Annotated in this window: 46 protein-coding genes (2 of these 46 running past the window's edge); 24 read left to right on the plus strand and 22 right to left on the minus strand. The window is 40.9% G+C overall.

Annotation, left to right across the window (positions count from 1 at the left end; all coding sequences use genetic code 11):
* From T530_RS0104420 to T530_RS0104445, 6 genes are all read right to left on the minus strand, one after another.
* A protein-coding gene (locus tag T530_RS0104420) for a carbohydrate ABC transporter permease (protein WP_252507350.1) crosses the window boundary here: on the minus strand, nucleotides 1-391 show its beginning. 431 nt of this gene lie to the left of the window's left edge; only the first 391 of its 822 coding nucleotides appear in the window; its start codon is at nucleotides 389-391; its stop codon lies beyond the left edge, outside the window.
* A 128-nt stretch (nucleotides 392-519) separates the two neighbouring features.
* A complete protein-coding gene (locus T530_RS0104425; RefSeq protein WP_027727986.1) occupies nucleotides 520-1,767 on the minus strand; it encodes an ABC transporter substrate-binding protein in 1,248 nt (415 codons plus the stop codon).
* A gap of 53 nt (nucleotides 1,768-1,820) precedes the next feature.
* Entirely contained in the window at nucleotides 1,821-3,494 is a 1,674-nt protein-coding gene (locus tag T530_RS0104430; protein ID WP_027727987.1) for an alpha-glucosidase, read from the minus strand.
* A gap of 95 nt (nucleotides 3,495-3,589) precedes the next feature.
* Nucleotides 3,590-4,483, minus strand: coding sequence for a TatD family hydrolase (locus T530_RS0104435; protein WP_027727988.1), 894 nt, complete (start codon nucleotides 4,481-4,483; stop codon nucleotides 3,590-3,592).
* A gap of 8 nt (nucleotides 4,484-4,491) precedes the next feature.
* Complete coding sequence (locus T530_RS0104440) at nucleotides 4,492-5,523, minus strand: radical SAM protein (protein WP_027727989.1); 1,032 nt, start codon at nucleotides 5,521-5,523, stop codon at nucleotides 4,492-4,494.
* A gap of 9 nt (nucleotides 5,524-5,532) precedes the next feature.
* Complete coding sequence (locus T530_RS0104445; protein ID WP_156011537.1) at nucleotides 5,533-5,937, minus strand: hypothetical protein; 405 nt, start codon at nucleotides 5,935-5,937, stop codon at nucleotides 5,533-5,535.
* Between the two features lie 140 nt (nucleotides 5,938-6,077).
* On the opposite strand from T530_RS0104445, the gene T530_RS0104450 reads away from it, so the two are divergent.
* The 3 genes from T530_RS0104450 to T530_RS13500 all read left to right on the plus strand — a co-directional run bounded on the left by T530_RS0104450 (nucleotide 6,078) and on the right by T530_RS13500 (nucleotide 12,754).
* Nucleotides 6,078-6,869, plus strand: coding sequence for a hypothetical protein (locus T530_RS0104450; protein ID WP_027727991.1), 792 nt, complete (start codon nucleotides 6,078-6,080; stop codon nucleotides 6,867-6,869).
* A gap of 121 nt (nucleotides 6,870-6,990) precedes the next feature.
* Nucleotides 6,991-9,027, plus strand: coding sequence for a 4-alpha-glucanotransferase (locus T530_RS0104455; RefSeq protein ID WP_027727992.1), 2,037 nt, complete (start codon nucleotides 6,991-6,993; stop codon nucleotides 9,025-9,027).
* A 31-nt stretch (nucleotides 9,028-9,058) separates the two neighbouring features.
* Nucleotides 9,059-12,754: an alpha-amylase family glycosyl hydrolase gene (locus tag T530_RS13500; RefSeq protein WP_038073657.1), complete on the plus strand. Its 3,696-nt coding sequence runs from the start codon at nucleotides 9,059-9,061 to the stop codon at nucleotides 12,752-12,754.
* A 40-nt stretch (nucleotides 12,755-12,794) separates the two neighbouring features.
* Here the strand turns inward: T530_RS13500 and T530_RS0104465 are convergent, their stop codons facing one another.
* Nucleotides 12,795-14,111: a threonine synthase gene (locus T530_RS0104465; protein ID WP_027727993.1), complete on the minus strand. Its 1,317-nt coding sequence runs from the start codon at nucleotides 14,109-14,111 to the stop codon at nucleotides 12,795-12,797.
* Nucleotides 14,112-14,168: 57 nt separating this feature from the next.
* Nucleotides 14,169-14,639 carry an arginine repressor gene (gene argR, locus T530_RS0104470; protein ID WP_027727994.1) on the minus strand — a complete coding sequence of 157 codons (471 nt, stop codon included), beginning with the start codon at nucleotides 14,637-14,639 and terminating at the stop codon, nucleotides 14,169-14,171.
* Nucleotides 14,640-14,772: 133 nt separating this feature from the next.
* Here argR and T530_RS0104475 point away from each other — a divergent pair, with 133 nt between their 5' ends.
* The gene (locus tag T530_RS0104475; protein ID WP_027727995.1) at nucleotides 14,773-16,113 is read left to right on the plus strand and encodes a hypothetical protein; all 1,341 of its coding nucleotides are present in this window, start codon (nucleotides 14,773-14,775) and stop codon (nucleotides 16,111-16,113) included.
* A 314-nt stretch (nucleotides 16,114-16,427) separates the two neighbouring features.
* Nucleotides 16,428-18,524 (plus strand): elongation factor G, encoded by a 2,097-nt coding sequence (fusA, locus tag T530_RS0104480; RefSeq protein WP_027727996.1) that lies wholly within the window; start codon nucleotides 16,428-16,430, stop codon nucleotides 18,522-18,524.
* Between the two features lie 219 nt (nucleotides 18,525-18,743).
* Here the strand turns inward: fusA and T530_RS0104485 are convergent, their stop codons facing one another.
* Entirely contained in the window at nucleotides 18,744-19,823 is a 1,080-nt protein-coding gene (locus T530_RS0104485) for a hypothetical protein (protein WP_027727997.1), read from the minus strand.
* A gap of 47 nt (nucleotides 19,824-19,870) precedes the next feature.
* Nucleotides 19,871-20,599, minus strand: a complete 729-nt coding sequence (locus T530_RS0104490; RefSeq protein WP_027727998.1) for a hypothetical protein — start codon at nucleotides 20,597-20,599, stop codon at nucleotides 19,871-19,873.
* Between the two features lie 340 nt (nucleotides 20,600-20,939).
* On the opposite strand from T530_RS0104490, the gene T530_RS0104495 reads away from it, so the two are divergent.
* Nucleotides 20,940-21,602: an ATPase domain-containing protein gene (locus T530_RS0104495; protein WP_027727999.1), complete on the plus strand. Its 663-nt coding sequence runs from the start codon at nucleotides 20,940-20,942 to the stop codon at nucleotides 21,600-21,602.
* Between the two features lie 180 nt (nucleotides 21,603-21,782).
* Here T530_RS0104495 and T530_RS0104500 read toward each other — a convergent pair whose 3' ends face one another.
* Nucleotides 21,783-22,574 (minus strand): hypothetical protein, encoded by a 792-nt coding sequence (locus T530_RS0104500; protein ID WP_027728000.1) that lies wholly within the window; start codon nucleotides 22,572-22,574, stop codon nucleotides 21,783-21,785.
* 68 nt (nucleotides 22,575-22,642) lie between these two features.
* On the opposite strand from T530_RS0104500, the gene T530_RS0104505 reads away from it, so the two are divergent.
* The 5 genes from T530_RS0104505 to T530_RS0104525 are packed head-to-tail and all read left to right on the plus strand — an operon-like array spanning nucleotide 22,643 to nucleotide 27,244.
* Nucleotides 22,643-23,080, plus strand: a complete 438-nt coding sequence (locus tag T530_RS0104505) for a MarR family winged helix-turn-helix transcriptional regulator (protein WP_027728001.1) — start codon at nucleotides 22,643-22,645, stop codon at nucleotides 23,078-23,080.
* Between the two features lie 37 nt (nucleotides 23,081-23,117).
* Complete coding sequence (locus T530_RS0104510) at nucleotides 23,118-24,119, plus strand: BMP family ABC transporter substrate-binding protein (RefSeq protein WP_027728002.1); 1,002 nt, start codon at nucleotides 23,118-23,120, stop codon at nucleotides 24,117-24,119.
* On the plus strand, nucleotides 24,119-25,528 hold the full coding sequence (locus T530_RS0104515) for an ATP-binding cassette domain-containing protein (RefSeq protein ID WP_038073660.1): 1,410 nt from the start codon (nucleotides 24,119-24,121) through the stop codon (nucleotides 25,526-25,528). The genes T530_RS0104510 and T530_RS0104515 overlap by 1 nt, the downstream gene beginning before the upstream one ends.
* Nucleotides 25,525-26,445, plus strand: coding sequence for an ABC transporter permease (locus T530_RS0104520; RefSeq protein ID WP_027728004.1), 921 nt, complete (start codon nucleotides 25,525-25,527; stop codon nucleotides 26,443-26,445). The genes T530_RS0104515 and T530_RS0104520 overlap by 4 nt, the downstream gene beginning before the upstream one ends.
* Complete coding sequence (locus T530_RS0104525) at nucleotides 26,432-27,244, plus strand: ABC transporter permease (protein ID WP_027728005.1); 813 nt, start codon at nucleotides 26,432-26,434, stop codon at nucleotides 27,242-27,244. Before T530_RS0104520 ends, T530_RS0104525 begins: the two co-directional genes overlap by 14 nt.
* 7 nt (nucleotides 27,245-27,251) lie before the next feature.
* Here T530_RS0104525 and T530_RS0104530 read toward each other — a convergent pair whose 3' ends face one another.
* On the minus strand, nucleotides 27,252-28,184 hold the full coding sequence (locus tag T530_RS0104530; RefSeq protein ID WP_027728006.1) for a DMT family transporter: 933 nt from the start codon (nucleotides 28,182-28,184) through the stop codon (nucleotides 27,252-27,254).
* A 71-nt stretch (nucleotides 28,185-28,255) separates the two neighbouring features.
* On the opposite strand from T530_RS0104530, the gene pepF reads away from it, so the two are divergent.
* Genes pepF through T530_RS0104550 form a run of 4 tightly spaced genes read left to right on the plus strand, consistent with a single transcriptional unit; the run spans nucleotide 28,256 to nucleotide 33,100 of the window.
* Nucleotides 28,256-30,058 carry an oligoendopeptidase F gene (gene pepF, locus T530_RS0104535; RefSeq protein ID WP_027728007.1) on the plus strand — a complete coding sequence of 601 codons (1,803 nt, stop codon included), beginning with the start codon at nucleotides 28,256-28,258 and terminating at the stop codon, nucleotides 30,056-30,058.
* 58 nt (nucleotides 30,059-30,116) lie between these two features.
* Nucleotides 30,117-31,142, plus strand: a complete 1,026-nt coding sequence (add, locus tag T530_RS0104540; RefSeq protein WP_027728008.1) for an adenosine deaminase — start codon at nucleotides 30,117-30,119, stop codon at nucleotides 31,140-31,142.
* 54 nt (nucleotides 31,143-31,196) lie between these two features.
* Nucleotides 31,197-32,042, plus strand: coding sequence for a class I SAM-dependent methyltransferase (locus T530_RS0104545; RefSeq protein ID WP_027728009.1), 846 nt, complete (start codon nucleotides 31,197-31,199; stop codon nucleotides 32,040-32,042).
* Nucleotides 32,039-33,100, plus strand: a complete 1,062-nt coding sequence (locus T530_RS0104550; RefSeq protein WP_027728010.1) for a Gfo/Idh/MocA family protein — start codon at nucleotides 32,039-32,041, stop codon at nucleotides 33,098-33,100. Before T530_RS0104545 ends, T530_RS0104550 begins: the two co-directional genes overlap by 4 nt.
* On the opposite strand, the gene T530_RS0104555 is transcribed toward T530_RS0104550, so the two are convergent.
* From T530_RS0104555 to T530_RS14645, 3 genes are all read right to left on the minus strand, one after another.
* Nucleotides 33,060-33,623 (minus strand): STAS domain-containing protein, encoded by a 564-nt coding sequence (locus T530_RS0104555; protein WP_027728011.1) that lies wholly within the window; start codon nucleotides 33,621-33,623, stop codon nucleotides 33,060-33,062. The two genes, T530_RS0104550 and T530_RS0104555, sit on opposite strands and share 41 nt — an antisense overlap.
* 93 nt (nucleotides 33,624-33,716) lie before the next feature.
* Nucleotides 33,717-35,807 carry a tRNA uridine-5-carboxymethylaminomethyl(34) synthesis enzyme MnmG gene (locus tag T530_RS0104560; protein WP_027728012.1) on the minus strand — a complete coding sequence of 697 codons (2,091 nt, stop codon included), beginning with the start codon at nucleotides 35,805-35,807 and terminating at the stop codon, nucleotides 33,717-33,719.
* A gap of 31 nt (nucleotides 35,808-35,838) precedes the next feature.
* On the minus strand, nucleotides 35,839-37,680 hold the full coding sequence (locus tag T530_RS14645; protein WP_081773662.1) for a diguanylate cyclase domain-containing protein: 1,842 nt from the start codon (nucleotides 37,678-37,680) through the stop codon (nucleotides 35,839-35,841).
* A gap of 75 nt (nucleotides 37,681-37,755) precedes the next feature.
* Here T530_RS14645 and T530_RS0104575 point away from each other — a divergent pair, with 75 nt between their 5' ends.
* Nucleotides 37,756-38,769, plus strand: coding sequence for a glycoside hydrolase family 5 protein (locus T530_RS0104575; protein WP_027728013.1), 1,014 nt, complete (start codon nucleotides 37,756-37,758; stop codon nucleotides 38,767-38,769).
* A gap of 26 nt (nucleotides 38,770-38,795) precedes the next feature.
* Complete coding sequence (locus T530_RS0104580) at nucleotides 38,796-40,496, plus strand: ankyrin repeat domain-containing protein (RefSeq protein WP_027728014.1); 1,701 nt, start codon at nucleotides 38,796-38,798, stop codon at nucleotides 40,494-40,496.
* A 22-nt stretch (nucleotides 40,497-40,518) separates the two neighbouring features.
* Here the strand turns inward: T530_RS0104580 and T530_RS0104585 are convergent, their stop codons facing one another.
* Nucleotides 40,519-41,994, minus strand: a complete 1,476-nt coding sequence (locus T530_RS0104585) for a 4Fe-4S dicluster domain-containing protein (RefSeq protein WP_027728015.1) — start codon at nucleotides 41,992-41,994, stop codon at nucleotides 40,519-40,521.
* Between the two features lie 147 nt (nucleotides 41,995-42,141).
* On the opposite strand from T530_RS0104585, the gene T530_RS0104590 reads away from it, so the two are divergent.
* The 4 genes from T530_RS0104590 (at nucleotide 42,142) to prmC (ending at nucleotide 46,134) form a co-directional block, all read left to right on the plus strand.
* Nucleotides 42,142-42,807 carry an HAD family hydrolase gene (locus T530_RS0104590; protein ID WP_027728016.1) on the plus strand — a complete coding sequence of 222 codons (666 nt, stop codon included), beginning with the start codon at nucleotides 42,142-42,144 and terminating at the stop codon, nucleotides 42,805-42,807.
* Between the two features lie 130 nt (nucleotides 42,808-42,937).
* Entirely contained in the window at nucleotides 42,938-43,747 is an 810-nt protein-coding gene (locus T530_RS0104595) for a hypothetical protein (RefSeq protein ID WP_027728017.1), read from the plus strand.
* A gap of 253 nt (nucleotides 43,748-44,000) precedes the next feature.
* Nucleotides 44,001-45,083, plus strand: a complete 1,083-nt coding sequence (gene prfA, locus T530_RS0104600) for a peptide chain release factor 1 (RefSeq protein ID WP_027728018.1) — start codon at nucleotides 44,001-44,003, stop codon at nucleotides 45,081-45,083.
* 115 nt (nucleotides 45,084-45,198) lie between these two features.
* Nucleotides 45,199-46,134 (plus strand): peptide chain release factor N(5)-glutamine methyltransferase, encoded by a 936-nt coding sequence (prmC, locus tag T530_RS13510; protein ID WP_197018241.1) that lies wholly within the window; start codon nucleotides 45,199-45,201, stop codon nucleotides 46,132-46,134.
* A gap of 2 nt (nucleotides 46,135-46,136) precedes the next feature.
* On the opposite strand, the gene T530_RS0104610 is transcribed toward prmC, so the two are convergent.
* A complete protein-coding gene (locus T530_RS0104610) occupies nucleotides 46,137-47,162 on the minus strand; it encodes a virulence RhuM family protein (protein WP_038073663.1) in 1,026 nt (341 codons plus the stop codon).
* A 55-nt stretch (nucleotides 47,163-47,217) separates the two neighbouring features.
* The gene (locus T530_RS0104615; protein ID WP_027728020.1) at nucleotides 47,218-47,580 is read right to left on the minus strand and encodes a helix-turn-helix domain-containing protein; all 363 of its coding nucleotides are present in this window, start codon (nucleotides 47,578-47,580) and stop codon (nucleotides 47,218-47,220) included.
* Between the two features lie 375 nt (nucleotides 47,581-47,955).
* Here T530_RS0104615 and T530_RS13515 point away from each other — a divergent pair, with 375 nt between their 5' ends.
* Nucleotides 47,956-49,113, plus strand: a complete 1,158-nt coding sequence (locus tag T530_RS13515; protein ID WP_197018242.1) for an MBOAT family protein — start codon at nucleotides 47,956-47,958, stop codon at nucleotides 49,111-49,113.
* 14 nt (nucleotides 49,114-49,127) lie between these two features.
* Nucleotides 49,128-50,081 (plus strand): hypothetical protein, encoded by a 954-nt coding sequence (locus T530_RS0104625; protein WP_027728021.1) that lies wholly within the window; start codon nucleotides 49,128-49,130, stop codon nucleotides 50,079-50,081.
* A 6-nt stretch (nucleotides 50,082-50,087) separates the two neighbouring features.
* On the opposite strand, the gene T530_RS0104630 is transcribed toward T530_RS0104625, so the two are convergent.
* The 4 genes from T530_RS0104630 to T530_RS0104645 are packed head-to-tail and all read right to left on the minus strand — an operon-like array spanning nucleotide 50,088 to nucleotide 55,857.
* Complete coding sequence (locus T530_RS0104630; protein WP_038073667.1) at nucleotides 50,088-50,384, minus strand: PG0541 family transporter-associated protein; 297 nt, start codon at nucleotides 50,382-50,384, stop codon at nucleotides 50,088-50,090.
* Nucleotides 50,385-50,389: 5 nt separating this feature from the next.
* The gene (locus T530_RS0104635; RefSeq protein WP_027728023.1) at nucleotides 50,390-53,524 is read right to left on the minus strand and encodes an efflux RND transporter permease subunit; all 3,135 of its coding nucleotides are present in this window, start codon (nucleotides 53,522-53,524) and stop codon (nucleotides 50,390-50,392) included.
* Nucleotides 53,521-54,540, minus strand: a complete 1,020-nt coding sequence (locus T530_RS0104640) for an efflux RND transporter periplasmic adaptor subunit (protein WP_038073670.1) — start codon at nucleotides 54,538-54,540, stop codon at nucleotides 53,521-53,523. Before T530_RS0104640 ends, T530_RS0104635 begins: the two co-directional genes overlap by 4 nt.
* Before the next feature lie 15 nt (nucleotides 54,541-54,555).
* On the minus strand, nucleotides 54,556-55,857 hold the full coding sequence (locus tag T530_RS0104645) for a TolC family protein (RefSeq protein WP_027728025.1): 1,302 nt from the start codon (nucleotides 55,855-55,857) through the stop codon (nucleotides 54,556-54,558).
* Between the two features lie 147 nt (nucleotides 55,858-56,004).
* Between T530_RS0104645 and T530_RS0104650 the strand changes: the two genes are divergently transcribed.
* Nucleotides 56,005-57,671: the 5' portion of a bifunctional (p)ppGpp synthetase/guanosine-3',5'-bis(diphosphate) 3'-pyrophosphohydrolase gene (locus T530_RS0104650; RefSeq protein ID WP_027728026.1), read on the plus strand. Its footprint extends 169 nt past the window's final position; only the first 1,667 of its 1,836 coding nucleotides appear in the window; its start codon is at nucleotides 56,005-56,007; the stop codon falls past the right edge of the window.

Consider the following 57,671-nt stretch of genomic DNA (forward strand, 5'->3'; position numbering starts at 1 on the left):
CCAGAATATTTGTCTTCATAAAATCAATATTGAAGATATTTCCCAAATAAGGCACTAAATTAGAAAAGAAAAATCTGAAAACATAGCTGATAATAAGGGTTCCAAGCATGTAAGGAAGAAAATATACTGCCTTCAAAAAATCCTTACACCAGACAACCCGGTTTAATCCGCAGGCTATAATCAGACTAAGAACATTAACAAGAAGAGTAGCTGAAAGCGCAAACTTAAAAGTAAAAAGATAGGCGCGGATGATATTAGGGTCTTTAAGAAGCTGGATATAATTTCTTAAACCGGTAAAATGCCAGTTACCATAGCCTTTCCAGTCAGTAAGGCTGTAAAAAATGCCGCTCAAAAAAGGCCAGGTATGCAGCATGAAAAATAAAATTGCCATGGGCACGGTCATCACATAGCAAAGTGTTTGTATTTTGAAGTTTTTTTTCATTTTTTTTCCAGGGATGATGGTGATATGGAGCCTTTCCCGAAAAATCAGAAAAGACTCCAAAAAAAGCTTTTTAAGACTTAGCGGTCATTTACAGCGTCATACTGAGCATCACATTCAGCAAGAGTTTCTGCAATGTTCTTTGCGTCATCAACGCCGTTTGCATAATTAAGGGCAAACTTAGAAAGAACAGTTGCCAGATCGTATCCAGAAGGATAATAGTGATCAGGGAAGTCAGATACTCTACCGGCAGCGATTGTTGCCTTTACGCCTTCTACAGTTTTATTATTCTGCTTTACGTCCTTTACAGCGCTGAAAGCAAACTGTTCGTTTACATACTGCTGTGCGATATCTTTTCTAACAAGGAAGGCAGCAAAATCTTTTGCAAGTTCAGCCTGCTTTGTTTTTGCTGAAATAGCGATACAAACATCAATACCGGAAGTAACTGTGTTTTTAGCTGCATTATCAGTAGAAGGGAAAGCAAAGAGGTCAACTTCGATATCAGGATTATTCTTGATGAATTCAGGAATAGCCCAGTTTCCGTTAATCATCATTGCAGCTTCTCCCTGAGCAAATTTCTTGTTACCTTCATCATAGCTTGTTCCCATAAAATCGCTGCCCTGGCTGTTTTTCAGGATTGTAAGGTATTTTTCAAGAACTTCCTTATGTGTTGCGGCAAAAGTTGTTTTTCCGTTTCGGCGGTCTTCTGTAAAGTTTTCAGGAGCAATTACAGGAGCCATGCTGTTCCAAGGTGGAAGACAAGTCCATGAATCAAGAAAGGTCAATTCAAAAGGCTGAATTCCTGCCTTCTTCAATTTTGCAATGGCGCTCATAAAATCTGTCCATGTTTCAGGAATTGAAACGCCGGCTTTGCGGAAGAGGGCCTTATTATAGAGAACACCAGAGGCATTTGTTGCATATGGAATTGCAAAGGCTTTTTTAGATTTGTCAGCATTGATGTCATAAAGCATCTTAAGATAATTTTCCTGAACGTTGTTGATAAAATCAGTTTCAGTCAAATCCATAAGAACGCCGCTTGAACCGAATTCTGTGTAGTTTGAATCACCACCCATCATGATTACATCTGGAATATCATTTTTTGCAAGGCGGGCGCGAAGAACTGTTCCTGCATCTGCCGGCGAAACTACTGTAACAACAGTGCCGTCATTTCTTTCTTTTGCAAACTGCTCTGCAAACTCTTTCAAAGTAGAGATACTTTCAGGTTTTGTAGAAAATACTTCCAGCGTTTTCTTGCCGGAAGAACCACAGCTTGAGAATGCAAGGGCGCTTAATGCCAATGCACCTGCAACTTTTAATAATTTTTTCATTTTATCCTCCTATTTTTTCCTGATATTTCTACCAGGCCATAAGCAATTTATTTTCACATTGAAATTACCGCTGCCTCATAAGGGCGGAGTAATTTCTGAGGGAAGCTTTCATAATTACTTAGAAGAAGTTTTCCCTTTTTGAATTCTTCAGGAAGCTGGTACTCGCAAGGCTCTTCAAAGAAGTTGCAGACAACCAGAAGTTTTTTACCTTCCAGCTCCCTTGTATAAATGACCAGCTTCTGATTTTCCTTTTCCAAAAGCTGGAATTTTCCGTAAACGACAATGTCATTTTCCTTTCGGATTTTGTTTATCGTTCTGAAAAAGTTATAGACAGATTTTTCGTCCTTTACCTGCTTTTCAGCATTAATTTCCTTATAGTTTTTATTTACGTCAATCCATGGAGTTCCGGCCGAAAAGCCTGCGTTTTTTTCTGCATTCCACTGCATCGGGGTTCTTGCGTTATCGCGGCTGACACGATTCAGATACTGCATCATTTTGTCAGCCGGAATAGGATTTTCCTTTTTTGTAGTAAATTCCCTGAAGGCATTGAAAGTTTCCACATCCCTGAAATCATCAAGATTTTTGAATTCAGAGTTTGTCATTCCAAGTTCCTGTCCCTGATAGATATAAGGAGTTCCCTTCTGGAAATAAAGGCAGACAGCCAGCATCTTTGAGCATAATTCCCTGTATTTTCCATCCCCCTGATAGCGGCTTACGATGCGAGGCTGATCATGATTTTCCCAGTAAAGGCTGTTCCAGGCCTTGCCTTCCAGCTCAACCTGCCATTTTTCAAATATTTTTTTCATGCGGACTAAATCAATGGGTTTTTCAATCCATTTGCAGCCGTCAGCTTCAGCATCAATTCGCTCAAACTGGAAGACCATTTCAAGTTCATTTGAATCAAAGCCCGCAAATAATTTTGCATCAGAAGTTGTAACGCCGGCAGTTTCGCCTACCGTAAAAAGATTGTATTTTGAAAGAACCTTCTCATTCATTTCCTTAAGGAAATCATGAACGCCAGGAAGATTTACGCAGTAAGGCCCAAAATCACCATAAAGGGCCCCGGCATTTACTTTTCCGTCAGGGAAAGCCTGATTTTTCTTAATAAAGCCGATTACGTCCATGCGGAAACCGTCAACGCCTTTTTTGCACCACCAGTTCATCATAGAGAAAATTTCCTCACGAACCTTAGGATTTTCCCAGTTCAAGTCCGGCTGTTCCTTTGCAAAAAGATGAAGATAATACTGGCCTGTCAGTTCGTCGCGTTCCCAGGCAGGACCTGAAAAAACGCTGCCCCAGTTGTTAGGAGGCAAGGCCCCTTTTTCTCCCTTTCCGTCTTTCCAGATATAAAAATCGCGGTAAGGATTGTCTTTTGACTTGCGGCTTTCCAAAAACCACTTATGCTGATTGCTTGTATGATTTACAACAAGATCGACAACAATTTTCAGCCCCTTTTCGTGAGCCTCTTTCAGCATGGCATCAAAGTCTTCCATTGTGCCGAATTCCGGATTTATAGCCTGATAATCACTGATATCATATCCGTTATCTACGCCCGGCGACTGATAAAAAGGACTTATCCAGATTACGTCAACACCAAGATTTTTTATGTAATCCAGCTTCTGCCTGATTCCATTAATATCGCCAATTCCATCGCCGTTAGAATCCATAAAGCTTCTTGGATAAATCTGATAAACAACAGCTTCTTTCCACCAATTCTTCATTTCCATAAATAAATTCCTTAAATGCAGTTTTACGTAATACGTGTTACGTAAAACCTAGATATTATAATAATTCCCTATTTTTCATTTGTCAAATTTAAATTTTAGCGATTTTGAAAAAATAGTTGATCTATGTTTTTATCAACCGTCTCACAGAGATCTTCAAGACTCACACCGCGGGCTTGTGCAACAAAACGATAGGTATGTTCCACAAGCACAGGCGAACAAGGCTCTCCGCGATGAGGCACAGGAGCCAGATAAGGAGAATCTGTTTCGCACAAAATGCGGTCCTGGGGCACATAACGAAGAAGTTCCAGCATGGCATCCATCTTGGATTTTTTGGTGTAGGTGACACTTCCGCTGAAGCTTATATACCAGCCCAAATCCAGAAATTTCTTAGCTTCTTCAAGTCCGTAACTGTAACAGTGAATAATTCCGTCGTGATTTCCAACCCGCTTAATACATTCAAGAGTATCTTCAAATGCATCACGGCTATGTATAATAGAAGGAAGTTTCATATCGCGGGCAAGATTAAGCTGCATTTCAAAAAGTTCCTGCTCGCCAAAATAGGTTTTATCATCAAAATCACTTTCACAGCGACCGTCAACTCCGCTTGGATTCCAGTGATGATCCAGGCCAAACTCTCCAAGGGCAACAATCTTACGGTGCAGGGTATCCTGATTTTCATCTTTAGCCGCGGCCTCAATCTGCCCCTTCAAAACCTCAATGCGTTCCGCTCGCGCACGAATTTCATCTACACTTGGCCAGATTCCTGCAGAAAAATAAACAAAATCACGCGCCTTCTGCGCCGCCCCGAATTCCATTGCAGTTATCGCTTTTTCCAGGCAGTACTCGCGTCTCAGTAAATCATCCGCTTCGGTTCCAATATCAAGGCCAAAACGGCAGCCCCGCTCTGCCATTGAAGTTAAAACCGCAACCCCGTCTACTCCGCGGTTTTCTGTCATATTCTGAAAATGAAAATGTGTATCGCTGAACATGGGGGAAATTATAGCATATTAATGCAGTGCCACAAAGGAGTTGCAAGTTTGTTAGAGAAAGGCTGCTGGCGGGTAAAATCCGGAAGCCAGCTTGTATCGTCACTCAATTCCTGATAGAAAAGATATGCAAAATCGTAAGCGTCAATCAAATCCCTGATGTCGCCGTCTTCTTCAGGAGTAACAAGGCGGTTTTCAATAGTAGAAAGCGCCTTCTGCCTTCTTTCAGCCGCACCTTCCTTTTCCTTAAAAGGAACCGGAGTATACTGATTCATCAGGGAAATAATTGCCTTTTCATCAGCATTTTCCTTCAGCCATTCAAGAACCTTTGCAGTTTCTTCAAAGCGTCCCGGCAAGAAAAGATGGCGTATAATTACACCCGAAAGCATTTTTTCCTTGCTGCACTGCTTTCCGATTTCCTTATCAAAGCCAGTTTTTTCACCAACACGAAGAGGATTATTTTCTATCATCCAGGAAATTGCATCCGTCGCGATTTTCGGATAATCTTCTGCGGCAAAAAGCTTTTTGGAAAGTTCAGGATTAAGAGTTTTAAGGTCAGGAAGCCAGATTGTTACAAGTCCCCGCAGTAGTTCCAGCATTTCGATAGTTTCGTAGGCAGATGAATTCCAGCAGAAGGGAATTGTAACGCCGCTGTCTTTTGCCTGCTTAATAAAATCAGCAAGGCGGGGAATATGATGACTTGGAGTTACAAGATTTATGTTCTCAGCCCCTTTTTCCTGAAGTCGCAGGCAGATTGAAACGAAATTGTCTGCCGTAAGTTCTGAGCCCAGTCCGTTCTGAGAAATCTGATAATTCTGGCAGAAGGCGCAGCGAAGTGTACAGCCGGTAAGGAAGATTGTTCCGCTTCCTCCGTGAACCGTGATTAAAGGCTCTTCTCCAAAATGAAGTCCTGCAAAGGCAGCCCGCAAAACAGCAGTTTCGCCACAAATGCCGGCTTTTCCTTCAAGACGGTTTACTTCACATTTTCGGGGGCACTGAGTACATTTCTTATAATATGTAGAATAATCAATTATCTCGTTCATAATATGGAATTAATATGCGCCTTTACTTACAAGTGTTGCCATCAGGCTCTGAAGGGTATCAATCGGCATATCCTCAGCTTCATAATTTACAAGGTCACCCATTTCCTGCCAGTCGTGCTGGTCAAGCTCATCATAGCCTTCATCCGAATCTTCAAGGAAAGAAAGCATGGCTGCAAGTTTATCAAGATGAGCTGCCGTAGGTTCATTTTCCTGTTCAGAAGAAGCGTGAATATATTCATTTTCCCAATATTCAAAAATTGAATTTGCAAGGCTTGTCGGGGCACTTGTTGAACGCGCAAAAAGTTTCTGCAAGTCCGGCGCTACGCGCATAAAATCACCTTTACCGCTGTTTTCCTGGCGGTCATGTTTAAGGATACGCTGCACATCGCTGTTGAATTTAGCAATATCTGTCATAGCCATAATTATAACATAAAATAATTAAAGTATACAGACAGATTTTTAAACGTCTTTTTATAAAAAAAATTTGCGTGTTGGGAATTATGAGTTATAATAAATTATAATATTTCATTTTTTTTCATCAGGAGGAACAAAATATGAAAAAGCTTAGCGTATTAATCATGACTGCGCTTATTTGTGTTACAAACATGGTTGCGCAGCAGATCCCGGCAGGAAGAGATATTCTGCCTGTAGTTTTGGATTTTGCTTATGATAAGGAGTATTTCATTGAGAGTGAAATTCAGGTAGCAGATGTTGTTAATAATGAATATTTGATTTCCGGCTATGGCGTAAAGAAGATGGGAGTCGGATATACAAGACAGGATTACACAGTTCAGATTACAAGAAAAGATACTGAACTTATTATTACTGTTTCAGATATGCTTTCTATTGGTTCAGACAAGGATGGTGTTCCACTTCCAACTGCAACACAGACAGGTAATACTGCAAAATCAACAGAAAAAACAAGACTTGCAATCCAGAAGGATCTTTCAAAACGCCTTAATTCATGGGGTGACAAAGAATACCGCCAGAAGTTGAATGTTGCGCTTACATCACCAGTTATCTTGAGCACAATTGCAAGACAGTCAGCTTTGGTTTTCAAGAAGTTTATTTCTGATAATAAAATTGTAGGAAAGGCAACAGACTTCCAGATTAAAGTTATCAGTGTTGACAAATCACCTGTTGACGGCTTCAAGAACTGCATCACTGGACAGGCATTCTGCGGTTACAAAACAGGTTCAGGTGGAATTCCAAAGCCTGAATATGTAACAGTTTCAGTTTACACAGACAAGACAACTGCTGAAGAAAACTACACTGTAAGAGGAACTATCAGAGACGTTAAGAGAGCTGATGTAGGCGGTTTGGCTTCAATTGAAGTAAACGAATAGTTTATAATCTGACTTTTTTGATCCCGTTCGCTTTTCCGGACGGGATTTTTTATTTTTAAAAATTGCCCTTTTTACAGCCTTTTTCTGTTTATTTTGGGCGGTTATATGTTATAATTCTTGCATGGCTAAAGCATCATCAAAAAAACTAACTGGAATTGCGGTTCCGCTCGGAGCCTTGTATACAAAAGAAAATCCTGTAATCGGTGAGTATCCTGATCTGGCAGTTTTTGCCGAATTCTGTAAAAAAGCTGACATAGATTTAATTCAGCTTCTTCCTGTAAACGACACCGGAACTCAAAGCTCTCCATATTCAGGTCTTTCAGCTTATGCTCTTCATCCAATTTACATCAGACTAAAAGATATTCCGGGATTTGAAGCCCTTTATAATTCCGATGAAAAATTCAAAAAACGCTACGATGATTTCATTCAGAAATACGGCTATACACTCCGTTATGATTACGACGGAATCTCTAAGGCTAAGGAAGCCCTCATTCTTGCTATCTGGGCAACAACAGAAAGCTATCAGAAAGGCAGCCCGGACGTTGCCCTTACAAAATGGATTTCTGAAAATGAATGGGTAAAAACTTACGCCGTTTATAAAAATCTCAAGCATAACTACGAACAGGCAAGCTGGAAAAGCTGGCACAAGGAAGACCAGCAGAAAACTCCAGAAGAAATCAAAAAACTCTGGTCCACAAAAGCCTTCTATAAAGAACATCTTTTCCACGCCTGGTGCCAGAAGATTGCAGACGAGCAGTTTACGGCAGCCACAAAAAAAGTTCACGAACTTGGAATTAAAATCAAGGGCGACATGCCAATCTTGATGAACGATGATTCCTGCGACGCCTGGGCATTCCCACAGTTCTTTAACCAGAACCTTCGCGCAGGCTCTCCTGTTGATAACGAAAACCCAACCGGCCAGAACTGGGGCTTCCCTACCTACAACTGGAAAAACCTCAAGGCTGACAATTATTCATGGTGGAAAAAGCGTCTTACTCTTTCAGAAAAATATTACGATGCATACCGCTTGGACCACATTCTGGGATTTTTCCGTATCTGGGCTATCCCGGACACAGACGCAAATGCAATCAACGGGCATACAGAACCTTATGCTGCCCTTAAAATTGAAGATTTGTATAATCTTGGTTTTGACGATGACAGAATCCGCTGGCTCAGTCAGCCTCATATTCCTACTGGCGTTATTGAAGACATCACCTGGAATCACGACAGTGCCCACAAAATCCTTTCAGTTTTCTGTGACAAAATTGAAAACGAGGAACTCTGGCGCTTCAAGAAGACTGTTAAGGGCTCACAGCAGATTTACTGGACAGACCTTTCTGAATACTGCAATGACGACGCTGCAAACCGCATCCGACAGAAACTTGTAGACTACTGGTCAAACCGCACACTTCTTGAAGTTGCAAAAAATAAGTTTGTTCCACTCTGGATTTACTTCAAATCAACTTCATGGCAGACACTTTCTGACTACGAAAAAGACCAGCTGAAAAAAGAATTTGACGCGCTGGACGTAAAAAATACAGCCTTGTGGAAAAAGCAGTCTGATGAAATTCTTTCTGCCCTCACAAAATCTGTAAAAATGACTCCTTGCGGAGAAGATTTGGGCGTAAACATTGAATGCGTTCCTGCAGTAATGGAAAAGAACGGCATTCTTGGACTTCGCGTAATCCGCTGGACAAGAAAATGGGCAGAAAACGGCCAGCCTTACATTCCTTTTGAAGATTATACAGCTCTTTCTGTTGCAACAACATCAGTTCACGACTCTTCAACAAACCGCCAGTGGTGGAATGAAGAAAAAGACAGCGCTAAAGCCTTTGTCTACGAAAACGCAGCTGATTTTGGCATTGCAAAGGACTGGAACGAAGCTGCAAGAATTTCAAACGGAGAATTTACTCCGGAACTTGCAGAAAAAATTATGCTTTCATGTACAAAAGCAAACAGCATGTGGTTTATTTCGCCAATTCAGGATTTCCTCTATATGGAAAAACGCTACTGGCTTGATAATGCCGCAGACGAACGAATAAACATTCCGGGTTCTGTTACAAAGTTCAACTGGACTTACAGACTCCCGATTGAAATTACAGAGCTTGCAAATGACAATGAATTAATAGAAAAAATAAAAAAAGTTGCAAAACGATAATTAAATAAAGTTAGGAAGGGAAAAAAACAACATGAACATTTCGTACAATGAGTTTCACGTAGGAAGAAAAATCCGTGATTTATGTAATTTTGATGCGGCTCTTTTTTCTTCTTCGGGAAACGTAGTGATAAAAAATATGGCGAACGTGCGTAAGTTTGCCATGCTTATAAATGACGTTTTTAAAAACCGTAATCAGGAAAATAAACAGATTTCTGCCGGCCAGCTGAACGCCATGGGACTTCTGGATGAAATCTTCCATTATGTCTGCATGCTTTACCGCCGCGATGTGCTGGGCTCTTTGATGCAGGAAATGCTGACAGCACTTGATAAGCAGTTTACGCCTGAAAAAGTAGACCAGCTTCTTCTTGATTTTATGAAGGAGTTCCCGCCGGTTGAAGTTTATCAGGAAAAAACATCGGCTAAAGAATACCTTTCAAGAAAATGCGTCGATGCGGGAACAGGACTTGAGCGTTCTAACCGCGAACAGACACTTGAAGAGATGATTCTTCTTCACCTTGCCAACGAAAACCCTGCTTTCAAACCTTTTGCCATCCTTTTTAATGATTTAGAACTTCAGAAAAATCCACTTTACAATAAATCCTGGGCTGTAATTCAGGCCTATGCAAAATCTAAGCCAAAATTCGGACCTTTTAATCATGATTTGATTTCCATGCTGCGTGAACCGGTTGTTTACAGTCCTAACAGCCTTCGCGGCCAGCTTGAATACATCAGAAAGCACTGGGCAGCACTTCTTGGTGAATGGCTCAAGCGCCTTCTTGCCGGTATCGACCTTATTTCTGAGGAAGAAAAGGCATCCTGGAAGGGCTTTGGCGGCGGAGACTTGCCTGACATGCAGCCTTACAGCTTTGAAGAGCTTACAAAAGAATATGAACGCTTCAGTCCTGACCGCGACTGGATGCCAAAGGTTATCCTTATGGCAAAAACCGTTCTTGTATGGCTGGATCAGCTTACAAAACAGTACGGTTATCCAATCACTCGTCTTGACCAGATTCCTGATGCCGAGCTGGACAAACTGAGGGACGAAGGATTTACCGGCCTCTGGCTGATTGGACTTTGGGAACGAAGTAATGCTTCAAAAAGAATTAAGCAGCTCTGCGGAAACCCTGAGGCAGCAGCTTCGGCTTACTCACTTTTTGACTATAATATCGCGCAGAATATCGGCGGCTGGGATGCCCTTGCAAATCTTCGTCAGAGACTCTGGCAGAGAGGAATCCGCCTTGCATCGGATATGGTTCCAAACCACACTGGTATGGACGGCGACTGGGTTATGAACAAGCCTGATCTATTTGTTCAGCGCCGCGACTGTCCTTTCCCAACCTACACCTTCAACGGCGAAAACCTTTCTCACGATCCTAGAACCAGCGTTTACCTTGAAGACCACTATTATTCAAAAAATGACTGCGCTGTAGTTTTTAAGCGTGTAGACAATCAGACTGGCGATGTACGCTACATCTACCACGGAAACGACGGCACAGGACTTCCCTGGAATGATACAGCCCAGCTGGACTATCTTAACCCTCAGACCCGAGAAGAAGTTATCCAGCAGATTTTGCACGTTGCACGTAACTTCCCTATTATCCGCTTTGATGCGGCAATGGTTCTGGCTAAAAAATCAATCCGCCGCCTCTGGTATCCGGAGCCGGGACATGGAGGAGACATTGCAACCCGTTCTGAGACAGGACTCAGCACCCAGCAGTTCAACGATGCAATTCCAAATGAATTCTGGCGCGAAGTTGTAGACCGCGTTGCCCAGGAAGTGCCGGACACTCTTCTCCTTGCAGAAGCCTTCTGGATGATGGAAGGATTCTTCGTTCGTACTCTTGGTATGCACCGTGTTTATAATTCAGCCTTCATGAACATGCTGAAAAAAGAGGAAAATCAGAAATACCGCGACACTGTAAAAAATACAATCACCTTTGACCCGCAGATTCTTAAGCGTTATGTAAACTTTATGAATAACCCTGACGAAGAAACTGCAATTGCTCAGTTTGGTGACGGCGACAAATACTTTGGTGTATGTACCCTCATGGTAACAATGCCTGGTCTTCCAATGTTCGGTCACGGTCAGATTGAAGGCTTTACAGAAAAATACGGGATGGAATATACAAAGGCATACAAGGATGAAAAGCCTAATCAGTGGCTTGTTGACCGTCACTGGCGAGAAATTTTCCCTCTTATGCACAAGCGCCACATCTTTGCAAACGTAGAAAACTTCCTTTTCTATGATTTGTGGGATAACGGCCATGTAAATGAAAACGTATTTGCCTACTCAAACTCTTGCGGAAACGAATACGCCGTTGTTTTCTATAACAACAAATACGACAGGGCTTCGGGCTGGATTAAACAGTCTGATCCTTATGCAGTAAAAACAGCAGACGGCATTCAGATGAGAAGCCGTTCAATTTCTGAAGGCCTCAATCTTACAGCAGAAGATGACAAATATTTAATCTTCCGCGAGCACAGAAGCAACCTCTGGTATATCCGCAAATCCAGCGAAATCTGTGAAAAAGGTATGTACGTTGCCCTGAACGGTTTTGAATATCAGGTTTTGCTTGACGTTCACCAGGTAAGTGATTTTGCAGATCACCGCTATAAGATTCTCTGCGAAACTTTGAACGGAAAAGGCTGCGAAGACATCGAAATCGCATGGCAGGAAATCATCTACAAGGATTTGTATGCCGCCCTCAACGCCTTTGCAGAAAAATCACTCAAACCTCTTGCCAAGGCATTTGGTCTTGAATTCAAAAAGCCAGAGCCTCAGCCGGAAGCAGAAGAAAAACCTTCAAAGGCAAAGAAAACTGCAAAAGCTAAAAAAGAAGAAAAAGCTTCCCTTGTTTCAGATAAAGAGCTCAAGGCAATTTTTGCAGACGCAAAGGAAAGCGGTCTTGCCTTCTTTACAGAGGCTAAAAACTTTGCCGGCGAGACAAAAACTCGGGCTGCAGAAAAGCAGCTTGCCCTTTTTGAAAGCCGCGTAAAGGAACTTGCAAAGGTTCACAATGAAAAGGCTGTAAAGATGCCTAAAGACGTAACTGCAAGCCTTGCAAAATGCAAAGATATAATCAGCTTTGCAAAAATCATGGAAACAGCAAGTCCAAACATTGAACTTGCCCTTTTGAGCTGGGCTTTAACTGCGGATTTTGCAGAAACAGGTCTTGCCGCAAGCTGGGCCTTCGGAAGAAAGCTCAGTCAGTTCCTTAAGGCAGAGCAGATTGTTGAAAATGAAGACAGATACTCTTTCATCAAGCTTTTCATACTCGCTTCAGTTTCAGCTACAACAGGAATTGAAAAAGACAGCAAGAAACTTGCACTCAACATTGTTGAACTTCTTGTAAACAGCAATAATGCAGGCGGCTTAAGCGGCGCCAACACCTTTGACAATATCAGATGGTTTAATAAGGAAGTAATTGAAGCAAGTCTTAATCAGATTGTGCTTTTAATGCTTCTTGACGCTAAAACAGCTGAAGTTCCTGCAATACTTGCCCTTTACAAGACTTTGCAGACTGCAAAGCTTAAGGCAGCCTACAAATGCGAACTTCTTCTTAAGCAGTTCATGCCAAAAACAGCTGCCCGCCGCAAAAGCGACACAAGCAAGGCAAAAACTACTGCAAAAGCGGAAAAGACAGGCGCAAAGAAAAGCACTGCCAAAAAGCCAGCCGTAAAAGCTAAAGCTTCTGTAAAGAAGACAAGTTCCACAAAAAAGAAATAATAAATGAAGTAAAAAGGCTCCGTTCAACGGAGCCTTTTTTTTAGAATTTCTTATTTACTTCTTCGACAATCTTTCGTAAAGCATCAGCGCCGTCTGCCAGCGGCCGGTTCAAATCTACATGTTCAAGAGAGAAACTGATAATAGAAGGAATGTCCGGAGATTCACCAATTGCATGGCGGCAGAAATCACTGTGAATTGACGGATGACTGTAAGAAAAGAGAACTACAGCGCCGTCTTCATCAAGAATATCAGAAGCGGTTTCTTTTGCAGCAGCATAAGCTCTTGCCGCCTGTTCATCACAATAAACACCGTACTTAATGTAAAGTTCTTTTGCCGCAGACTCTGCCATTACATCAGAAACTTCAACCGGATATACGAAGTTTTTAAGCATTACTCCGTTCTTTCCAAAGAAGTGCTCAAGACGTTCAAGATTTGCAGGCGCAATAGGATTTACAGCACCACGTTTATTTACATCAACAAAAGAATCAAGAATTACAGGATTTCCCATACCATCGCGAGAAAGTGCATTAGTAGAAGGAACAACAAAGCCGTTTACAGGAAGGGCAAACTTCCAGCTCATAAGGCCGGCAGTAAGAGTTCCGTAATTTCCCGCATCAAGGGCATAGTATAAATCACCGTAAATTCGCTCTTTAATTTTTGCAAAACTGTATGGATAAAAGAAAACCTGACCTAAAAGGCGGCAGACATTCGTTGTATTTGCAACTGTAAGGGCATTCTCATGAACATAGCTTTTATCAGCAAAAACTTTTGCAATTTCAGCTTTAATCTGTTCTTCGCTGCCATCCATTTCTATCGGATAAATATTTCCTCCGTTCCAGAACAAATCCTTTTCTTCAAGACCGCGGACAGTTCCCTTTTGATAGACGAGAACTGCCTTAACGTGTTTTTTACCGCGAAGAGTATTTGCAAGGACAGCGCCAAGCCCGCCGTGAGTAAAATCCAGAAAGAGGGCATTTCCGCCGTTTAATTCAGATGTCGTTTCAAGATAAGAACAGAGATAGGAAACTCCGTAATCACGATGATAGCCTGTGTAACCGTTATAAAGCTCCATCAAAAAAAGCCGGTCATCCAGCTGTTTTAAAACCGGAGAAAATGGAAAGGCATCCATTGCAATTTTATTACAGATAATCGGGCTGAATTCATCGCCGATAAAAGCCGAAGTTAAAGTTCCGGCGAGAGAAGTGAAAGTTGTTTTTTTGTTGATGTAATAAATCCAGCGGCGAAGGTCTTCAATATCAGTCGGAATAAAAACTCCACCGTCTTCTGGAATACAGTCTCTTACAGCCTGTGAAAATTTTACGCAAAGATTTTCGTTTCTGGTGCTTGTAAAGTTCATATAAATTCAATGATACAGCAGAAATTAGCGAAAATCTACTTTTATAATTTAAAAATCTTAATCTTCTAAATCTGGAATGATTTTTCTGAGGTGTTCCATAAACTGCTCGCCGGTAACACCTTCGCGAAGGCAGGCAAACATACAGTTATCGCCGGCAACAGTTCCGATAATGTCATCAAGATTGAGGTTATCCACTGCATTGCAGACAGTATTTGCGTGACCGGAAAAAGTCTTGATTACGACAATATTTCCGCTGAAATCAATGCTAACATAACCGCGAAGGAAATCCTGGATATAAATTGACTGGCTTTCGTTATTTTCTTCATCATCAGGAAGGGCATACATATAGCCTGATTTTCCGTCAGGAACCTTTCCCACTTTCAAAAGCTTTAAATCACGGCTGAGAGTTGCCTGAGTAACATCAAAGCCCTCTTTCTGAAGAAGCGACAAGAGTACATCCTGACTTTCGATACTGTTTGATTTAATAAGAGTCTTAATCAGTTTAAGCCGCGACTGTCGTTCTTTCATATCTGCCTCTCAGAAAATGTATAAATATACAAAAAATATACATTATTTATACATTTTATGCAATTCAAAAAAATCTTACTTTTTTTTCGGGATTTTTTGTCAAAACATATATAAACGAAGCCATATTATATATATGAAAAGAAAAGTACTTTACACAGTGATTTTGATTTTTGCAGGTTTTTCAAAAATGAAGAGCCTGACGGCGGATGAGCTTTCGGGGGCGCTGCAGGAAAAGATTTTGCTGCCTTTTGCAGAATTGCGTTCGTCACAGAATTTTGAAAAAGCAAACTGGGGTGCGGCAATTTTTACTCCACAGAAATTCAGGAACTTTCCCTTCCAGTTTAAAGCGGGAAACCTTACGCCGGGAGGAGGATTTTCAAAATTAAACAATCCACAGCTTTCTTCTACCTTATCGCCCTTTTCGATTGCAAAAACTGATGTGTCCACAATTACGGCAGGACTTCCGGGGATTTCAAGCTACACTAAGCAGATAAGTTATTTTGCGGAATTAGGTTATATTAATAGAAAGAAAGTATTCTCTCAGACCAAAGCCAACTGTTTTTTTAATCCAGAGGATAAGTTTCCGGCCTTTTCTGCAATGCAGTCTGTCAAGTTATGGAAAAACGTCATCATTACGGCAGCTGGTTCTGCGGGATATTTTACTTACGAAGAAAACACTTTTAATTCCTGGTTTACGACTTCTGATTTTTACTATCACGAGGGAAAGCATTTTTGCATGATGCCCCAGCTTTCGCTTTCAGTACCGCATTTTAATACGCTGTTTTCCTGCGCAACTTATGAAAGTCCATTTGGAAAATTACTTTCTACCTATAAAACAGAAAACAAAATCACAGCGGGACGCTACAGCTTAAACATTTCTCTTTTTTACAATGAAAATAAAGGAATTATCACGGCAAATGAAACAAGGCTAAAGCCGCAAGTGCAGACAAAACTTGGACTTCAGGCTAAATATGCGGTAGGAAAAAATAGACCGGTATTTTTAAAGGTTGGCTTAAGCGGCTACACGGCGACAAATCTTTTGCAGTCAGAAAAGGAAGATAAGTTCAAATTAGCGGCAGGAGCAAAAGTTCAGTCTCCGCTATATTGCTTTGCCTTTTCTACCCTTGCAAACTTTACTATTAACATGGCGGAAAATCAGCCACAAACGAACTTTGACAGCACAAGCTTTCTCTTTTCAAACAGCTGGTATTTTAAGAAAATCACGCCGGGAATGACGGCAGGAGTCACTTTCAGCCCGGATAATAAGAAACACTCACTAACGACCTGTGAAAAATTCGGGCTTTCGGCGGCATTTTTCAAAAATCCCAAAATTACGGCGGCAACAAACTTCACTTTTACTCAGAAAGATGGAAGAAGTACAAAACAGTCTAATACGACTTCAGTTTCAGCCAGCTGGAGAGTAAAATGCCTTAGTTTTATGGGAAAAATCAGCTTAAAAATTGAAGAAAGCTAACCGGCGGGAGAATTGAGGAGTTCCGAAGGAAGTGCAAAGCAGTTTTGCTGCGACGCACCGCGCGAAGCAAGCTCCGAAATGCGACTGGGCAATAGTTCTCGCCTATAATTCCTACAACTTGAGCGAAGCGAAAGTTAAGCAATGGTTAGGCGCATTCGGAAGTTGGAATTGCAATTACGACCATTGCACGACTGGGTGACATCCCCCCCCTCTAAAAAAAAGGGATTTTGCATATTGAAACTGAAAAGGAATTTCTATATTATTGTAGGACAGTATTTTAAAACTTAGGAATTTTTTTTTAAAGAGGTAACAATATGGCTTGGGATATTTCAAAAGTAAGAAATATCGGTATCAGTGCCCACATTGACTCAGGAAAGACAACAACTTCAGAACGTATCTTGTTCTACTGTAACAAGATTCATGCAATTCACGAAGTTCGTGGTAAAGACGGTGTCGGTGCTGTAATGGATAACATGGAACTGGAACGCGAACGCGGTATTACAATCCAGTCAGCTGCTACTCAGGTTCAGTGGAAAGACTACACAATCAACCTTATCGACACACCGGGTCACGTAGACTTTACTGTAGAAGTTGAACGCTCACTTCGCGTTCTTGACGGCGCTATCATGATTTTGTGTGCCGTTGCTGGTGTTCAGTCACAGTCTATCACAGTTGACCGTCAGCTTAAACGTTATCATGTACCTCGTGTTGCATTTGTAAACAAGTGTGACCGTCAGGGTGCTAACCCAATCCGCGTATGCAATCAGGTTCGCGAAAAACTCGGTCTTAACGCTCATATGATGGAACTTCCAATCGGTTTGGAAGACAAACTTGAAGGTGTTGTAGACTTAGTTGCTATGAAAGCAATCTACTTCGATGGTCCTAACGGTGAAGATTTGCGCATTGCAGAAATTCCTGAAAACCTCAAAGCAGATGCAGAAAAATATCGTGAAGAACTTTTGGATGCTGCTTCTATGTTCGATGATTCTTTGATGGAAGAAATCATGGAAAATGGATACGAAGGCGTTGCAGAAGACAAAATCATCGCTGCTATCCGTAAGGGTACTTTGGCAGAACAGTTTGTAGGTGTATTCTGTGGTTCTGCTCACGTAAACAAAGGTATCCAGCCATTGTTGGACGCAGTTCTCCGCTACTTGCCAGCTCCAAACGAAGTTCGCAACGTTGCTCTTGACCTTGACAACAACGAAGCTGAAGTTGAACTTGAATCAGTTGACAACAAACCTTGTGTTGCACTTGGTTTCAAACTTGATGATGGTCAGTATGGTCAGCTTACTTATACTCGTGTTTACCAGGGTAAAATTAAGAAGGGTGAAGAACTCTACAATACTCGTACAAAGAAGAAGTTCAAGGTTGGACGTCTTGTACGTATGAACTCTGCTCAGATGGAAGATATCAACGAAGGTTGTGCAGGTGATATCGTTGCACTCTTCGGTGTAGACTGTGCTTCTGGTGATACATTCGTAAACGGTGGAGTAAACTACTCTATGGCTTCTATGTACGTTCCGGAACCTGTAATTTCTTTGTCTATCAAACCAAAGGACAAACAGGCTGAAATGCAGATGTCTAAGGCTCTTAACCGCTTTACAAAAGAAGACCCAACATTCCGCGTATACACAGATCCTGAATCTAACGAAACAATCATCAAGGGTATGGGTGAGCTTCACCTTGAAGTATACGTTGAGCGTATGAAGCGCGAATACAACTGTGAAGTAGAAACAGGTGCTCCACAGGTTGCTTACCGCGAGTCTATCACTACAACTGGTGACTTCAACTATACACATAAGAAACAGTCTGGTGGTTCTGGTCAGTACGGTCGTGTTGCCGGATTCATGGAGCCAATTTCAGACAAAGACTACGAATTCGTAGACGCAATTAAGGGTGGTGCAATTCCTAACGAATTCATCCCTTCTTGTGATAAAGGTTTCCAGAAAGCTATGAAGGAAGGTTCTTTGATTGGAGCTCCTATCGTAGGTGTTAAGATGACAATCAATGATGGTCAGTCACACCCAGTAGACTCTAACGATAACGCATTCCAGATTGCTGCTATTGGTGCTTTCCGTGAAGGTTACCTCAAGGCAAAACCAGTTATTCTTGAACCAATCATGAAGGTACAGCTTTCTGCACCTACAGAATTCCAGGGTAACTTGTTCGGTCTTATCAACCAGCGCCGTGGTGTAATCGTTGACTCAACAGATGAAAACAACACATCTGTAGTAAACGCTGAAGTTCCACTTTCAGAAATGTTCGGATTCTCTACTATCCTCCGTTCTTCAACTCAGGGTAAAGGTGAATTCACAATGGAATTCGAAAAATACGGTAAAGTTCCTAACGCTGTAGCTGATGAACTTATCGCTAAACACAAGGCTGCAAAAGAAGCTGGTAAGAAATAAGCTTACCTGAAGCTTTTTAGCTGAGAAACGCCGTCCGGTTTTCGGGCGGCGTTTTTGTTTTAAAACAACTATATTGTTATTTTAAAGAAAAATTTAATTAAAAAAATAAGAATGATTATAATTATTATTTAGATGACTGATTTTTTATGATAGCATTCGAAATCAAAAATACAAGAAAAAAAGCCATATGAATTTCTTTAAATATTAAAAATATCAAATCTATAAACGTATCCATTCATGCCATCCACCAATATAGCAATTAGTACTACAATTTCGAGGTTGTTTCGTTGTTTGTACAACTACATTACAATGTCTACATTGATAATTGATTGTTCCAACCTCACCTAATTCATACCAATTATGCCACTCATGATTTTTACACCCATTCACTTCTGGCTTCCTTGATTGTTTTACAATTGTGCCACATTTTCCACAACAATACCAAAAAATCTTTGGAGAAGAAAAGCTGTTTATACTACTCTGCTTATTTCTTGAACGTATAGAGCCTTCATCACTAGTAAAAATTCCTTTTATGATATAAATAAATATCAATACTCCACTTAACAGAAAAGTACCTAAACCAATAATAACAATCTTTGCAATATAACTTATAAACCAAGATTTTGGATTAAGTGTAATTTTTTTATTTTCATAGTTTCTAACTTTATTTTTTAGTTTTATCGTAAATAATATAGATAATAAACTAATACAAATTAATGCAAAGCATAAATAATGATGAGAATTCAATATAAAGTTTCCTGCCTCAACCTCGATTGAAATCTTATAAACCGCATAACAAATAGAAGAAAAGAACACAACCCATGGCAATTCTATTAACACAATCCATTGAAGTAAGCCAACTCGTTCATTATCAATTGCTACAGTTTTTTTACCGCCTGCAGCACAGTACATTAATTTATATATAAGAATGTAAGAATAAATAAAATCCTGAAAAAATTTTAACTGCTCTTTTCTATCTTTTTTCCATAAATTTTCTTTTATTTTAGTTGAGTCTATAATTTGAACACCATCTATATTTTCTAATTTTACCTTTTTAATTTCCTCTGTGATATCCTCTGATAATATTGCGGCAATGAGTGAATTCTCATATTTTGGAGTATTAATTGTTCCGATAAAAATCGGCACATCAACACCCTTATAAACAGCATTAATCTTACATCCAAGAAGTAACTTATCCTCAAACACTACAAAATTATTTATTGCAATTTTCTTTTTATTCATATTCTGCAAACTTTCATTTATAAGAGTTTGTATCGTTCTTTTCTGTATCAAGTCCATTATTTTACCTCTAATTAACTATTTTTATGGAATAAAAAAATCAAATACTATTCTTTACAAAGAATTTTCTTATATCCTTTTATAACGCTTGTAACATAATTATAACTAGAATTTTCACCTCCTTTTCTTGATGGATGATATGCATCTATAAGTATCATATTTTCTTTTCTATATATATCTGTACTCCATTGGCCTGAAGTAGTTGAAATAGGTTTGTCTGTTATTTTTAAATCATCTTTAAAAAATTGAAACGTATATCCAAATATTATAATATCAGGGTTATATAAAATAATTTGCTCAAATAAAATATTTTTCCATATTTCATAACATTCCCACATATGAACATTTGGACTTGCTGTATCAGCTGGCATTTTACTTACATTAATGTAGGCTATTTTTTTTAACTCCTCAGCCATTTCTTTATTTTTTTCAATATAGTCTAATTCACACCATTTTAGATTATTGTGAATAGCATAATTTATTTGTATCATAACTTTCCACATATTCAAATCTTTCCAAATCATAGGATTTTTTAGATGTTCCGTTAAATACCACGAACCGCCCTTTGGTTTCCCTGAGATAGTAAAATCATCATAAGGTTCTTTTAAAATCCACATGATTTTAGGCTCAGATAATAAATAAGATGAAATATCAGCAACACCATCATAGATTGGCTCAATAAAAGGTTTCTGTTTTATTAAACCATTATTTAATGCGTGTTTGTATATTTTATCGTGCATTTTGTTTTGTTTATTATCTAAGTTTTCCTTCGTCATATTTTAATTATAACACATATCACTGTTTTAAAATTATTTTTTTAATAAATGGGATAATATAATAATTTTTGTAAAAAATTTACAAAAAAAATTTTTCCATATGTAGTTAAAAACCTGGCGGGAGAATTGAGCAGCGCGAAGCGGTTGCCGGACGAAGGACGGCAACTGACCGTTAGGGAACTGCGAAATGCGACTAGGTGTTCTGTCTCGCCCATAAAATTCAAATCTAATAAAAAAATCAACTCAAATTAAATTTGCTTTAAACCCGTTTGACGTTTAGAATAGTATTAAGTTGCAGATTATGCGGCTTTTAACGATGCACACCTATGGAGGAATCATTATGGAAAAGAAAGATTTAATCGAACACAGTCCTGTTCGCTTGTTTGATACAGCTACAAATGCTGGGCTTAAGGCTGGAGAGATGGGGTTAATCACAGCAAAAAAAGGTCTTGGTAAAACTTCTATTCTTGTTCAATTCGGAATTGATACTCTTTTGAATGACAAAGGTCTGGTTCACGTTTCTTTTGATCAGCAGTCGTCTAACGTAATTTCATGGTATTCAAGTGTTCTTGCAGAAATTGCAAAGAAAAAGAATTTCAGCACAATGAGTGAAATTACTGAAGAAATCGTAAAGAACCGCATTGTTTTAAATTTCAACCAGGAAACATTTACACTTCCTAAAGTTGTAAATACTGTAAAATCTTTGAAAGACGGCGGCACTAGCATTGATGCTGTAGTTGTTGATGGTCTTGATTTTGATAAGGTTGCAGCAGCTGACCTTAAGGCTTTTGCTGACTTTGTAAAATCAAACAAGATGACTGCATGGTTCAGCGGTACAACAGAAGCTGATAGCTTAAAGGCAACTCTTCCGGCAGACAAGCTTGATTTGTTTACAACTGTAGCTCATCTTGCTTCTGAAGGAAAGGATCTTACACTTACTGTTTTGAAGAACGGCGAAGGCAAAGTTAAGATTGATGCTAAGACTATGCTCATGAGTAAATAAAGCTTAGTTTTAAAAAAAAAGCTCTCGCGCGGATACCTGTTTCGTTCCGCCGAGAGATGCAGGAAAGCGGTAATGAATGGGATATCCTTATTCGTTACCGCGTTTTTTTTTGCGGGAAACTGTCTGCTAGCGTCTCTAAACTACACGAAACAGGCATCCGCGCTACGCTTTTTTCTAGAACTAATTCTTCCAAGGGAAAAAGATTGTTTTTAATTTATGAGGGCCAAGTGTTTCGCGGTCTTCATAAATCAACTCTTCCCAAGGGATGTTCTTGCGCTGACGAGGACTTTCTAATTCAGGGTGCTGCTCAAGGTAATCATACTTATAAAGGCGAAGGCGAAGGGCATTTGTGCGGGCAAGGATAATGCCGGCATAAGACGGGACAAAGCCTACGCAGAAAACCGAAAGCAAAATCATTACAAAAGTATAAAGCCCCATGGCAATTGAAAAGCCTGTATTATCAAAGAAAATCAAAAAGCACTTTTTAATGCACTTTTTAAAATCATTGTTCTGAAGGGTATGAAGGGGAATAAACCACTGGAAAGAAAGAATAAATACAATATCAATCCAGAAAAGAACTGCTGCAAGAAGTATTCCTAAAATTGACTGAAGCTGAATTACATAAAAACGCATTCCGACAACAGAAACAATTCCGATAGCACCGCATAAAAGGCCAAAAAGAGCGCCGTCTTTCAAAGCTCCGGGGATATTTTTAAAGAAATCAGTAAGATGCACGCCTTTAAAGTTTGCAATATCGGCGGCAACCGGACCATAGGCAAGGCCGACAATTCCAAAACCTGTAGTCATAATCAGAATGATTGCAAAAGTTGCGAGTGAAAAAAAGTTCACGCTTCCAAAAATTAAAAAGGCAAAGGTACAGCCCAGGAAAAGGCAGATTACATTTACAATGACAAGATTTAAGAGGTTTTCCCAACCGTCACAAAAGTTTTTCTTAATTAAAAATCCGAACATAAATTAAATTTATCAATTATACGTGGCTTCAACAATAGCAAAAATAAAAATAAATGATAAAATAAGGTATGGATTTTGACGTAAACAACAGCATCAGCCTTCTCTCACATATTCATTCTGCAAGCGCAGATTTTTTACAGAAAAAATTATCAGAAAACGGTTTTACCAATTTTGCTTCCTCTCACGGAAATATTCTTTTTCAGCTTAGCCGCACGGAAAGCCTTAAAATGAACGAACTTTCCAAAATCATTAACCGCGACAAATCTACAACAACAGTCCTTGTCCGAAAGCTTGAACAGGAAGGATTTTTAAAGACAGTTCCTTCAAAAGAAGATGGACGTATGAAAATTGTTTCTCTGACGGAAAAGGGCAAAAACTACAATAAAATTACAGGCGAAATTTCAAAAGAACTTCTGGAACGTTTTTACAACGGATTTTCGGAAGATGAAAAAAATCTCTTTTCCTGCCTGCTGGCAAAAATCAACAGGAACTTTTCTGCCGATTAATATTGCAAGTTTGATATAAAACCAATATTCTAGAGCTATGAAGAAAATTTTTATCACGCTTATTACAATTGCAGCACTTTTTACAGGCTGCGAAAAGAAGACTCTTAAAAATCCTATGATTGCAGTTTTTATTCCGGGAATTATTGCAGACAGCCCGACTTATGAAAAACTTGCAAACGGTGTCATCAACGGTGTAACAAATTTCAATGACGGCAAGGATGATGATAAAAAGGCTCTTTTGAGCATTATGGAAGTTGGAACAAATCAGGCGGAGTGGGCGCAGAAACTCACTGCTCTTGCAGCAGAAAGAAAATATGACGTTATCATTTCGTCTAACCCTTCACTGCCGGATCTGGCTTTCCAGGTTCTTGAACAGTTCCCTGACCAGAAATTCATTTTCCTTGACGCTAGCTGCGAAGGAAATCCGAACATCATGACAAAATGCTACGATCAGGCGCAGCAGGGCTATGTTACAGGCTATATCGCAGGCCTTATGTCAAAAAATCATAAAGTTGCCTTGATTTCTGCCCAGGATTACCCTGTTATGAACAACATCATTTTCCCTTCATATAAAAAAGGTGCACAGGATGCCGTTGCGGGCACCTCAGTTGATTACCGCGTTGTCGGAAACTGGTATGATGCGACAAAGGGCGCAGAAATTACTGACGCAGTTTGCAAAACAGGAGTTGATGTAGTTCTTCCGATTTGCGGTGGTGCTTCACAGGGTGTTATTTCGTCAGCACGCAACAACAAGATTAAAATCGCCTGGTTTGATTCAAACGGCTTCAACAAGGCTCCGGAAGTAATCATTTCCAGCACGCAGAACCTTCAGGAAAAACTTGCAGAAGAAGTTACCACTGAATGGCTGGAAGGAAAAACCAAGTGGGGAAGCGCTCAGACAGTGGGCATGAAAGAAGGTTACATTCAGTTTGTAAACGAAGATCCATTTTATCTGCGTAATGTGCCGGAAAATATCCGAAAACAGATGGATGAACTTGTAGAAAAAATCACTTCGGGAGAACTTGAAATTAAGCTCTGATGCTAAATCTTTCGGTTCAAAATATAGTTCTAAAATATCCTAAAAAATCGGTACTGAATGGAGTAAGCGTGGATTTTGATCACAGTCAGATTCACGCTTTAATTGGAGAAAACGGTGCCGGTAAATCAAGCCTCATAAAAATCATCTGCGGGGACATTCTTCCTACAGAGGGAAAAATCCTTTTAAACAATGTAGACGCTGAAATAAAATCGCCAGCTGATGCGATAAAACACGGAATTGTATGCGTTCACCAAAGGCCGCTGCTTGCTGACGGCATTACGATTATGGAAAATCTGATGCTGGGAGCCGCGAAATTTGATAAGAAGAAGGCTCTGTCCTTGCTTGAAGAGTGGCTGCCGGGAGTTTCAGCTCGGACACTGGTAAAAAATTGCAGCGGCGACATGAGATTTTTTACTTCGCTTGTCGGGGCGCTTTTGAAAAAGCCTGAAATTCTTATTCTTGATGAGCCCAGCGCATTGCTAGACGGCGCTCAGCGTGATTTTTTATTTGAAAAACTCAAGGCTTTTGCAGCGGGCGGCATGAATATCATTGTGATTACCCACTTCATGGACGAGGCTAAAAAGTATGGAGATACTGTAACATATCTGGAAGAAGGCCTTGTGAGTGAGCCAAAGGCTGATTTTTTCATGAGACAAGGAGCTAGCAGAGCGGACCTGCGTGACAAAAGCGAAAAGCCTGGACAGGATGATTTTACCCTTTCTTTTCATCATCTTACTTCTCTTCCTTTTGATAAGCCTGCCATACGGGATTTTTCTTTTACAGCAAAGAGCGGTCAAATCACCCTGATTTTAGGACAGGCAGAGGACGGACGCGAGACTCTGGAAGACGCAATCTGCGGAATGAGCGGAGCAAAAGAAAGCGGACAGCTCCAGATAAAAGCCCCGGAAAAGGAATTTAATTTCACGATTAAAAAGGGAAACTTCACCCGCAGACAGCTGGAAAAATCGCCTTTCAGATTCGGAATAATTTCTTCTAATAAAACTTTCCGAGGGTCGAATCCTAATCTAACGATTTTTCAGCTTCTAAGCACCTTTGACAGCAGGAAAAATAAAAGTGATACGGCAAGTAAAAAGGAGCAGGCTCTTTCTCTTATTAAAAAGGCTGACGTAAACATCAGTCTGAATGATAAGGCTGAATATCTTTCCGGCGGAATGCTTCAAAGACTTATTCTGGAGCGTGAAATCGGGAAAAATCCTGACATTTTGATTTTGTGTGAGCCTGTTCAGGGGCTGGACAGCATAAGCACTGCAAAACTCTGCCAGCGAATTCAAAAAATTGCAGATGAAGGAAAAATCGTGCTTGTTCTTTCTTCGTCGGAATTTCCGCAGGAAATTTGCCATAAAATATACAAGCTTGAAAAAAGAGATTTAAGGGAGGTAAAAGCGTGACTTCATACGAACTTGGAAACATTCTGAACTTTGCCTCTTTTTATATGGTAGCGGGAACAGGTGCGGCAATTTCCATGCGCTGCGGGGAATTTAACCTTGGCGGAGAAGGCCAGATCTACGCAGGCGGATTTACGGCGGCGCTTGTCCTTGCAAAAATGAGCGGAATGCCGCCGGCTGTGGCTCTGCCCCTTGCCCTTCTGGCAGGCTGCCTCACCTCATCCCTGCTCTGCTTCCTTTCGGCACTTTTACGAAAATACAGGGGTGCCAGCTTCCTGCTTACAAGCTTTATTATCTCCTCTGCAGTTATTCCACTGATTAACGGGCTTATCGCAGGCCCAGTCCGCGGCAACACAGGCAACCTGCTTGCAACACCATTTATCGACAAAGCCTTCCGTTTTGCAAGGCTGCTTCCGCCCTCTTCCCTCAACGTCAGCTTTTTTGCAGCCCTTATAATCTGTCTGCTGGGAGCCGGCTTTTTATTCAGGACAGAAATGGGGCAGAAACTCTGTATTTTCGGCGTAAGCCGGGAGTTTGCCCTTTATTCAGGTTTCAGCGAAAAGGCAATCACCTTTACAAGCGCGCTTACAAGCGGGGCCCTTCACGGACTTTGCGGATGTTTTATCGTTATGGGAACTTATTACACCTGTCATTCAGGCTTTTATACTGGAATCGGCTGGACAGGACTTTCTGCAGCAATGTTAGGCGGCTCAAATCCACTCTTTGTGATTATTTCCAGTCTCTTTCTGGGCTGGGTTACTGCCTTTACAAACAGCTTCAGCCTGCATCATAACGTGGGCTTTGATCTTGGCGCTATAATTCAAGCAATCATAATGTTCTGCGTGGCAATTCCTTTTTTGAGGCCACACCTGAAACTACACTTCAACAGAGGTAAAGGAGCGACAAATGCTGATAATTGATATTCTTTCTTTTTCCTGCCCCCTCCTCTTATGTGCCATGGGTGCCCTTTACAGCGACTACGCAGGAATTCTCGCAATCTTTCTGGAAGGCCTTGTAAGTTTTTCTGCCTTTTTGATGTTTTATTTTACTGTTACGACAGGCTCGGCAATTCTTGGAGTCAGTCTGACTGCACTTTCAGCCGTTGCACTCGTTTTGATTTTTGCAGTAGTAATAGAAAAGTTCAGGGCAAATCCCTTTATCGGGGCAACGGCAATCAATCTTCTTTTTGCTTCGATGCCGTCATTTTTTTCCGTGATGGCCTTTCATAACCGGGGAGTTCTTACAAGCGAGAACTTCATCTTTCCGGTTTTTCAGACAAAAGTGATTACAATCGTTCTTACCTTTACCCTGCTTGCACTTGCCTTCTTATTTTTATTAAAAACAAAGTCTGGACTCTATATCAGAATTACAGGAAGTGATTCTGATGTGCTTACGGCAAAAGGCGTTAACTACGTATTATGCCGCATAAGTACCTGGTGCGCTGCCGCCTTCTTTGCAGGGCTTTCGGGAGCCTTTCTTGCAATGAGAGTTTCATCCTTTGTTCCGGGAATTTCGAGCGGGCGCGGCTGGATGGCGCTTGCTGCAGTTTATCTTGGAAAGAAAAAGCCGCTTAGAATTACGATTTCCGTTCTGATTTTCTGTGCCGCTGACTTTTTTGCAGCACAGATTCAAAACTATCTGCCGGCACTGCCAACTTCTCTTGTTCTGGCCCTGCCATATCTGGTGATTCTGATGGTAGTCGCTCTGGGAAAGAAATAAACTCGGCTTAAGCTTTTGCTTTTTTTGCCCGAATGACATCCGCAAGCTGGGAAATTACAATTGCCGAGAACATTATCGTACAGCCTGTAATTTCGCGGGGAGTCAGTTTTTCACCAAGAATTATTGCCGCAGATAAAACTGCAAAAACGCTTTCCATGCACATAAGAAGGCTGGCGATTGTAGCCTCACAGTATTTCTGGCCCACAATCTGAAGAGTATAGGCAATTCCGCAGCTCATAATTCCCGAGTACAAAAGAGCCGGAGCACAAACTTTTATTGCAGCCCAGACTGGATGATCAAAAATCAGCATGAGAATAAAAGTAATCAATCCGGCCGTAAAAAACTCAATGCAGGAAAGCTTTATTCCGTCGCAAAGTTTTGCATAACGCTCAATAAGAAGGATTTGAACCGTAAAGAAAACAGCGCAAATCAGGGCAAGCATATCACCCTTATTAACTACAAAAGATTCTTCATGCTTAAAGCAAAGAAAATAAAGGCCGACAAATCCTGCAAGAACACAAAGCCAGATATCAAGAGGAAGCCTCTTTTTCATAAAGATTCCTGCAATCGGTACAAAAAACATGTACATTGCAGTTACAAAGGCAATTTTTCCCGCAGTTGAATAGTTAAAGGCATACTGCTGGATATTGGTTGCAATGGCAAGCACGATTCCTAAAAGCACGCCATAAACTATAGTTTTCTGATTCTGTCTTTTTCTGATAAAAAGTTCTTCCTTTGTCATTTTTGCCGCTGAAATTTTATCGCGAACAAGAACAAAAGGAAGTAAAAAAGCTGCTCCCATCAAGGTTCGAACAGCCATAAAAGTAAAAGGTTCAACCGCTTCCGCACCGACACTCTGAGATACAAAGGAAGAGCCCCAGATAATTGCCGTTACAAGAAGAATAAGAACGCCTTTCAACTGTGTTTTCTGATTTTGCATAGGGGCGATTATAGCACTCTGCAAAATATTTCACAATTTACTTTTACGTGCTAAAATTTTATACTTTATATATGAACAAAAATACAATTCCTGCACGAAAAGACGTTCCAGCAAGCGACAAATGGAACCTGTCTTCAATATTTAAATCTGATGACGAATGGGAAGCAGCTCTTAAAGAACTTCCTGCTTTGACTAAAAAAGTTGTTGAATACAAGGGAAAGCTGGGACAGTCAGCTGAAACCTTTTTAGCAGCGCTAAAAGCCCTTGAAGCGGTAGATATTAAAATGGAAACAGTTTACCACTACGCTTCCCTTAATCATGAAGCTGATGAAGATGATTCAGCTGCAACAGAGCGTTACGGCCGCGCCACAATGGCCTACACAGATTATTCCACAGAAATCAGCTTTTTTGATCCAGAACTTCAGGCAATTGATGAAAAACTTCTTCGGGAATGGATTGAAAAACCGGAATTTGCTGATTACAAAATCTTTGTTGAAAAATCACTTCATTTCAAAAAATACATTCTGAGCGAAAAGGAAGAGAGAATTATTTCCCTTCAGAGTCAGTCTGCCCAGACAGCAGAAACTGCCTTCAGTTTCCTCACCAATGTTGATATGAACAAGACTTTTGGTTCTGTAAAAACTGCAGAGGGCGAAAAGCAGCTTACAGAATCTACCTTCTCTGTATTTATGCACGACCACGACCGTTCAGTTCGAGAATCGGCATACAAGCAGTATTACAAGAAGTTTGAAGAAAATCAGAATACTATTGCAGCCCTTTACGCTGGTTCTGTAAATCAAGATGTTTTTTACGCCCGTGCCCGCGGCTATAAATCAAGCCTTGATTCTGCTTTGTACGGAAATAAGGTACCGGAAAGCGTTTACACAAATCTGATTGACTGTATTCACAAAAATCTTCCTACCCTGCATGAATACTACATTCTTCGTAAAAAGGCACTGGGAGTATCTGAACTCCGCCACTACGATGTTTACGTGCCGCTTGTAAAATCTGTAAAAACCCACACTCCTTACGAAAAGGCCGTTGAAATCTGCCGACAGGCACTTGCTCCACTGGGCAAGGAATATACAGACCGACTTTGCGACGGACTTTTGAATGGCTGGGCCGATCGCTATGAAAATATCGGAAAGAGAAGCGGTGCTTTCAGTTCCGGCTGCTATATCGGAGATCCTTTCATTCTTTTGAATTATAAGGAAGATAATATCCGTGATTTGTTTACTGTTGCCCATGAAGGCGGACACAGTATGCACAGCTGGTATTCGGTTCACAACAATCCTTTTATGTGCTACGAATACACAATTTTTGAAGCTGAAGTTGCATCAACCTTCAATGAAGAGCTGGTATTTGAATATCTTCTTAAAAATGCAGAAAGCGATGACATGAAAAAATATCTCCTTGCTATGCGGGCTGATGATATCCTTGCAACACTGCATCGCCAGACAATGTTCGCAGAATTTGAATATAAGACACATCAGATGGTTGAAAGCGGAACTCCTTTGACTGCAGAAAACCTGCGCAAAACTTACCGCGAACTTCTGGAGCTTTACTTTGGCCCTGAAATGCATTTTGAAAGCAATTCTGATATGGAAGGCCTGCGTATTCCACACTTCTATTCGGCTTTCTACGTTTACAAATATGCAACAGGAATCAGCGCTGCCCTTGCCCTTGCTCACCGAGTAACAAATGGCGGAGATGCAGAACGCGAAGATTACTTCAAATTCCTTAAGAGCGGCGGTTCTCGGTACCCTATCGAAAGCCTTAAAATTGCGGGCGTTGATATGGAAAAGACAGAACCTGTTCAGGCTGCCTGCGACGAGTTTAAGAAAATTGTAGACCAGTTGAAAAATCTATTGTAGAATTTATTAAATTCTGCCGATAATAAAGAAAGGATTTTCTATTTAAACGAGGGTTGTGATGAAAAAAGCAGATTTTAAATCATTCTTGCAGGGCGTTCCAAAGGCTGAGCTTCACCTTCATCTGGAAGCAGTTATTTCGCTTGCCGGAGTAAAGAAACTCTACAAAAATAAATTTGGAACAGAAATGCCTGCTGATGAACAGAAAGCTTTGTTCAGCTACAATGATTTGAACGGCTTCATCCAGTCCTTTTTGAAAATTCAGGGTTTCTATTCAAGCGTAAAGGACTTCAACCTTGTTTTTGATGAGCTGGAAAAATATCTTGTAAAAAACGGCATCGTTTATGCGGAAGTTTTCTTTGCTCCATCAGCCTTCCTCAAAATGGGCTTTAAATATGAAGACATGGTTGAAATCTTCCATAAGAAAATCTCAAAAATCCGTGAAAAACGCGGCATCATTATCAAGATGCTCATGGACGTAAGCCGAACCTTTGGCTGCGAAAACGCCATGAACAACTACAATATTCTGAAATCCTGCCCTTGCGAAGACATTATTGGTATCGGACTTGGCGGAGCTGAGTCAAAAGGCCCTGCAAAAGAGTTTGAGCCGGTTTTCACTCAGGCACACAAGGACGGCTTCCGTGCAGTTGCCCACGCAGGCGAGGATGTTGGTCCTGAATCAATCTGGGATGCAATCAACTTCCTTCATTCAGAGCGAATCGGTCACGGCCTGACTGCAATGCAGGATGAAAAACTGATGGATGAGCTTGCAACAACAAAACTTCCGGTTGAAATCTGTATCACAAGCAATACCTTCACAAAGAAAGTTATTACAAAGGCAAGTGAACATCCTGTTGCTGATTACTTTAAGCGCGGAATTGTTGTAACAATCAATACTGATGACCCGGTTTTCTTTAAGACTACCCTTCTTGATGAATTCTTCATCTGCCACAAGGATTTGAAGATGAGCATGGCGGACATCAAAAAAATGATTGAGTACAGCTTTACAGCTTCATTTATGCAGGAATCTGATAAAAAAGCATTCCTTAAAAAAGTTGATGAGGCCTGGAAAAACTGTAAGGAATAATAAATCTAAAAAAAGGACTTGGGCGGGCTAAATAACCCGCCCTCTTGATTTTAAATGACAAAACTTGAGCAGTATTACAATAAATTTCACGAAGAACACAGACTGGAAACAAGGCACGGACTTGTGGAATTTAATACTTCGATGAAGTATATCGGACAGGCGATAGAAATGACGTCTGCAAGCAGGAGGGACAAGAGCCCGGACGACAATGCCACTTTCCCGGGTGCCAGTGCCGCCTCCCCCGCGCCGGTCAAAATCCTTGATGTTGGTGCCGGCACCGGCCGCTATTCCGTCGCCCTCAGCCGCAAAGGCTACGACGTAACGGCAGTCGAACTTGTAAAGCACAATCTGGAAATTCTCCGCGCCAAGCACGAAAACGTAAAAACCTGGCAGGGCGACGCCCGCGACCTGCACTTTCTTGACAGCGACAGCTTTGACGTAACCCTTCTCTTTGGTCCTATGTACCATCTTCACGGGGATGAAAACAAACTGAAAGCGCTTGAAGAAGCCCGCCGTGTCACAAAATCCGGCGGAATCATTCTTGTTGCCTACGTTATGAACGAATACAGCATAATTTCCTACTGCTTTAAGGAACACAAGTGGGCGGAAGTTACCGCAAAAAATGGACTTTCACAGGATTTTCATATAAATGCTACAGAAGACGACCTTTATGATTACGTCCGCATTTCTGACATTGACCGCCTGAACGCAAAAGCAGGACTTGAACGCATAAAAATTATTTCGGCAGACGGAGCGGCTGACTTTATGCGCCGGGAACTCAACGAAATGAGTAAAGAAGAGTTTAAGGCCTTCTGCGACTTCCAGCTTGCAATCTGCGAGCGCCAGGATTTAGTTGGCGCTGGCAGCCACACAGTTGATATTCTGAGGGTGACAAAATGAAAGGAAAAAACATTTACACGGCAGCAATAATAGGAACTGGTCGCATAGGCTTTACGCTTGGCTTTGATAAAAAGCGGGAAAAGCCTGCAAGCCACACAATGGCCCTGCTGGAAAACAAACGGATAAAAATTGTCGCAGGTTGCGATACTTTTGAAGACAGCATTAATCAGTGGAAGCGATACGTAAGTCGCTTTAACCGGGATGTCAAGGCATACGCGACCTCAGAAGAGCTTCTCGCTGCAGAAAAATATGACATAATCGTAATTGCAGTAAACGAAGACTCCCACCTGGAGACGGCACTGCAGGCGATTGCAGCCCAGCCCAGACTTATAATTTTGGAAAAACCTGTGGCGCTTAATACCGCTGACGGAGACAAAATCACTAAAGCGGCAGAAAAATACGGAGTGCCAGTTTTAGTGAACCACGAGCGCAGATTTTCGGAAGACTATAAAATTGCAAAAGACTATATAGAACAGGGCAATCTGGGGAAAGTCATGTGCGTTAATGCCCGCCTTGATTCCGGGCTCCGGGTCTATACAAAGGAAGAAGAAGCGACCGGTGCCTACAGTCTCCTTCACGACGGAACCCACCTTGTCGATATCGTCATGTTTCTTCTGGAAAAAAATTCAGGAGAAAAAGAAGTACTGAAAAAAATGGCAATTACAAATATTACTCGTGATGAAGAAAAAACTGACGTCGTGCGTAACGTAACGGCGCATTTTGAAAGTGAATGGTGCCCTGACGTAAACATCAGCATCAGCGGCCGCAGCCGTTATTTTGGATTTGAAGTTGATATTATCGGAACGGAAGGCCGCATAAAAATCGGCAACGGGATTTTTAACTTTACCCACCGCCAGCAGTCTAAACTCTACTCGGGATTTTATTCACTTGAAAGCGATAAGAAAATCCGCCGTCCAAAGAAAACACGCTATTTTTCAAACATGATTCAGAACGCTGTGGATTTTCTGGACGGAAAGTCGGAACTGAAGTCCACTCTCCAGACAGGAATGAATACTCTTACTGTTTTGCAGGAGATAAAGCGGCAACTTGCAGAATAACATCGCCGTTTGTCTGAACCGTAAAGATATTCTTACAGTCGCTGCAGCGGTAACGGCCGGCGTGCATAACCTTAAGTTTTTTCTGGCAGGCCGGACAGTTTGCAATTGCCGGGAAAGTAAAGGTTTCTTCTTTTTTTACGCCGAAGTATTCGTTTATATCATTTTTTGAATCAAAATTCTTGATGATTTTTGCAAAGCCCAGAATCTGAATAACCTGATAAACTTCATCAGGAACCTTATAGAGAACAAGGTCGCCGCCAATTGCGCGAAGCTCCTTAAGAGCGGCAATCAGACAGCCGACGCCGGTTGACGACATGTATTTTACGCCCTGACAATCCAGAATAAATCTCTGGAAGCCGGCATTAAAAAGTTCCATCAATTTTTCTTTAAAATCTGATGAATTGTAAGTATCAACAACGCCTTCAATAGTTACGAAACAGGCATCGCGTACATTTTCATAGATTACAGGACTGGCTTTAATTGTATCCAGGCGCAAATCTGTCAGAGCATCGTTCTTAGTCATTTTTTAATAAATTCTCCCTAATCTCTCATCATATATTTTACACTTAAAAATAAGAGTATTTCAAGAGAAAAAACAAAATGTTTTATATTTTAACTATCGCTTTAAATAAACCATCAAAAGCATGATGTCGCTGTTGCGGATTCCACTGATGCGGTTTGCCTGACCAAGAGTCATAGGACGGATTTTTTCCAGCTTATTTCGGCTTTCTGCAGAAAGTGAAGGAATTGAACCGTAATCGAAATCTTCAGGGATGCGGCAGTTTTCCATTTTATGGAGTTTTTCTACGCGCTTATCCTGTTTTTCGATGTAATATTTGTATTTGGCTTCAATTTTTGCGCTTTCCCACTCTTCTTCGCTGTAGCCAGGATTTTCCATATCAGGCTTTTTAAGAAGAAGGGCTTCGATTTCTGCAAGTTTTGCGTACTTTTCTTCAACTTTGTCATACTGAGCCTGAGTTTTAAGGCCTGCGCGAAGGGCATATTTTGCAAGACGGCGGTCAGCAGTATCATGACGCAGCTTGAGACGGTATTCGGCCCGGGCAGTGAACATACGGTAAGGCTCTTTAGTTCCAAGAGTTACAAGGTCATCAATCAAAACGCCGATATAACCTTCATCACGGCCGATGATTACAGGCTCATATTCAGGAATCTTCTTGAAAGCGTCAAATCCGGCATCCTTCTGAACAGAGCAGATATATTCGTTGAGTTCCTTTGTTTCACGCTCGCTGATCTGAGCAAACTGCTGCATTTCTTCCAGGCTCATATTTGCCTTTGGCATAAAGGCACCTGCTTCCATACTTGAAGGCACTCCGTTCATGGAAGAAGGAAGCTTTCCCAGAGGACCACAGAGTTCCTTGTGGGAGCGGGCATAAAGTCCGGCGTTCATTCCGGCAACAAGTCCCTGTCCGGCAGCTTCTTCGTAACCTGAAGTTCCGTTAATCTGGCCGGCATCAAAAAGCCCCGCAACACGTTTTGTTTCAAGGGAAGCAAAAAGCTGTGTCGGCTCAACGTAATCATATTCAACGGCGTAGCCAGGACGGCTCTGAACGGCGTGCTCAAAGCCCTGCATTGTATGGAGGAAGGCGTCCTGAACACATTCCGGCAGAGAAGAAGAAAGACCGTTCAAGTACATTTCTTCTGTGGAAAGTCCTTCCGGCTCAACAAAAATCTGATGACGGTCGCGGTCTGCAAAACGCATAACCTTGTCTTCAATAGAAGGACAGTAGCGTGGACCAATTCCGCTGATTTTTCCTGAGTACAAAGGAGAGCGGCCTATATTTGCGCGGATAATTTCGTGAGTCTTTTCGTTAGTATAGGCAACGTAGCAGGGCTGCATCGGGCGTTCAACTTTTTCTGTATCAAAGGAGAAAGGTACAACTTCTGCATCACCTTCCTGATATTCAAGCTTTGAAAAATCGATTGTTTTACGGAGAATTCTAGGTGGAGTTCCAGTCTTAAGACGTCCGGTTGTAAAACCAAGGCGGCCAAGGCTTGCTGTAAGTCCGTAAGCGGCAGGTTCCCCTACCCGTCCGCAAGGAGCATCATATTCACCGATAAAAATACGTCCGCCAAGGAAGGTTCCTGTTGTCAAAACTACCGCGCGAACTGGAATGATGCGGCCGCGTTCTGTAACGACCCCGGTTACCTTCTGACGCATTCCGCTTCGGGCAGCTTCTGTCGTGTAAGTGCTGTCTGCAATATTGCTGCCGAACTCGCTGCGCTTTTCGCCTGGAATTGTACCGCGCTCAGCGGAACTGTCGCTGTTAGGAGGCAGCGGAGTCTCGGAAGAAGTCGTAAGGATATCGATTACAACGTCCATTAAGGTATACAAGTTTTCTGTCTGTTCAACTGTCTGGCGGGCAAGCTGAGAATATGCAATCTTATCAGCCTGAGAACGAGGTGCCTGAACTGCAGGACCGCGGCTTTTATTGAGCATACGGAACTGAATCATAGTTTTATCAATGAGTTTTGCCATTTCGCCGCCAAGAGCGTCAATTTCGCGGACAATATTTCCCTTGGCAATTCCACCGATAGAAGGGTTGCAGCTCATTCGCGCAATGGCATCAGGAGTTTGAGTGATTAAAACTGTTTTAAGTCCCATTCGGGCACAGGCAAGAGCCGCTTCTGTTCCGGCGTGACCGGCACCAACTACGGCTACATCATAAAAATCATAAAAACCAGACATAGTCTTATGATTATAATTAATTCACAGGGGTTTATTCAATAAATGTAAAGAAATTACCATCGTGCTTTTTACTTTCGTAGGTACCTTCGTCGGCACGCTGGTAGACGGCGTCAAAACTGTCTATATTAGATTTTGGATAGAAGGCAGCGCCCACACTTATAGTAACCTTTCTGTCCTGAAGAGCTGGGATTTCGACATTTTCAAGGTACTCAAAGACGCGGTTCAAGATACGTTCCCCGATTTCGTGGGTAGTAACGCCTTCTGCAAAGGCTGCAAATTCATCTCCGCCAAGACGGAATACAATATCACTTTCGCGGAATACATTGTTCAGGCTGGCAGCAATCGCTTTAAGAGCCTCATCACCTGCCTTATGCCCGTAGTTATCATTAATCGACTTAAATTTATCAACGTCAATCAGACAGAACATGCCGTGCTTACCTTCAAGCATAGCCTTACGGATTTTCTGCTCGCCGCTTCCACGGTTATGAATACCCGTCATTGCATCAGTTTCAGAAAGCCGTTTTAGCGCCTCCTGCTGACGCCGGTCTTCATCAATATTTTCAAAGGCAACCATTACATGATGCAGTTCCCCTGTCTGAGTTCTGTCAATTACAAAATACCTCAAACGCATCCATTTTCCCTCACGGTCAATATATTCAAGGGAAACTGTTTTTACCTTGCTGAGGCGGGCTTCCAGAGTGAGAGGTTCCATAAACTCGGTTACAATAGAAGCATAATTTTCAGAAGCAATTACATCAACAAAGTTCAAAATGCGGCCGCCATAATTCTTAAAACTGCCGCCAAGCGCGTAATCAAGATTTTTACTTCCACGGACAACCTTCATGTCACCGTTCAGAAGATTGATGCGGACAACTGCCACATAAATATCAGCGACAGCCTTAATATCACGGCTCAAAAGTTCAGATTCAGAATACTTTTTCTGCAGGAAGAAAAAAACAAAAATTACAATACAGAGAACCAGAAGAACGACTCCTGCAAATGAAACATACATGCGGTAGAGCGGCCTATTAAGCTCAGAATCATTAAGCACCAGAATTACGTTCCAGTTATTGATTACAGGCTTTGAAAAACTTGTATATCTGTTCTTCCTGTATTTAATGGAAAAGACACCATCTTTGTTTGAGCGGAAATTTTCCAGAAGCTTTATATCAAACTCATCTGCATCGTTATAAAAATTTTTTCCGGTTTTTACCTGATTTGAATGAGCGACAACAAACCCCTCATTGGTCATTACAAAGAGTTCCCGGACAGCCTCGCTGGCGGCGTTTTCTTCAATCATATCCTTAAGGCCTTCAAGGCTTACATCCATAGAAACGACACTTCGGTTATCGCTCAAAACCTTGCTTACAGAAAGCATAAGAACTGAAGTTTCAGCATCGAAATAAGGTTCAGTGAGGGCAATTTCCCCGCCTGCCATTTTTGCGTCGATGTACCAGGGGCGGAGAAGAGGAATGTAAGAGTAAGGAGGTATCCAGCCGCTGCCGTCAAGATATTCGCCGTCATAATAGGCGTAAACGCCGGTTGAATTATCTTTTATAAGGGAACCGTAAATGTCCGTCTGCTGTTTTAAATAGCTCAGTACCGCTGAATGAGGTAACTGATAGGAAAGCATGTAATCAAGTGAAACGGCAGAAAAAGCAACAGCATCCATAGGGAGCTTAAGGTAATAATTCATCTCATTAGCAATGCTGTAAGTATGCTTATCCCACTTGGACAGGATACTGTCTTTGGAAAGCCTGTAGAGTTTCAGAAATACCGCTGTGACCGCAAGTACCGAAATTAAAATCGTTACTCCAAAAATAACAATAAAGCGGCGTTTAAAACTGTTGGTTCCTAAGGACTTCTTATTCACGTGTTTAAATGATAACACGCTTATTTTATGTTCACAAGTTTCATTTTTATAATTTTCATTGTAAAATAAATTATTATGAAAAAACTAATGTTAATCACATCGGTCATTTTTACATTCTTTTCTATTATATCATGTTCTAAATCAGGCAGAAAAATTCTGAACGACGGAAAAACTCCTGTAGAACGTTATGGCGCCCTGTCTGTTTCCGGGACAAATCTCTGCGATTCAAACGGAAATCCTCTTCAGCTTTGTGGAATGAGTTCTCACGGCCTTCACTGGTACGGAAAATATGCAAATAAAGATATTCTCCAGTGGCTTCGCGACGACTGGAATGCAGATTTATGGCGTGCAGCTATGTATGTAGGAGGAAGCGGCGGTTATGTTCAGAATCCGGCCATGGCAAACAAAGTAATTGAATCAATAGAAGCTGCTAAAGAAACAGGCCTTTATGTTATTGTTGACTGGCATGTTCTTCCTGAGCTTGATCCTCTTTTATACGTTAAACAGTCTGAAGAATTTTTTGAACGAATCGCATCTACTTATGCTGACTGTCCGAATATTATTTATGAAATCTGTAATGAACCAAACGGCGAAAAAGTTACCTGGGAAGGTAATATTAAACCTTATGCAGAACGCATAATTCCAATAATCAGAAAATACTGCGATAACGTAATTGTCGTAGGAACTCCAGTATGGTCAAGTGATCTGGCAAGTGCCGCTGCAAGCCCTATAGAAAATCAGAAAAACATAATGTATACACTTCATTTTTATGCAGGCAGCCACGGAAAAGACAGCCGCGATGTTGCCCAGGCGGCTCTTAACAAGGGACTTCCGATTTTTGTAACAGAATGGGGCACAACTCAGGCTTCTGGAGACGGCGGAGTTTATGAAAAAGAAACTCTTGAATGGATGCGTTTCCTGGCTAAAAACAAGATTTCATGGGCAAACTGGTCTATAAACAATAAGGGAGAAGATTCTGGCGCGCTAAAATACAATAAAGACCGTGATGCAAAAGGCGGCTGGAAGGAAAGCGATCTTCAGCCAAGCGGAATTCTTGTAAGAAAGATTTTGCGTGGCGAAATTAAATAAAAGCTATTAACTCCAGGAGCTCACTTATGTCTTTTAAATTCCGCTTACGATTAATCACAATTGCAGTCTTAATATTTACAACTTTACAGAGCTGTAAAGCAAAAGAAAAGCAATTCAATATTATCGGGGTAAAATTCAAGAATCCTGTAAATTTTTACATTTCTGATGAAATAGCCGATTTTTCTACTTCAAATTTTGCAAATCTTTCAGAAGATAATGTTCCCCGCGAAATTCTGGACATTCAGTATGACGGCAAAAATACCTGGTATTATGTAAAAACAAAGGATTCCAGAACGCATAAAACAATAACCGGCTGGACTCGTGAGCTTTATTATTTTATAGAAGATTATGATGAAAGCCTGCTTTTCACCTGTCTTGATGATTTTGTAAAACAGGCTCCTTATACAAAAGAACTTCTTAATCCAAAAGGCGGAAACTCCTTCTACGAAAATATTCCTAAAATCAATGAATTTTTGTGCAAATTTATTGAAAAAGCTTCAAAGGCGGGGTTATCAGAAGAATATATTCTTGACCTTGTTCATAATCTTTCAAAAGACGAAGTAATGGAAGCTAAAGATATAGCAGAGCTGGAAAATCCCTTTTATCTTATGCTTGCTAAATACGATTTAATTGAAGGCTACTTTGACGCTCAATATTTCAACCTGGAGTATGATAGCAGAGACCTCTGTTACGGAAAAGAAAAAGAAACACTTCTTATAGCAGCAGTCAAAAATAATGCAGTCCGCTCCGTAAAATATTTAATTAATGATGGATGTGACAGAGAAATATCTGATATTCATGGAAAAACTGCGCGGGATTATGCTCTTGAATCAAAATCGGAAGAAATTAAATACATAGCAGGCACATCTGCTAATAAAGATGATTATGAAAAAGTAATAAATGAGCTTATAGAAGACAAAAATTACCTTTCTTATAAAAATGAATATGATGATTACTATAAAAACTTCATAAAAAACTCAGAATCATCGAAGACAAAAGACCTATATAGAGTTTCATCCTTTAAAAACTGGAGAGCTTACGCTTTTGAAGATACTGTAATATATGATGCTGATAAAAAAGAAATTCCTGTAAAACGGGGAGAAGAATTAAAATGCTGTTTTGTATTTGATGATGATTATGAGCAGCCTGGTATTTTAAGTGAAAACGGAAAATTCTATATCAAATATTATGTAGTAGAAAAAGAAGACGGTCGTAAGGGTGTTATAAGTGATTTATATCTTGCACATGGAAAAAACGGATTAGGCTTTTTAATTTCCTTCTATGAAAATATTAATAAATCAAATAATAATGATAAATATTATCGAAGGCTAAATATTTCTGAAAATGGCGGAACTGATCTGAATTTGAAAGAACTTCAGAATTATGTAAATAATTTTGGTTTTACACATCTGGTAATAGACAGTAAGACTTTTCCTGTTATTCAGCTTGAAAACACTTTTTATGGCATAGACGGACATGATTTATATAAAATCATAAGTTTTGATTTTGGCAGTTCAAAATCAGATAACACGGGATGGCATACTATGATTTCTTCAAAAGACCGTCGTGATTCCATTTATACGATTCACGTAAAATACGGAGAATATGATAACAGCTATCTTGAATGCAACTGTTACCGCTTAAAAATAAAGGAAGGAACAGATAATATAATTGTTCCTGCAAACGAAATCAGAAATGTAAAAATTCCAGGAGATTTCAACTATTAAAATCTCCTGGTGCTAAGCGCTTTTACTTACCCATTGAGCCGTCGCGGTACATTGAAAATTTATCCATCGGGTAGTTTTTAAGGTTATCCAGAACCTTGCGTCCGTCAGCCTTGTTAAGCAGGGTTTCACGGGCGCGGGAAATTTCAGTTTCAGTCTTGTGCTTTGAAGGGCCGCCTACACAGCCGCCCGGGCAAACCATACCTTCAACAAAATCTTCCTGAAGCTTGCCCACCTTGAGCTGTGCCACGGCCTTTTTACAGTCTGCACCACCGGCGCACTTAAGAAGCGTGATATTGCTGACATCTTCACCGCGTTCCTGCATACATTCCAAAACGGCATTTGCAACACCGCCGCTTGACGCAAAACGCTTGCCCCATACGGAAGCTTCCTGATATTCTTCAGAAACCTCTTCAAAATCAATATCCTTAGAGCGCATGAGGGCACGAAGCTCACCGTAAGTTACAGCGTAATCAGCGTTGTCAGGAATTGTCGGGTCATTTGCTTCAGACTTTTTAGCGATACAAGGGCCGACAAAAACTGTCACGCAGCCAGGATGTGTGTATTTGAGATAGCGGGAAATTGCGCACATCGGAGAAACTGTATTGGACATGTTGTTTTCAAAAACATCAGGATAGTGCTGGCGAAGAAGATTGATGAAGGCCGGACAGCATGAAGTTGTCATCTTCTTTCCTTCTCTAAGCGCCTCGCTCCACTCAAGCGATTCATAAGCCGCAGTCATGTCACCGCCAAGACCTACTTCCACCATATCAGCAAAGCCAAGCTTTTTGAGAACATTTTTTACCGCAGCCATGGAGATTTTCTCTCCGAACTGGCCTTCAGTTGCAGGGGCACACATGGCAATTACTTCTTTTCCGGCAAGAATGTCATTGATAATATTTACAAGGTAAGTTTTTGAACCTATAGCGCCGAATGGGCAGCTGTGAATGCAGTGACCGCACTGAACACATTTTTCTTCATTAATGCGGCAGAAACCGTATTCATCGTAAGTGATGGCTCCAACCGGGCAGGCTTTTTTACAAGGGCGTTCCAGATGAACGATGGCTCCGTAAGGGCAGGCCTTGGCGCACATTCCGCATTCCTTACATTTTGTCGAATCGATATGCATGCGGACTTCAGCCGGAGAAATGGCATTAAAATGGCAGGAGTTAAAACATGGACGACCTATACAGAAGCGGCAGTTATCAGTAACCGAATAAGCCGAAATAGGACAGTCATCGCAGGCTGCGTTAATAACCTGAACAACGCAGTCAGAAGGTTCCTTGTCAGTAGGACATTCTGCGCAGGCAAGGTTAATTCGCTGCTTTACAATTTCACGTTCCTTATAAATACAGCAGTAGTCGCTCTTAGGACCAGGCACCATAGAATAAACAAGCTTTTCCTTATTTTTAGGAGTCAGCTTTCCCTTCCATGCCAGTCTGCAAACCTCTTCCATGATTTTGTGCTTGAAGCGCACAATGCCCTTATCATTTGTTACCATTTTTTTGCCTTTTTTTAATATGCTTTAATATGGAAAGAATTATAACTAAAGCTCTTATCTGGGGCAAGTAAGGTCCTTTTTCAGGAAGAGCTGCCGCTTTTTCTCTCTGACTTTAATACTTTAATGCACTTCACTATACTGTGTCCTATGAAATACAACTTAGCAATTTTTGACATGGACGGAACAATCCTTAGCACTTTGGATGATTTATGTGACAGCACAAACGTAATTCTTAAACGCCACGGATGGCCGCTCCACACAGTAGAAGAAATCAGATTTATGGTAGGAAACGGTCTTAAAAAGCTGATGGAACGCGCCTGCCCTGCCGGCACTGATGATGCAACAGTTTCTAAAATCCTTGCAGAATTCATTGAATATTATAACCTTCACTGCGCGGACAAAACCCGCCCTTATGACGGAATCCCTGAACTTTTGAAAGCCCTTCGTGAAAAGGGCGTAACAGTTGCCGTAAATACAAATAAAATCCAGGGGGCAGCTGAAGAACTCTGCGACCTCTATTTTAAGGGCCTCTTTGACATCATCTGTGGAAACACACCAGACATTCCTGTAAAACCTGCCCCAAACGGCGTTCATAAAATCATGAAAAACTTTGCAGAAGAAAAAGGCCTGCAGCCAGGCGAAGTTCACGCCGTTTATATCGGTGACTCAGACGTAGACTTTATGACAGGAAAAAACTCCGGCATAGACTTTATTGGCTGCGACTGGGGCTTCCGCGGCGAAGACTTCCTCCGCCAGCAGGGTGCAAACGTAATCGCTAAAAAGCCAGCTGACGTGCTCAAGCTGATGATGTAAATAATTTAAAACTTTTTCTTGCATTCTCCAAAAAGCGTAGTAAAATTAGTTTATGTGATAGTAGTACTATCATAGTAATATTTTTACTATCACGTAAAAAAAAACACGCTTTTTCACACAGGAGGACAAAATGAAAAAGTTAGTAAAAAAGTTGGCCGTAATTTTTGCGGCAGGGGCACTTTTGGGCGCGCTTGCAGGCTGTTCAAACATTTTGCTTGACGACGAAGAAACTACAGACGGCTCAGCACGCAGCGCAATTTCAAACACAGTTACTTACACCACAAGCCCTGAAATCTTCAATCTCGTATGCGAAGGCTACAACGAAGGAACAAAAGGTCCTATTATCATCACAAAGGGAAAACTTAAAAGCGGCTTCTCTTCAAAAACCGTTTATCTTATTACACTTTCCGGCACTGACAATGTTGCCAATCAGTCGACAGGATATATCACTGACCTTTTGAGCGGCTTCTGCCTCAACAACGCATATCTTGAAAACGTTGTAAACATCGTAAATAAAAATATTCCTAAGAATTCAAATATCATTCTTGCAGGCCACAGTCTTGGCGGAATGATCTGCCAGCAGGTTGCCGCAGACGATTCTATCAAGGCTAACTACAATGTTTTGAACACAGTCTGCTTCGGCTCTCCTCTTCTTGCTGCCGGAAGCCGTGAAGGTGACACAAAACGCCTTGGCGACACTTCTGACGTAGTTCCATACCTGAGCGGAAGCCTTTTCAACAACACAGCATGGGCAATTCTTGGCTTGAACCGCGAAAACGGCGGCTACGGGACTGACCTTCTTGCTGCCCACACAGAGAGCTATGGTCGAACTGACGTTTGGGAACGCTACGACGTCACCGGACAAAAATGGGGTTCAGCAAAGATTACCCTTAACCTGAACACAAAAACCTTCTATAAATCACCAAGCTGGTTGTTTTAGGGAAGAATAAAACTTAACTGACAAGGCCTGCACGAAATGAAGTGCAGGTCTTTTTTTTTCGTAAGTAATACCAGCGATTTTAGGAGGCAGCATAGCCACGATTGTAGGGGCGCCGAAGGCGGCCACCGCAGAGAACGAAGTGAGCGAGGAGGCTGGAGCGCAAGCGGAACCCCGGAAAGCGTGTGGGAAGATGGTACCGCTCCAAAGCACCCCATTTGTCACACCCCCTTAAATTCTGTATAATCGTACTACTATGGATTTAATCAAGAAACTTGACGAATGTGAAAAACGCTTTGCAGTTGTGAACGAAGCGGTAATGGATCCGAATCTTGTAAAGGATGCCAAAAAGTATAAGGACACGATGCGTGAACACGGTTATTTGAGTGAAGTTTGCGCCCTTTATGACGAATACAAAAAGGTCCTGACAGGCATTAAAGATGCAAAAGAAATGATTACTAACGAAGACGATGCCGACATGAAGGAAATGGCCCGCGAGGAGCTTAAGGAACTTGAAGACCGTCAGCCAAAACTTGAAGAAGAAATTAAACTGAAGCTTGTTCCGCCTGATCCGCTTGATGAAAAGAACATCATTCTGGAAATCCGTTCGGCTGCCGGTGGTGACGAAGCTTCGCTTTTTGTACGCGACCTCTGGGAAATGTACACTCACCTTGCCGAGCGCAAGGGTTGGAAGACTGAAACTATGGAAGCTCAGGAAACTGAGGTCGGTGGTTTTAACAAAATCGTAACTTCTATCAGTGGTAAGTTTGTTTACGGAACTTTGCGCTGGGAATCAGGCGTTCACCGCGTTCAGCGTGTTCCTCAGACTGAATCACAGGGCCGTCTGCAGACTTCTACAGCAACTGTTGCCGTTCTTCCTGAGGCCGAAGAAACTGAAATTGAAATTAAACCGGGCGATGTTCGCGTTGACGTTATGCGCGCCGGCGGACCTGGCGGACAGTGTGTAAACACAACCGACTCTGCAGTTCGTTTGACCCATATTCCGACCGGTCTTGTTGTAATCCAGCAGGATGAAAAGAGCCAGATTAAAAATAAGGAAAAGGCCTTCCGCGTTTTACGTGCCCGCCTTTTTGATCTTGAAGAAAGCAAGAAGCAGGAAGAACGTGCCGCAGCCCGCTCAAGTATGGTTGGTTCTGGTGCCCGTTCCGAAAAAATCCGTACTTACAACTTCCCTCAGGACCGCGTAACTGACCACCGCATCAACCTTTCCCTCCATAACCTCCCAGGCTTTATGATGGGAAACATGGACGAAATGCTGGATGCCCTCAACGTTTACGCCAAGGAAGAACAGCTGGCAGCGGATATTACAGAGCTCTAGAATTTCAGACACGGATTTCACGGATAAACACGGATGTTCACGTATTTTTTATTTCTGTTTTTATCCGTGTCCCATCCGTGTAAATCTGCGTTCATCCGTGTCAAAAAAAATCGTGATGACAATACAAGAATTCAAACAACAGGCAAAAAATCTTCTTACAAATTCTCCTTCTGCAGCGCTTGATATAGAAATTTTCCTTTCCCACTTTCTAGGACTTTCAAAAACACAGATACTTATGAAGGCAAAGGAAGAAATCCCGGCGGAGAAGCTTACAATTTTAGAAGATGCTTTGACCCGACGCCAGTCCGGACTGCCAGTTGCCTATATCACGGGGCATAAGGAATTCTACGGTTACGACTATTTCGTTACACCATCAGTTTTAATTCCAAAACCCGATACGGAAATCCTGGTTGAAAATGCCGTAAACTTCCTTTACGAAAAAATCAATGCAAATCCAGACCGTATTCTTACCGTCTGCGATATGTGCACGGGAAGCGGCTGCATCGCTCTTTCAGTTTTAAAATCACTTTATGAGATAAAAAAAGTTCCACTGGAAAGGCTTCCAAAATTCACACTTGTAGACATAAGTGCCCCGGCCCTTGAAATTGCCCGTAAAAACGCAGAAAATCTTCTCGGCAATTCAGAAAATGGCGGCAACACAAAACTCTTAGAAAGAGTCCGCTTTATTCAGAGTAATCTTTTTGAACAGCTGCCATATCAGTTTGATGCAGTTCTTACAAACCCGCCTTATGTTCCAGCATCCTTGACGGACGAAATCTTAAAAGACGGCAGAAGTGAACCCCGCCTTGCCCTGGACGGCGACATTACCATTACCGGCGACCACTCAGAAAGCGACGATGGTCTTGAAATCATCCGAAACTTAATGCCCCAGCTTGGCGAACACATTGCCCCCGGTGGCTTTTTCCTCATGGAAACAGGCGAATACAACATGCGCGGCGCCGAAAATCTTTCATACCGGGCCGGCTTTCGCAATTCGCAGGTCTTTGAAGATTTAGAAGACCAGGAACGCGTGCTGTATGGGGAGAAATAGATTTATTTCTTTAATTTCTTCACATCTTCAAGGAATAAATCAAAATCAGAATTTATCTTCTGAGTCTTATTGAAAATATCATATTCAGCAAAAGCTTTTTCATCGGCTTTATTTCTTGAAATCTTTCCATTTCCTTCAAGAATATCGTACTTTCGGAATTCAAGAAATTCATTAACACTTGCCGCAAACTGTTCCATGTTAAAAGGAATCTCGCGTTCAATCAAATCTTCAATATAATCAAAATAACTGCTCACAGCTCTTTCAAGCTGACGAATCTGCTTTTCAGAAAGATAGTTTTTAGCAATATTCACATCAGATTTCAGAATACGGCCATCAGGAGAATTCTTCCATGTTGTCAAACCCATGTGCTCTTTATTGTGGTCAGCCCTATCATAAACAATTTCAGCCGCAGTCTGCCCTGTAATTGCAAAGTGAAACTTATTCTGAACTGTCGCATAAAACTGTTTTGTAATTTCAGAGTTTTTATCATAATCAATGGAACATTCTGCAAAAATATCTGTAATCTGCTGCCAGATTCTGCGTTCACTTGTACGGATTGAGCGAACTCGTTCCAAAAGTTCATGGAAATAATCTTTTCCAAAAACAGTTTCGCCCTGCTTTAATCGCTCATCATCCATCACAAAGCCTTTTTTGATGTATTCTTTTAATACATTTGTAGCCCAGATACGGAACTTTGTAGCCTTTGCAGAATTCACTCTATACCCCACAGAGATAATGGCATCAAGATTGTAAAAATTTGTAAGAACAGTCTGAGTTTTATTCTCTATTGCACCATGCCTAGTGGTTATTTCCATTTTGGAAACAACCACATCTTCCTCAAGTTCTCCTTCTTCAAAAATATTCTTAAGATGTTTGGAAACCGCAGGAACATTTACATCAAATAATTCTGCCATTGATTTCTGTGTAAGCCAGATAGATTCATCTTTAAGGAGTGCATTTACTTTTACATCTTCTTCATCTGCTTTATAGAGAATGTATGATATTTGTTTTACAAGTTCGTTTGGCATTTGCTTCGTTTCTCCATACTTTAAGTAAAGCAGAAATATGCTAAATATTTAAGTCCTAAATCATCTTCAACAAATCATCCAAATCACCGCCAAGTCTAGATAAAATTTCTTCTTTAAGATGTTCGCGGATTTTCTGTTTACGCTCTTCTTCTTTTGAATCTGATTTCGGCAATGTACTCTGAGATTCTGAATCTGTATTCTCGCGGAACAAGTCTAAAACAGGAACATTCAGAGCTTCGGCGATGCGTTCAATTGTGGAAAGCTTAGGAATATTTTTATAGGTTTCCATAAGACCTATGTAACTTGCAGAAGTACCGCAAAAAATTGATAAACGAAGTTGTGATATTCCTTTTTCCTGCCTAATTCTTCTGATGTTATCGATGACAGTCTTTTCCAATTTTGATATTTCATTTTCCATACTATCAATTCTGATATTCTTTATCCGATTAAAACTTGTCTGTTTGATAGTATTTATGATATATTGTTTTTGATAGTGATAATTAACTATCAAATTATGTAATCAGGTATCATAATGTCATTCATTTCCCTAACATTTGCAGCATTCTTTCTTATTTTTATCTCACCCTATCATCTTGCAGGGCGACTTAAGAAAAATGCTATAATTTCACAACAAATTCTTCTTTTTCTGGCAAGCCTTATATTTTATGCATTTACTGATTTACGTTTTTTACCATTCCTTTTTTACACAATTGTAATCTCCTACTTTGGTGGAAAACTCTGTAAAAACCGCGTAGCTTTCATAATTTCTATAATAGCAACTCTTTCACCTCTTTTGTTTTTCAAATATGCACCGAGCAACTGGCTCAAAGGCATCATTTTTCCACTCGGAATTTCATTCTTCACATTCCAAAGTATCAGCTATATTGCCGACTGTTATACTAAGAAGATTGAAGTTGAGAAAAATCCTTTTTATGTTGCTCTTTTTATCAGTTTCTTTCCTGTGATTTCATCAGGCCCAATTCAGAGAGCGGGCAGTCTTATTCCTCAACTGAAAACTACTCATCATTTTGATTATGCCAACGCGACTGACGGAATGAAACTTTTTGCATGGGGATTATTCAAAAAACTTTGTATTGCAGACAGGATTGCAATATATGTAAATTATGTCTACGGTAATGCAAGTGAAAACTATGGCACAGCAATTTTTTTAGCTACAATCCTTTATTCATTCCAGATTTACTGTGATTTCTCCGGCTACAGCGATATGGCAATCGGCGTGGCAAAATATATGGGATTTGATGTCGGCAAAAACTTTGATCATCCTTATTTGTCACAATCTGTAGGAGAATTCTGGAGACGCTGGCATATTTCACTTTCCACCTGGCTCCGCGATTATATTTACATTCCACTCGGAGGAAGCCGCGTCGCATTACCCCGAATCTATGCAAATCTTTTCATAACATTTTTAGTTAGCGGACTCTGGCACGGTTCAACCTGGAATTTTGTAATCTGGGGATTGTTACATGGATTTTATCAATGTGTTGGAAGAGCTGGAAAGCCTTTTTTTGAGAAACGCAAATTACCTTCATTTATCAAAATTTTTATTACATTCTGTCTTGTTACATTTGCCTGGATTTTCTTTAGAGCTGATAATTTGCAAGCATCAGGATTGATAATCATAAAGATTACGCAAGTTCCGCTTAATCTGATTGATTTTATTTCATTGAAGGGTGAACTGGGGTTGAAAGAAGCTATTCGAATTTTATTTGCATTAAATGAAAATGTCGGTGGATTTCCTTCAATAATTAAAATTGTAATTATAATTCCATTCTTTCTCATTATAAGCATTGCAACAAAACACAAAGACGGATTAACAATTATTAATGAACGTAAATGTTTAATTCGTTGGTTTTATTATTCTGTATTTATTTTTTTAATAATGCTAAATATAAAAATTTCCAATGGAGATTTTTTATACTTACAATTCTAAACGGAGCTAATTCTATGAAAAAATTATTTATAAAATTTTCTATTTTATTATTAATAATTTATATTCAAGTTTTTACATATATAATGATAGGAAAATTTGCAGCACAATTTAATTATGGAATAAATACTTATGAGCAAATAAATGAAAGTTTTAAGAATGCTATAAAAAAAGAATACAACTGCTATTTCTTAGGAAATTCAAGAATATACCGTGGAATAAACCCTGATAAGATTAACTCAATAGAGTGCTATAATTTTGGACATGATAATGATAGTTATAATCAAATCTATTACAAGATTTTATATCTACTCCAAAATAATAAAAATATACGATGCTTATTAATTGGGACCGATTATTTTCAATTCTCTTTTTTAAGTGATACAAGAAGTCATATTTATTCACAACTTTTTCCAAAGAGATATATTTACGATTTTAAGAGAAATTCTTTTTCATACTGGCCACATATTATTCAAAAAAATTATAGAAATATTCAAGATTTTGTTTTTAATGACTCTACAACAATCAATATTTTAAGATATTTTTTTCACAAACCAATATCTTATCAACTTCCTTACTTAAAAGATAACGGTCAGTATATTACTTATGGAAATGCAAAAGGTACTGAAAAAGAACCTCGTGATTATACTATTCTAAATATACAATATGAATATTTTCTGAAAATCATAAAATTATGCGAAAAAGAAAAAATAAATTTATTTGTAATAATGCCACCTTTATGGAAGGCAGAACTGTATTCCCACTCAGAAAATGAAAGAATTGAATTCAATAAAATGATATTAAATACTCTGTCAAATACTTCATTTAGCGGACATTACCTTAATTACAGTGAAGAAAATGGTATATCTGAATACACAGACTTTACAGATACTACACACCTAAATTCGATTGCCGCAGACAAATACAGTGAATACATCGATAAAAAAATTCTGTCGAATATATTCAAATAATACGATTTAAATCTCCACACCCTTCGTAAAAAACAGCGAAATTCCTTCCTTAGGGAATTTTACCTTTACTTCCTCAATCATCGCCTTAATTTTCCGGGCCGCATCACCATCCACATAGGTGTAGAGGATGAAATTCTGTTCCGGCCAGGCGGCAGAGCCCATTTTGCGGGCCTTGAGCCCCTTTCCGTGAACATCATTTAAAATTGTATACTGAATGTCAGGAATATTTTCTTCAAGGCGCTCGATGATATCGTCTTCCACCGACTGATTACTTATAATTTCTGCTCTATATTCTGCGATCATTATTTTTACTCCTGTGAGGGCTCTTCTTCATTCTGCTTTTCATGCAACTTCATTTTCAGTTCTCGTATTTTCTGTCTTCTGTTATTCATAACAAGGCTGTACAAAACCGGAATTACCAGCAGGGTAATGAAGGTACTTGAAGTCAAACCACCAACAACGGCAATACCAATCGGCTGAACCATCATAGACTGGCCTTCGCTGGCAAAACACATAGGAAGCATACCAAGAATTGTAGTCAGCGTTGTCATCAAAACCGGGCGAAAGCGGCTCTTTCCTGCCTGGAAGCAGGCTTCCTTAAGAGCAACCCCGCGTTCACGCAGCATACCGGTATAGTCAACAAGAATAATACCGTTATTTACAACAATTCCGACCAGCATAATCAAACCAACCATAGACATAATCGAAAGTGCCTGCCCGATAATCTTATAGATGAAAACAACACCAATAATCATAAAAGGAATGGTTGCAAGGTTGATAAGCGGAGCCTTAAAGCTTTCGTAAGTTGCCGCCATAACGCCAAATACAAGAATAATCGCCATGCTGATGATTTTAAGGTAAAGCTTCATCTGCTCGGTTGTATCTTTCCATGAACCTTCATAGCTTACGGTTACTGCATCCGGGATAATAAAGGTCTCGTTGATTTTCTGCTTAATCATATTTTCTACGACGTTTGCGTTTGTTGTAGAAAGAATATCTGCAGTAACATGAATGATTCGAGTCTGACTTTCGCGGGCAATGGAAACAGGGCCTACACCTTTTTTAAGGCTGGCAAAGTTTGCAACACTCACCTTACCGTTTGTTCCCTTTACAAATATGCTTTCAAGGTCGTCCATTGTCTTGCGGTCTTCCGGACGGTAAGAAACAACGACGTCATAATCTTTTCCGTTATTGCGGTAAACACAGGCCGTCGTTCCGTTGATGGCGTAGTTAATTTCCTTGGCAACAGTCGTAACATCAACTCCAAAGGCATATGCCCTCTGGCGGTCAATTACAATTTCTACCTGAGGAAGTCCCTTATCCATACTGATGCTTGCCTCGCCAGTATCGCCTAGTTCATCGATGATTGCGCCGATTTTCTGAGCAGTGTCCATTGCCTTGTCCAGATCATCAGAGCGGATTGCAACATCAATATCACTTCCCATCATCTGGCGGCGGAAGCCAGCGCCAAAACCAAATGTAACTCCAGGATACTCATTAAAATGGGCACGAAGTTTCTGCTGGATGGCAGCGGCATTATCAATCTGATGTTTTGTTTCCGGCAAGCTGATTTCTATAGAACCTTTGTTTGTGGCAGTATTTCTTCCCGAACCACCGATAGAAGTCGTAATATTTTTATAGCCCTTAATTTCTTCTTTTACGATATTTTCAAGATCAAGAACAATCTTTCCAGTCTCATTCAAAGGAGTTCCAACAGGCATTGTAATATTCAGGGTAACAGAGTCGTCACTTCCAGAAGGCATCATATTAATCTGCAAAGTTGGAATCATTACAAAAGAAATGATGAGAATACAGAAAGCAACAACAAGAGTTATAAGACGGTTATTCAAAGAAATGCGGAGAAGTTTTCCGTACCAGTCTGTAAGTTTGTTCATAACCGCCTGGAAAGAGCCGTAAAGCTTTTTCAAAATCGGATTTGAAACAGGTTTTTCTGTTCGGTTAGAAAGCGGCAGGAATTTTCCGGCAAGAACAGGAACAAGGAAAATCGCAACAAGAAGCGAGGAAACAAGGGCAATTACGATTGTAAAAATAAGCCCCTTGAACATCTGTCCCATCATTCCCAAATCAGAAATAAAGAAGATAAAAGGAATGAATACACAGATTGTCGTAAGGTTTCCGGAAATTACCGACATCAGCATTTCCTGGCTTCCAAGAATTGCCGCAACCTTAGGCTTAGTTCCTCGCTGACGGTAGGCATAAATATTATCAATCATAACGATTGAAGCATCTACAATCATACCAACACCAAGAATAAGACCTGTCAAAGTCATCATGTTCAAAGTGATTCCAAGGTTACTCATTGCAAAAAGAGTAATGACAATAGAAAGAGGAATAGAAATTGAAATGATGATTGTACTTTTGAAGTTCTGCAAAAAGATAAAGAGGATGATTACGGCAAGGAGCAAGCCCTGCCATGCCGACTGAATCAAAGTGCTGATAGTTTCGCGGATTGAGTCAGTTGTATCCCATACGATTTCAAGGGAAATATCACCCGGAAGACGGCTTGCAAGTTCATTCATCTTTTTGTAAACGTTATTTGCAACTGTTACAGAGTTAGAGCCCGAAACCTTTGTGATTGTAATATAAACACCGCGCTCACCGTTGATGTAAGACTCTGAACTTGCATCTGCATAGCCCATAGTCGCAGTTCCAATATCACGGAGTTTTACCGAATAACCGTTTATTGTAGAAATTACAGTATCGTTGATTTCTTCAACAGAAGAAAACTGACCTGTTGTGCGGACAACGTAGTTTTTATGACCTTCCTGAACCTTACCGCCGCCAAGTTCAAGATTCTGCTTGGCAAGGGCACTTACAACAGTCGGGATTGTAAATCCGTAAGCGGCAAGGCGGTTCTGGTCAAGTTCAACATTTACCTGCTTTGTACGTCCGCCGCGAACTGCAGCTTCTGCAACGCCATCAGCCTGTTCAAGAATATCTGTAATATTGTCTTCTGCAATCTGCTTGATATCGTCTACCGAGCGGTTACCGCGTACAAGAATACGCATAATAGGCATGGAATCGCTGGAAAAGCGCATGATGCTTGGAGTTCCCGCGTTATCAGGCAGGGAATTTGTAATTCGGCTCAGCTTATCGCGGATATTGTTTACCGCCGCTTCCATATCAGTTCCGTAATTGAACTCCATCTGAACCATAGAAGAACTTTCTGAAGAAGTAGAAGAGATTTTTTTAACGCCGTTTACGCTGACAACCGCATTTTCTATAACCTTTGTAACGGTCTGTTCAACGGACTCAGGGCCGGCGTTAGAATAAGTTGTCATAATCATAACGTAAGGGTTGTCTACATCCGGCATAAGGGCAATGGCAACCTTACTGAAGGTAAATATTCCAAGCATTCCCAAAAGTGCAAAAACAATCAGCACTAAAACGGGATGCTCCATAGTTTTTCGGCTTAAACTCATTCTGGGCGACCTCCATCGGCCGGCTTTTCGGCAGCAGCCTGGACAGGACTTCCATTTGTAATATCGCGGATTTTTCCGCCGTCAGAAAGGGTAAGCATACCTTCAACTACAACTTTTTCGCCTTCATTTACGCCATCCAGAATCTGATAGTAACCGCCTATGTTCTTGCCAAGTGTAACCTTGCGTTTCTGAACAGTCTCACCGTCGGTCGTAACATAGAGGAAGTACTCATCGTTGTTATTTACAAGGGCATCCTGCTGAATTGCAATCTGATCTACATAATCAACAGTATAGAGCTTTACTTTTGCAAACATTCCGGCATTCAGGCGAGGATCATTCTGGTCAAAATGAAGGACGATTTCCTTTGTTCGGGTAGAAGAATCAACAACCGGGGAAATGCGGACGACAGTCGCATTAAAAACAGCGCCGGCATAGGCTTCAAAAGAGATTTCAGCCTTCAAACCCAGCTTCAAATCCCCGATATAGCGTTCAGGAACATAAGCCGTAATCTGAAGGTTTGCAATATCACCGATTTTTGTAACGACAGAACTTGTAGAAACAGTTTGTCCTGACTTCATTGGTGTAGAAATAATACTTCCGCTGATTGGAGCGGTAACCGGAGACTTAGCGTAATAACTTCCCGGCTCAGAAGGGTCAACATAAGCGATTACGTCACCGGCCTTTACCTGAGAACCAAGAGACACTAAAGTCTGCACGATTTTTCCGCCGATTGAAGGGAAAACTTCAATGCTGCTCTGGGTTTCAACATCACCGTTTGTAAGAAGATAATCGTGAAGGACAGTTTTTTCAGCTACGACAGTCGTTACAGAAGTTACGGTATTATTTGCGCCGCCGGCAACCATTCCCTTACCTTTGCCAGGTTTTCCGCCCGGACCCCCAGCACCGCCAGCCTTTTTACTGCCTATAATAAAAAAAATTGCGAGAATTGTAAAAAGTATAACTTCGGCAACTATAAGCGGGGTTTTGTTTAATTTCTTTTTTTCATCAAGTGGCATAATTTATCTCCAAAATTAGTTTTCAGATCCAGATTTTGTAAAAGTTCCAAAAGGAAGTCCAAGAGTGCTTTCAAGAGAAAGCGTATTTGAAATAAGGGTAAACTGTTGCTGTGCCAGAGATGTTTTTGCAGTCAGAAGATTGTCTTCGGCTTTCTGCAGGGTCAGCAGGTCTTTTGAACCGTTATTGTAGGCAATGCGGGTCATGTCAAAGGTGCGCTGCATAAGCTGCACGTTTTTCTTTAAAGTTTCCAGCTGAGATTCTGCCTGTAAGATGGTGTTGTAACTGTTGCGAACATTAATTGCGGCGGAAGTTTTTTCATCTTCCAGCTTAAGCTTTAATTCTTCAAGATTTTCCTTCTGAGAAGCAACACTCAGAGCACCGCTGGACCATGGAAGCCAGCCGTCAAGAGGAATTTTCACGCCAAGAGATAAAGTATTGCTGGTAGACAAATCATCAACATCTTTTACTTTTGTCTTTCCATAAGAATATGATGCTGTCAGGCTCGGCCCGTAAGCAGAAAAGCGTGAAGCCAGAAGAGTTGCCTTAGCTGAATCAACAGAATTCTGAGCTGACTTTACAGAAGGAAGATTTTCCAGGTCGCCGTTAAGAACCGACTCCGGAATCTCAAGCTTGCTCACTGCTTCATCAAGATTTCCTTCCAGCTCAATCTGAATTGAAAGCCCTATTCCCAAAATCTGCTTAAAGCTTGCAAGGTCGTTCGTGTAGGTATTTCGCAAAGAAGTGATTGTCGGCTTTTTGCTTTCTACATTGTACTGAGAGTTCAACAAATCTAGTTCAGAAAGCTGACCGCGGTTGTACTTGGAAAGGTTTGCATCGTAAGTCTGCTGGGCAGTTTCCAGGCTTCTTTCCTGAGAAGCAAGATTATCCTTTTCATAGAGAATATTATAGAAGGATTTTCGCACGTTCAGTTCAACACTGCGCAGGGTTGCCTCATAACTGAGTTCACCAGCCTCATAGGCGAGGACGGCACTTTTAATAGAAGAATAAATTGAAGGTGAAAGTCCTACAGAAAGGCTGCCGGAAATGCTTGAACTATAAGAATCTTTTTCCAGATCATCAGTAAAATTACCGCTTACACTTGCAGTCGGACTTATTGAATTCCACGAAGAGTTTTTTTGACGCTTTTTCAGTTTGAGCGAAAGTTCACTTCTTTTTACCGAAACATTGTTCTCAAGAGCCAGCTTTACAGCTTCATCAACGGTAAGTTTTAAGACCGCTTTATTATCATTTTCCTGAGCAAAAAGCCCTGCAGACAAAAAACAAATCAGGGCCGCTGTTAAAATTTTTCTAAACATTATCCTGTCCTCAACTTTTATTATAACAAATAAATGATACAAATAAGTACGAAAATTTTATAGAAAGTTTTGTTATCACCAGCCCTATTTTTTAGGATTGCCTATAAGGCTCTCTTATGTTATTTTTAAATCGGTGGGAAATTAAAAATGGAATCAGCAGATATTTTTCGTTCTAACATTAACGACAAAAACGCTCTTCTAAACGAGTTCTTATCTAAATACGACTACTTCAACGACGAAGACCGGGAACGCATTTCAAAAGCCTGGGCTTTTATGACCGAAAAATGCGGCGACAAAAAACGCAGCTGCGGTAGTCCATATTATCTTCATCCCCTCAGACTGGCAAAAATCCTTGCAGACAGCAAACTTGATGCAGATGCAATAATCACAGGTATTTTACATACAATCCGCGATTTTGGAGTAAGCCCGGAAGCAGCCGGAGAAATTTTTGGCGAACAGATTGAAAAGCTTTTGCAGGGAACAAACAAAATCATGTACCTGCCGATTAACTCAAAAACCCTGCGCCAGGCTGATGCCATCAGAAAGATGATTTTTGCAATGGTAGACGACGTAAGAATCATCCTTGTAAAAATTGCAGACCGCCTAGACAGAATCAGAAACATCAAATCTCTTGAGCCGGAACGACAGCGCATCCTTGCAGAAGAAATCATAGATATCTGGGCGCCGCTGGCTGACCGCCTTGGTATGCAGACTGCAAAAAACGAGTTTGAAGACTTGAGTCTTCGCTACACAAATCCAAAGGCTTATAATCAGATTGAAGCAATTGTTGCCCAGTCAAAGGAAGAACGCGCCGAATTCCTTAATTCAGCCGTAAAAAAGATTCAGCAGAAGGCAGAAAAAACCGGAATCAGCGTTACAATCACAAGCCGGGCAAAGCACTATTATTCGATTTATCAGAAAATGAGAAAGCGCAACAAGAGCGCAAGCGAACTTTACGACCTGCTGGCCCTGCGAATCCTCTGTAATTCAAATGCGGAATGCTATCAGCTTGTGGGAATCGTTCACAGTCTCTGGCTGCCAATGGACGGACGCTTCAAGGACTACATTGCCGTTCCAAAAGCAAACGGCTACCAGTCACTTCATACAACCGTAATCTGCGAAGGAAAGCCTCTTGAAATCCAGATCCGTACTTATGAAATGCACAACATGGCTGAGCACGGTATCGCATCTCACTGGCTTTACAAAAAAGGCACCAACCACGACCTGGTAGAAGCAGACAAGCTGGAAATCTTCAATAAACTTCAGTCTCTTAAGGAAAGCATCCTTACAAACGGAGCCGATTTTGAAACTCTGAAAAACGAGCTTTTGGGCGATGAGATTTTCGTATTTACTCCGGCAGGCGACGTAAAAAAACTCCCGGCTGGCGCTACCGCAATCGACTTTGCTTACTCGGTTCACTCTGCAATCGGTGAAAAAATTGTTGCAGCAAAGGCAGACGGAAAAATCATCCCGATTACAAAGCCCCTTCAGAATACCCAGATTATCGAAGTAATTACAAACCCTCAGGCTCACCCTACGGAAAGCCAGCTTGGAAACGTAAAAACTTCTAAGGCTCACCAGAAGATTCACTCCTGGCTGATGGCTAATGACCCGACTTTCAGCGAGCGCATTGCACTTCAAAATGCGGCAGACTCGGCTGCAGGCACAGGAGAAGGCCTTCTTCAGGCTGGAAGTGTAACGGTTACCCCGCGAAAGCAGCGTAAAAAGCATTACAAAAAAGATGAAGACCACCCGGAAAAATCCGCACGCACCAGAAAGCCGGTTCTTGTTCAGGGTGAAAAGCGCGTTCTCTA

Source organism: Treponema sp. C6A8, from assembly GCF_000619925.1.
GTDB lineage: Bacteria > Spirochaetota > Spirochaetia > Treponematales > Treponemataceae > Treponema_D.

Bases quoted from the DNA above. Each gene is read 5' to 3' on its own strand.
- T530_RS0104425 (WP_027727986.1), bottom strand. From the start codon at position 1,767: ATGAAAAAATTATTAAAAGTTGCAGGTGCATTGGCATTAAGCGCCCTT.
- T530_RS0104430 (WP_027727987.1), bottom strand. From the start codon at position 3,494: ATGGAAATGAAGAATTGGTGGAAAGAAGCTGTTGTTTATCAGATTTAT.
- T530_RS0104435 (WP_027727988.1), bottom strand. From the start codon at position 4,483: ATGTTCAGCGATACACATTTTCATTTTCAGAATATGACAGAAAACCGC.
- T530_RS0104440 (WP_027727989.1), bottom strand. From the start codon at position 5,523: ATGAACGAGATAATTGATTATTCTACATATTATAAGAAATGTACTCAG.
- T530_RS0104445 (WP_156011537.1), bottom strand. From the start codon at position 5,937: ATGACAGATATTGCTAAATTCAACAGCGATGTGCAGCGTATCCTTAAA.
- T530_RS0104450 (WP_027727991.1), top strand. From the start codon at position 6,078: ATGAAAAAGCTTAGCGTATTAATCATGACTGCGCTTATTTGTGTTACA.
- T530_RS0104455 (WP_027727992.1), top strand. From the start codon at position 6,991: ATGGCTAAAGCATCATCAAAAAAACTAACTGGAATTGCGGTTCCGCTC.
- T530_RS13500 (WP_038073657.1), top strand. From the start codon at position 9,059: ATGAACATTTCGTACAATGAGTTTCACGTAGGAAGAAAAATCCGTGAT.
- T530_RS0104465 (WP_027727993.1), bottom strand. From the start codon at position 14,111: ATGAACTTTACAAGCACCAGAAACGAAAATCTTTGCGTAAAATTTTCA.
- argR (WP_027727994.1), bottom strand. From the start codon at position 14,639: ATGAAAGAACGACAGTCGCGGCTTAAACTGATTAAGACTCTTATTAAA.
- T530_RS0104475 (WP_027727995.1), top strand. From the start codon at position 14,773: ATGAAAAGAAAAGTACTTTACACAGTGATTTTGATTTTTGCAGGTTTT.
- fusA (WP_027727996.1), top strand. From the start codon at position 16,428: ATGGCTTGGGATATTTCAAAAGTAAGAAATATCGGTATCAGTGCCCAC.
- T530_RS0104485 (WP_027727997.1), bottom strand. From the start codon at position 19,823: ATGGACTTGATACAGAAAAGAACGATACAAACTCTTATAAATGAAAGT.
- T530_RS0104490 (WP_027727998.1), bottom strand. From the start codon at position 20,599: ATGACGAAGGAAAACTTAGATAATAAACAAAACAAAATGCACGATAAA.
- T530_RS0104495 (WP_027727999.1), top strand. From the start codon at position 20,940: ATGGAAAAGAAAGATTTAATCGAACACAGTCCTGTTCGCTTGTTTGAT.
- T530_RS0104500 (WP_027728000.1), bottom strand. From the start codon at position 22,574: ATGTTCGGATTTTTAATTAAGAAAAACTTTTGTGACGGTTGGGAAAAC.
- T530_RS0104505 (WP_027728001.1), top strand. From the start codon at position 22,643: ATGGATTTTGACGTAAACAACAGCATCAGCCTTCTCTCACATATTCAT.
- T530_RS0104510 (WP_027728002.1), top strand. From the start codon at position 23,118: ATGAAGAAAATTTTTATCACGCTTATTACAATTGCAGCACTTTTTACA.
- T530_RS0104515 (WP_038073660.1), top strand. From the start codon at position 24,119: ATGCTAAATCTTTCGGTTCAAAATATAGTTCTAAAATATCCTAAAAAA.
- T530_RS0104525 (WP_027728005.1), top strand. From the start codon at position 26,432: ATGCTGATAATTGATATTCTTTCTTTTTCCTGCCCCCTCCTCTTATGT.
- T530_RS0104530 (WP_027728006.1), bottom strand. From the start codon at position 28,184: ATGCAAAATCAGAAAACACAGTTGAAAGGCGTTCTTATTCTTCTTGTA.
- pepF (WP_027728007.1), top strand. From the start codon at position 28,256: ATGAACAAAAATACAATTCCTGCACGAAAAGACGTTCCAGCAAGCGAC.
- add (WP_027728008.1), top strand. From the start codon at position 30,117: ATGAAAAAAGCAGATTTTAAATCATTCTTGCAGGGCGTTCCAAAGGCT.
- T530_RS0104545 (WP_027728009.1), top strand. From the start codon at position 31,197: ATGACAAAACTTGAGCAGTATTACAATAAATTTCACGAAGAACACAGA.
- T530_RS0104550 (WP_027728010.1), top strand. From the start codon at position 32,039: ATGAAAGGAAAAAACATTTACACGGCAGCAATAATAGGAACTGGTCGC.
- T530_RS0104555 (WP_027728011.1), bottom strand. From the start codon at position 33,623: ATGACTAAGAACGATGCTCTGACAGATTTGCGCCTGGATACAATTAAA.
- T530_RS0104560 (WP_027728012.1), bottom strand. From the start codon at position 35,807: ATGTCTGGTTTTTATGATTTTTATGATGTAGCCGTAGTTGGTGCCGGT.
- T530_RS0104575 (WP_027728013.1), top strand. From the start codon at position 37,756: ATGAAAAAACTAATGTTAATCACATCGGTCATTTTTACATTCTTTTCT.
- T530_RS0104580 (WP_027728014.1), top strand. From the start codon at position 38,796: ATGTCTTTTAAATTCCGCTTACGATTAATCACAATTGCAGTCTTAATA.
- T530_RS0104585 (WP_027728015.1), bottom strand. From the start codon at position 41,994: ATGGTAACAAATGATAAGGGCATTGTGCGCTTCAAGCACAAAATCATG.
- T530_RS0104590 (WP_027728016.1), top strand. From the start codon at position 42,142: ATGAAATACAACTTAGCAATTTTTGACATGGACGGAACAATCCTTAGC.
- T530_RS0104595 (WP_027728017.1), top strand. From the start codon at position 42,938: ATGAAAAAGTTAGTAAAAAAGTTGGCCGTAATTTTTGCGGCAGGGGCA.
- prfA (WP_027728018.1), top strand. From the start codon at position 44,001: ATGGATTTAATCAAGAAACTTGACGAATGTGAAAAACGCTTTGCAGTT.
- prmC (WP_197018241.1), top strand. From the start codon at position 45,199: ATGACAATACAAGAATTCAAACAACAGGCAAAAAATCTTCTTACAAAT.
- T530_RS0104610 (WP_038073663.1), bottom strand. From the start codon at position 47,162: ATGCCAAACGAACTTGTAAAACAAATATCATACATTCTCTATAAAGCA.
- T530_RS0104615 (WP_027728020.1), bottom strand. From the start codon at position 47,580: ATGGAAAATGAAATATCAAAATTGGAAAAGACTGTCATCGATAACATC.
- T530_RS0104625 (WP_027728021.1), top strand. From the start codon at position 49,128: ATGAAAAAATTATTTATAAAATTTTCTATTTTATTATTAATAATTTAT.
- T530_RS0104630 (WP_038073667.1), bottom strand. From the start codon at position 50,384: ATGATCGCAGAATATAGAGCAGAAATTATAAGTAATCAGTCGGTGGAA.
- T530_RS0104635 (WP_027728023.1), bottom strand. From the start codon at position 53,524: ATGAGTTTAAGCCGAAAAACTATGGAGCATCCCGTTTTAGTGCTGATT.
- T530_RS0104640 (WP_038073670.1), bottom strand. From the start codon at position 54,540: ATGCCACTTGATGAAAAAAAGAAATTAAACAAAACCCCGCTTATAGTT.
- T530_RS0104645 (WP_027728025.1), bottom strand. From the start codon at position 55,857: ATGTTTAGAAAAATTTTAACAGCGGCCCTGATTTGTTTTTTGTCTGCA.